A 40,579-nucleotide genomic window follows, 5' to 3' on the forward strand; every position below is an offset into this window, starting at 1 on the left:
GGTGTGATCGGCTGGGTCGTCGGCTCGCGCCGCGGCCAGCGCGGGCTGTGGCTGGCCGGCGCAGTGCTGATGGGCGTGGTCCTGGCCAAGCTGCTGCTGGTCGATCGCCAGCACCTTGGTGGCCTGCTGGGCATCGTCTCGTTCATCGCCTACGGCGTGCTGTGCACGATCGTCGGCTACCTGGCGCCCGCGCCACCGCGCACGCATGGCACCTTGCAGGAGGAATCGCAGGCATGAGCACCGCACGGTGGTCGCACGGGTTGTGGCTCGCACTTGCGTTCGTCTCCATGGGCGCCAGCGCCGCCGCGCGCGAGGACTACGCGCGGCAGTGGCCGCTGACCCTGGGCCAGGAGGAGAGCGGTGCCTACCGGGTCGTGCTGGACGAAGCGGTGTACCGCAGCGCGAGCCAGCCTTCGCTGCGCGACATCGACGTGTTCAACGCACAGGGCCAGCCGTTGCCGTCGGCCCTGCTTTCGCCCGCGCAGCCGCTGGCGCAGCCGCCGCGGATGCTGGGGCTGCCCTGGTTCCCGTTGCCGGCGATCGATCCGGCGGCAGGCGGCGGCGACCTGCACCTGGTCGCCGAGCGCGACGAAGAGGGCGGCATCGTCCGCATCGAGGCCGAGGTGCCCGCGCGCGAGGGCGCAGCCCTGGCGCACGGCCAATGGCTGGTGGACGCCAGTCGGCTGCGCGAGCCGCTACGCGCGCTGCTGCTCGAATGGGAGCGGCCGGTGCAGTCGTTGCAGGCGCGCTACCGGATCGAAGGCAGCAACGACCTGCGCCAGTGGCGCACGCTCAACGAGGGCACGACCCTGCTGGACCTGGAGCGCGGAGGCGAACGCCTGCGCCAGGGCCGGATCGTGCTGGACGGCCAGGCCCGCTACCTGCGGCTGCTGCCGTTGCGTCCCGGACCGGTACCGGTGCTGACGGGGGTGACCGCGGAACTGGCACCGCCACCGCCGGAGGCGCGCTGGGAATGGGTCGAGATCGCCGGTGAGCGTCGCAAGGAAGGCGGCCGCGACTATTTCGAGTTCGTCCTGCCCGGGCGTTTCCCGGTCGAGCGCGCCGACGTGCGCCTGCCGGGCAACAGCGCGCTGGAATGGACCCTGCACAGCCGTGAACGCACCGATGCGTCATGGCTGTGGCGGGCGGGGCCGTGGATGGCATTCCAGGTCGGCGCCGGCAGCGGTGAAGCCAACCATTCCGAGCCCAAACCGCTGGCCACGCCGGTGCGCGACCGCCACTGGCGCCTGGGCGCCAGCACGCCGGTCGGCGACGCGGTGCCGGTGCTGCGGCTGGGATACCAGCCCGAGGTGATGGTGTTCCTCGCCCAGGGCGAGCCGCCCTATGCGCTGGCCGCCGGCAGCGCCAATGCCGCGCGTGCCGATGCGCCGATCCCGGGCCTGCTCGATGCGCTGCGTCGCCAGCGCGGTGCCGGCTGGCAACCGGCGCCGGCGTACCTGGCCGATGCGCCCGAAGAACTCGCCGGCGATCGCGCGCTGAAGCCGCGGCGCGACATCGACTGGAAGTCCGGCCTGTTGTGGGCGTTGCTGGTCGGTGGCGCCGTGCTGGTGGCCGCGCTGGGCCTGAGCCTGCTGCGCCAGCGCCCGCCGCGCGACTGACCCGGGTTTGCCGCGCCGGCGCGCGGGCGGGACAATGCGCGTCCGCGCCGGGCCGCATCGCCCGGATCGCGCCTTCCCCCCATCGGATACCGAGAACGCAACGATGACCATCCTGCGGATGACCGACCTCGACCTTGCCGGCAAGCGCGTGCTGATCCGGCAGGACCTCAACGTGCCGATCGAGCATGCCGAGGGACAGCCCGCCCGGATCACCTCCGAGCAGCGCATCACCGCTTCGGTGCCGACCCTCAAGCTGGCGCTGGAGAAGGGTGCGGCGGTCATGGTCACCTCGCACCTGGGCCGACCCAAGGAAGGCGTGTGGAGCGAGGCCGATTCGCTGGCGCCGGTCGCCGCGCGGCTGTCCGAACTGCTGGGCGTGGACGTGCCGCTGGTGCGCGACTGGGTCGACGGCGTGGACGTGAAGCCCGGCCAGGTCGTGCTGCTGGAGAACTGCCGCATGAACGTGGGCGAGGGCAAGGACGACGAAGCCCTGTCGAAGAAGTACGCGGCGCTGTGCGACGTGTTCGTGATGGATGCATTCGGGACCGCGCACCGCGCACAGGCCTCGACCCACGGCGTGATCCGCTTCGCCCCGGTCGCCGCCGGTGGCCCGCTGCTGATGGCCGAACTTGATGCGCTGGACAAGGCGCTGGCCAATCCGGCGCGGCCTTTGCTGGCGATTGTTGCCGGCAGCAAGGTGTCGACCAAGCTCGAACTGCTGACCAGCCTGGTCGGCAAGGTCGACCAGCTGATCGTCGGCGGCGGTATCGCCAACACCTTCATCGCGGCCGAAGGCCACGGCGTGGGCAAGTCGCTGTACGAGGCCGACCTGCTCGACACCGCGCGCAAGATCGATGCCGATGCCAGGGCGCGGGGTGCGGAGATCCCGCTGCCGGTGGACGTCGTGGTGGCGGCCGAGTTCAAGGCCGATTCCCCGGCGTCGGTGAAGGCGGTCGGTGAGGTCGGTGCGGACGACATGGTCCTCGATATCGGCCCGCAGACCGCTCAGCGTTACGCCGAGCTGATCCGTTCCGCAGGCACGGTCGTATGGAACGGGCCGGTGGGCGTGTTCGAGTTCGATGCGTTCGGCAAGGGCACCGAGACGCTGGCGCGCGCGATCGCCACCTCGAAGGCGTTCTCGATCGCCGGAGGTGGCGACACCCTGGCGGCGGTCGACAAGTACGGCATCGCCGGTGATGTCAGCTACATCTCCACCGGCGGCGGCGCGTTCCTCGAGTTCCTCGAGGGCAAGACCCTGCCGGCGGTGGCGGCGCTGGAGGCGCGTGGCGGCTGAGCCCGTATCCCGGCCACATGAAAAAGGCGGCCCGGTGGGCCGCCTTTTTTGTGGGTACGCGCAGGTCTCGGCAGGGGTTTCGAGGCGCCAGGCCGGCACGGGCGCCGTCGCGCATCCGGCTACGGCCTCGCCGCCTGCAGGTACTTCCACCGGGCGTCACGCGGCGCGGCCGCAGATCAACGATGGAAGTTGCCCGCCGCTTCAGGCTGGTAGCGGACCGACATCACCCTGAGTTTCAGGCTGCGGCCACCGGGCGCTTCCCAGTCGATCGACTGGCCGACCGACAGGCCGAGCAGGGCGCTGCCCACCGGTGCCAGCACGGAAACGCGGCCGCGCTCCACGTCGGCTTCATTCGGATAGACCAGGGTGAGCACGTGGCGCTCGCCGCTGGCGATGTCTTCGCATTCGACCTGCGAATGCATGGTCACCACGTCGGCAGGCATCTGCTCGGGTGGCCGCACCTCGGCCCGGTTGAGTTCATCGATCAGGGCGAGCGCGGCCGGATGGCGGCTCAGCACCGGTGAATCGAGCAGGGCTTCGAGCCGGGTAAGGTCGCGGCTGGAAATGATCAGGGATGGCGGCAGGCCACTGGTGGGTTGGGCGGTCATGGAAGTCCTCACGGTGGGTCGCGCGACGGGTGCGCGGGGATGGCGAACATGAGAAAAGGGCGGCGCGTTTCCGCTTCCGCCCCCGGGTCTCTGGGTTGTGGTGAAACCGTAGCCCGGAACGGGCCGTGTTTCAACCGGGCGCCGGCCTTCGCGGAGCGGCCGGGTTCAGCCCCAGTCGCTGCGGGGCGGCGGGGCGGCGGCGGTCGCCTGGCCAGGCCCTGGGGCGTTGTCCACGGGCGAAAGCAGGCCCGGTGGCAGCTCGCGGAAGACCTGCGCCAGGTGCTGTAGGAAACCCGCCATGGCCGAGCTGCGGCGCCAGGCCATGGCGATGCTGCGGCTGGGTTGCGAGTCGGTGAATCGCAAGAGGTGGATGTTCTCGGAGCGGGCCACCGGCGGCTTCACCGCCAGGGTCGGCAGCAGGGTCACGCCGACATTGGCCGCGACCATCTGCCGCAGCGTCTCCAGGCTGGTGGCGCGGAACTCCGTTTTCTCGTGCGCCCCGGACAGGCGGCACACGTCGAGCGCCTGCTCGCGCAGGCAATGGCCATCCTCCAGCAGCAGCAGCCGCTGGTCGGCCAGTTCGTCCAGGGTCAAGGACTGGCGCTGCGACAGGGGATGGTTCTCCGGCACGGCCAGCACGAACGGTTCCTCGAACAGGAACTCGGCATGCAGTTGCTCGTCGTGCACCGGCAGGGCCAGTACCGCCGCGTCCAGCCTTCCGTTGCGCAGGCGAGCCAGCAGTTCGTCGCTCTTCTCTTCCACCAGCAGCAGTTCCAGCTGGGGGAAGCGGGCACGCACGCGCGGGATCACATGCGGCAGCAGGTAGGGCGCCAGGGTCGGGAAAATCCCGAGGCGCACCGTGCCGGCCTCCGGGTCCTGGCTGCGGCGCGCGGCTTCCTTCATCTGCTCGACTTCGGCCACGATCCGGCGCGCGCGCTCGGCCGCTTCGCGCCCTGCCGGCGTCAGCATCACCTTGCGCGGCGCGCGCTCGACCAGCGGAACGCCCAGTTCGTCCTCGAGCTTGCGGATCTGGGTCGACAGCGTCGGCTGGCTGACATGGCAGGCAGCCGCGGCGCGACCGAAATGCTTGTGATCGGCCAGGGCCACCAGGTATTTCAGGTCACGCAGGTTCATTGCCGGCAATCCTCCCGGAACGTGCGTCGATCGTGGCCCGGCGTGGCATGCGGCGGGTGGGCCACGGGGCCCACCCTAGCGTGTTCACGCCGCTTCCGCGACCGGCTCGGCTTTCGGTGCCGAGCTGCGGATCAGGTGGTCGAATGCGGCCAGCGCGGCCTTGGAGCCTTCGCCCATCGCGATCACGATCTGCTTGTACGGGACGGTGGTGCAATCGCCGGCGGCGAACACGCCCGGCACGCTGGTCTGGCCGCGGTCATCGACGATGATCTCGCCGCGCGGCGACAGCTCGACCGTGCCCTTGAGCCATTCGGTATTGGGCAGCAGGCCGATCTGGACGAACACGCCTTCCAGGTCGATACGGTGGGAGTCGTGCCCGACGCGGTCGGTATAGGTCAGGCCGGTGACCTTCTGCCCGTCGCCCAGCACTTCGGTGGTCTGCGCGCTGGTGATGATGCGCACGTTGGGCAGGCTGCGCAGCTTGCGCTGCAGGACCTCGTCGGCGCGCAGCGTGCCGTCGAACTCGATCAGGGTGACATGGGAAACGATGCCGGCCAGGTCGATCGCGGCCTCGACGCCGGAGTTGCCGCCGCCGACCACCGCCACGCGCTTGCCCTTGAACAGCGGGCCGTCGCAGTGCGGGCAGTAGGCCACGCCCTTGTTGCGGTACAGGTCTTCGCCCGGCACGTTCATCTGCCGCCAGCGGGCGCCGGTGGACAGGATCACGCTCTTGGACTTCAGCGAGGCGCCGTTGGCCAGCTTGACCTCGACCAGCCCGTCGTCGCCGGCCGGAACCAGCGCGGTCGCGCGCTGCAGGTTCATCACGTCGACCTCGTACCCGCGCACGTGCTGCTCGAGCGCGGCGGCGAGCTTCGGGCCCTCGGTATGCGGTACCGAGATGAAGTTCTCGATGGCCATGGTGTCCAGCACCTGGCCGCCGAAGCGCTCGGCCGCCACGCCAGTGCGGATGCCCTTGCGCGCGGCATAGACCGCCGCCGCCGCGCCGGCGGGGCCGCCACCGACGACCAGCACGTCGAACGCGGGCTTTTTCGCGATCTTTTCCGCTTCGCGCTTTTCGGCGCCGGTGTCGAGCTTGGCGACGATCTCCTCCAGGCCCATACGGCCGGCGGCGAACATCTGCCCGTTGAGGAAGATGGTCGGCACCGACATCACCTGGCGGCCTTCGACTTCGTCCTGGAACAGCGCACCGTCGATCGCCACGTGCCTGATCTTCGGGTTCAGCACGGCCATCAGGTTCAGCGCCTGGACAACGTCCGGGCAGTTCTGGCAGGACAGCGAGAAATAGGTTTCGAACGCGAATTCGCCGTTCAGCGACTTCACCTGCTCGATCACCTCGGTCGCCGCCTTGGATGGATGGCCGCCCACCTGCAGCAGGGCCAGCACCAGCGAGGTGAACTCGTGGCCCATCGGCAGGCCGGCGAACGCCAGCGAGATGTCGTGGCCGGGGCTGGTCACGGCGAAGGAGGGCTTGCGCTGCGCGTCGTCGCGGCGCACTTCCAGGCTGACCTGCGGCGAGAGCGCTTCGATGTCCTGCAGCAGCGCGAGCATTTCGGCCGAGCTGGCGCCGTCGTCGAGCGAGGCGACCAGGTGCACCGGGCGGGTGAGGCGTTCCAGGTAGGCCTGGAGCTGGGTCTTGAGGCTGGCATCCAACATGGCGCGGCTCCTTGGGGGAGGGGGCTGGCGGGTCGGCGGCGGCAAGCCGCTGCCGTCGCGCCCGCGGGAACGGGCGCTGCAGGCGAAGGAGTGGACCGGAGCCGACGTGACCTGCGTGGCGTAACGCGACGGGCGGCTGCGTGGGAGCGATGGCTCCGGTCCACTCCCGCGATGGATCGCGGGAGCAGGTGCCCGCCCCGCGCGGGCGGGGAGGGCGGGTGCGGCAGTTAGATCTTGCCGACCAGGTCCAGCGACGGAGCGATGGTCTGGGCGCCTTCCTTCCACTTGGCCGGGCACACCTGGCCGGGGTTGGCGGCGGTGAACTGCGCAGCCTTCAGCTTGCGCAGGGTCTCGGACACGTCGCGGGCGATCTCGTTGCTGTGGATTTCCAGCGTCTTGATCACGCCTTCCGGGTTGATGATGAAGGTGCCGCGCAGGGCCAGGCCTTCTTCCTCGATGTGCACGCCGAAGGCGCGGGTCAGCTGGTGGGTCGGGTCGCCGACCAGCGGGAACTGGGCCTTGCCCACGGCCGGGGAGGTCTCGTGCCAGACCTTGTGCGAGAAGTGGGTGTCGGTGGTCACGATGTAGACCTCGGCACCGGCCTTCTGGAACTCGGCGTAGTTGTTGGCGGCGTCCTCGACCTCGGTCGGGCAATTGAAGGTGAAGGCGGCCGGCATGAAGATCAGGACCGACCACTTGCCCTTGAGGCTGGCGTCGGAAACTTCGATGAACTCTCCGTTCTGGAAGGCGGTGGCCTTGAACGGCTTGATCGGGGTGTTGATCAGGGACATGGGGAGGTCCTTTCGGTGGTGGGTGAAGGGAATGATCGCCATGCTAGGGATCTTCGATAGACAGATCAAATCGATTAAAGGAATTAAATAGATAGTCGGTGCCTATCGTAGCCCAGAGATGCTCTTTGGTGCGATGCGGCGATGCGGCGATGCGGCGATGCGGCGCGGACAGGCATTGGCAGGGGCGCGCGCTTGGTCCATCGTTCCGCCGATGAGCCACACCGACACGTCCTGCCGACCCGACTCCCTGCTGCGTGAAGCCGCGCGCCGCATTGCGCGCGAGGACGCGGAACCGCTGCTGGCCCATGCCCTGGGCCGGGACCGCGCCTGGCTGTTCGCGCATGCGACCGACCCGGTGGAGGCCGAACTGGCCGACGGCTTCCGCCAGCTCGTCGAGCGGCGCGCCGCCGGGGAGCCCGTCGCTTACCTGACCGGCCGGCGGGGCTTCTGGACCCTGGACCTCGAAGTCACCCCCGACACCCTGGTCCCCCGCCCGGAAACCGAGTTGCTGGTGGAACTGGCTCTGGCGCGGATCGGGCCGGACGTCCCCGCGCGGGTGGCCGACCTGGGCACAGGCAGCGGTGCCATCGCACTGGCCATCGCCAGCGAGCGGCCAGTGGCGGCGGTGGTGGCCACCGACATAAGCGCGCCGACCCTGGCGGTGGCCGTGCGCAATGCGCAGGCGCACCGGCTCGACAACGTCTGGTTCCGTCGCGGCGACTGGGACGAGGCGCTCGGCCGTGACCGTTTCGACCTGATCGCGAGCAATCCGCCCTACATCGCCGAGGGCGACCCGCATCTGGCGCAGGGCGACCTGCGCCACGAGCCGCCGCGCGCGCTGTCTTCCGGCGCGGACGGGCTCGATGCGATCCGCACGATCGTCGCTGCCGCGTCCCGGCACTTGGTGCCGAATGGCTGGCTGCTGCTGGAGCATGGGCTGGACCAGGGTGGGGCGGTGCGCGCGCTGCTGGAGGCCGCCGGCTTTGCCGAAGTGTCGACCGCGCGTGACCTCGAACAGCGCGATCGGGTCACTCTCGGACGCCTGCCCTCGCAGGTGCGCGGGTAGGCCGCGATGCGGTCCCCGTAGCAGAGGCCTCAGCGTGCCAAGCGCAGCCTCATCGCTGCGCGTATCCCCGGAGCCTGGTTGGCTCGCAAGGGGGCGTCGCGCGGCGTGCGCTAGAATTCCAGGCCTGTCCGAAGCGAGTCACGGCATGCGCACGCTCTATCCCGAGATCGAACCTTTCGACACCGGCACTTTGCGGGTCGACGGCCGCCACGAGCTCTACTACGAGCAATCCGGCAATCCGGACGGCACGCCGGTGGTGCTGCTGCATGGCGGCCCGGGCGGCGGTTCGAGCGGGAAAATGCGCCGCTTCCACGATCCGGCCAGGTACCGGATCGTGCTGTTCGACCAGCGCGGTGCCGGGCGCTCCACGCCGCACGCCGACCTGGTCGACAACACCACCTGGGACCTGGTGGCCGATATCGAGAAGCTGCGCGCCAAGCTGGGGATCGAGGCCTGGCAGGTGTTCGGCGGCAGCTGGGGTTCGACCCTGGCGCTGGCCTATGCGCAGACCCATCCGCAGCGCGTCACCGCGCTGGTGTTGCGTGGCATCTTCATGCTGCGTCGCTGGGAGCTGGAGTGGTTCTACCAGGAGGGCGCGAACCGCCTGTTCCCCGATGCCTGGGAGCACTACATCGCGGCGATTCCGCCGGTGGAGCGCCACGACCTGATTTCCGCGTTCCACCGTCGCCTGACCAGCGAGGACGAGGCGACCCGCCTGGCGGCCGCGCGTGCCTGGAGCGTGTGGGAGGGGGCGACCAGCTTCCTGCACGTGGACCAGGATTTCGTCAGCAGCCACCAGGATCCGCAGTTCGCCCTGGCCTTCGCCCGGATCGAGAACCACTATTTCGTCAACGGCGGCTTCTTCGAGGTGGAAGACCAGCTGCTGCGCGACGTGTATCGCATCGCCGGGATTCCCGGCGTGATCGTGCATGGACGCTACGACGTGGTCTGCCCGCTGCAGAACGCATGGGAGCTGCACAAGGCCTGGCCGAAGTCCAGGCTCGAGATCACGCCGGCTTCGGGACACTCGGCCTTCGAGCCGGAAAATATCGACGCCCTGGTGCGCGCCACCGACGCGTTCGCCTGAAGCCAGGCGCGCCACGCGCCCTGAAGGCGCTCAGCCGCCCGTGGCGGGCGGCGGCACCGGCAGCACTGCGGGAGCGTCCTGCGTCGAAGCGGGTGCCGCCGGCGGCGGCGTGGCGGGCGCTGGCGCGGGCGCCGCCTCCGGCGACAGCTCCGCCGGCAACGGCTGCGGATACATCGGAACCGGGAACAGGGTCGGTTGCGCCTGGGGCGCGGCCGATGCCTTGGCCGGGCGCTCGATTTCCTCGGGCAGGAACCGGTCGAGCACGGCGAAGAACCGCTTGTAGAAGTTAGGGTCCTGCAGCGTCTCGCTGGCGACCTTGACCAGCGAATCGTCGCTGGAGCCGATCGGTAGCGACAACGAGCCCAGTGCGCTCACGCCCACGCTGGCATTGGTGTTGCTCTTGCGCAGCGCGTAGCGGTCCTGGACCGCGTTGACGAAGACCACGGTCTGCTGGTCGCCGCGCATCTGCGGCATGCACACCGCGCGGAACTCGACCTGCTCGTGGCTCTCTTCCTGCTGGAAGTACTTGCGCGCCTCGACCACGTCGGCCTCGGCGCGGCCGACCACGAAACCCTGGCTCAGCAAAGCGCGGCGCACCGCCTCGCAAGCCTGGGCCGGGGAATGGTCGAGGCTGCGCGAGTAGGTATTGGAGGAATCGAACGCCTCGTAGGCGCTCTGCGATGGCTTGGTCCTGCCGCCCATTGCGCAGCCACCCACGAGGGTGGCGAGCATGACGGGGAGCAGGAGCGGCAGAAGGATCGAGCGTGGCGCTGGCATCGTGCAAATCGTGGGAGAAGCGGGCAACCGGCCGAGTATGCCGGATCGCGGGCAGCGTGAACGCATCTCGGTGGGACCGGTTACAGTGCGGCCGGTCACGGATTCACTTGCCACTCAGCGTGCGACGAAGCGGGCTTCGAGCGATGACAGCAATCGCGCCAGTCGACGTGCCCACAGTTGCTGCCCGGCTTCGTCGGCGATCAGGTCCTGGCGGATCTCCAGCTCCACGTGGGCCAGGCCGCGTGCTTCGCCGTGCACCGGGACGGCGTAATCGCTCGTATCGCTGACCGAATACGGCTGGTTGTCGCCGACGACGAGGTCGCCTTCGTCGCGCAACGCATCGCGCAGCGCATGGGCCAGGCGCGCGTCGCGGTGATAGAGCACGCCGCAGTGCCAGGGCCGCGCCACGCCGCCCATCGCCGGGGTGAAACTGTGCAGCATGACCAGCAGGGTGGGTTGGCCGGAAGCCTGGCGCTGGTCCAGCGCCTGCGCGATCCGGGCATGGTAGGGGGCGAAGATCTCGTGCACGCGCGCATCGCGGTCCCCGGCGGTGAGCCGGGCGTTGGCTGGAACCGGCGTGCCGTCGCTGCTGGTGGCGACCAGCGTGGCCGAATCCAGCGGCCGGTTGCAGTCGATGACCAGCCGCGAATAGTTCTGCAGGATCGTCCACGCGCCGAGCAGCGACGCCAGCTGCCGGGCCACGCCTGCGATCCCGATGTCCCAGCCGATGTGCCGGTCGATCTCGCCCGCGGGCAGGCCCAGGTCGCCGAGTGCGTGCGGGATCGCCTGGCCTGCGTGGTCGGCCACGAACAGCCACGGCGTGATGGAACCGGAATGCAGCAGCTCGAAGGGCGGGGGATCGCCCGGACGAAGCAGTCCGCTTCCGCCGCCCGCGTCAGGCCCCACGCGGCGTCCCGTCCAGGTTGTGGTCGATCATCCACAGGCCGGCCCAGAGCTTGGCGTCCAGCTCATAACCTTCGCGCAGCTTTCCGGCCAGCCAGGCGGCGGCCTGGGCGCGCGGCACCGCGTGCACGGTGATGTCTTCGCTGGCGTCGCCGCCGCCGGCGCCGACCTTGCTCAGGCCGGTGGCACGGACGAAGGCGATCTTCTCGCTGCTGGCGCCCGAGGAGGTCGGGCCGATCATCAGCACCTCCGCGTGCGTGGCGGTCCAGCCGGTCTCTTCCTCGAGTTCGCGGATCGAGGACTGCTCGATCGTTTCGCCGGCGTGCACGTCGCCGACCAGGCCTGCGGGCATCTCGATGGTGCGTGCCTGCAGGGGCACGCGGAACTGCTCCACGAACAGCACGTCGTCGGCCGGGGTGACCGCGATGATGATCGCGGCCAGGCCACCGGCGTGGGTCCGCTCGGAGTATTCCCACGTCCCTCGCACCACCATGCGCTGGTAGCGGCCTTCGTAGACGGTGCGCGGCTCGGCGGAACGCTCCGGGCCTGCGATGTCCGGGTTTGCGGGAAGTGAAATGGAAGAGTCGATGTCTTGGGTCATGTACGGATGCTAAGCCGGAACCGGTGACCGGTGTGCGTCGTCGCCGTGTCCATCCAGGCCTGCGGCCGTACGCAGCCGGCGCCGCGTCATCGGTCCGAAGCGCAGCGTGGTGGCCAGCGCGTCGAGCATCTCCGGATCGGCTTCTCCGCGCGATGCGGCAGCGCCGTCGTAATCCAGCGGTGCGTCGCAGGCGATCGTGGTCAGCTGGCGGCACAGCAGGGCCAGTTCGCGTTGCTCGCGCAGCCGGCTGGCGACCTGGGTGGCCCCGCGCAGGCGCAGGAAGGCGACCTCGTCGATCCGTTCCAGCAGCACGTCGAGGCTGCCGAAGTGCGCCAGCAGAATCGCCGCGGTCTTGGCGCCGACGCCGCCGACCCCCGGGATGTTGTCGACGGCATCGCCGGTCAGGGCCAGGTAGTCGGCGATCTGGTGGGCGTGGACGCCGTGCCGTGCCTTGACCCCGGCCGCGCCCCAGCGCTGCGCGCGGGCGTAGTCCCACTGCTCGTCGTGGTCGCCGAGCAGCTGCGACAGGTCCTTGTCGGCGGAAACGATGACGCTGCGGTAGCCGGCCGGGCGCGCGCGATGCACCGCGCTGCCGATCAGGTCGTCGGCTTCATAGTCGTGATGGGCCAGCACCACCAGCCCCAGGGCCACGCACAGGGCCTTGCAGTGGGCGAACTGGCGGCGCAGCTCTTCCGGGGCCGGTTCGCGGTTGGCCTTGTACGCCGCATACAGGCGGTGGCGGAAGCAGCTGTCCAGGGCTTCGTCGAAGGCGATGGCGATGTGCCGCGGCCGTTCGCGCTCGAGCAGGTCGAGCAGGAAGCGGGCGAAGCCATGCACGGCGTTGGTCGGCCAGCCGTGCGCGTCGCGGAATTCGTCGGGCATCGAGTGCCAGGCGCGGAACACGTACAGGCTCGCGTCGACCAGGTGCAGGGTCGGCAGTGCCGCCGGCGAGGCTGCTGCCGCGCCGAAGGCGGGGGAATCCTCGAGGTTCACGGCGTCCAGTCCGTGAGCAGCTGCCGCGGGTCGGGCCGATCGCGCTCGGGGACGTCCTGCAGCGGCGTGCCGATATGGATGAAGCCGGCGATGCGTTCGCCATCGACCAGGCCCAGGACGCGGGCAACTTCCGGGTCGTACGCCATCCATGCGGTCAGCCACTGCGCACCGAAGTCCAGCGCCTGCGCGGCCTGCAACAAGGCGAAGCAGGCGCAGCCCGCGGTCAGCAGCTGCTCCTGTTCGGGCACCTTGTGCCCGGCCTGCAGCCTGGCGATGACCGCAACCACGACCGGCGCATGCGAGAAGCGCTGGCGATCCTTCTCCACCGCGTGCGGCGGTGCGTCCGGATCGCGTTGCACGGCGCGCTCCGCCAGGAACGCGCCGAGTGCATGGCGCGCATCGCCGTGGATGCGCAGAAAGCGGAACGGCACCAGTTTCCCGTGGTCGGGCACCCGCACCGCCGAGGCGAGCATGCGCAGCAGGGTGGCTTCATCGGGGCCCGGTTCACCCAGTTGCATCGAAGGCACCGAGCGTCGCTGGTCCAAGGCTTGCAGGGCTGGAAGTGTGCGCATACTCTCAAATTGCTCAAGTCCGGCCGGAGCGTGCCGAAAGGTGGGAAGTATAGGCGCCCACCCCGCACGCCCCGGGTCAGGGACGGACCGGGCCTGCACACGCGGTTCATGTGCGCGCCTTAAATTCACAGGCCGATGCAGACACCGCCCCTCGTAGACGAATTGCCCAGTCGAAACCTGGACCTGCTCAACCAGGTACGGGAAAGCATCCTGCTGCCGCTGGCCGATGCGTTCGCCGCGGAGCTGGACGGAATCGGGAGTGGCCTGTTCGAGCTGGCGGACAAGGCGCCGCCCGCGCTGCAGAAGGACTATTTCGACGCGATCCAGGAGCTGCGCCGCGAGCGCGAGTCGCTGGTCGCACGCTTCCGTGCGCACCTGGCCAAGGCCTGGCAGGCATTGGAGGCCGGCCGGCCGCTGTCGGTGGAACGCACCCTGTCGCGTGGCAACGACCTGACCCTGGTCGCCGATACCGAGCTGGAGGTGCGGCTGGCGGTGCGCAACCTCGCCGGCGCGATCCAGCAGCAGTGGCGCCCCGAGCTGATGCGTCTGGACCGCTACCTGGGTTTCATCGCGGGCGGTTTCCGACTCGATGGCGACAGCAATCCGATCGGGCCCGAACACCTGGGGGTGGCGGTCTATGCCGCCTTCTCCACCGCCGGCCTGGCCACCCGTGCGCAGCTGGCTTCGGTGCGCCTGTGCGAGCCGGGCATGGTCGAACGGGTCGGCATCCTGTACGAGGGACTGGAGCGGCAGTTGCTTGCCATCGCGCGCAACGTGGACCTGCCCGAAGGGCGTTCGCGTCGACGGGGCATTCCCGGCCAGCCCGCGGCCATGCGCGAATCGCCCGACTGGATCTCGCGCTTCTTCAGCCAGTGGCAGGGGGGGCAGCGCTCAGCTCCGGGCAATCCGATCGACGTGCATGCCCGCGGCGACCATGAGCTTCTGCCCGCGGAGCTGCACCGGCTGCTGCAGGGCGCGCGTACCGACACGGGACCCGATGCGTCGGGAGCCGGGGCGCGGCCGTTGTCGCCACGCGAGCTGGCCTCGGCGCTGTCGTTGCTGCAGACCGCACCGCATGGCGGCTTCGACGAAATCGACGCCGCGGTCGACCTGCGCACGGGGCTGCATCGCGAGGTGCTGGCGCACGCCGTGAAGCTGGGCGTGGACCCGGGCACCGTGCGGATCGACCCAGGCGACGCCGATACCCTGGACCTGGTGGCGATGCTGTTCCAGGCGCTCCTGGCCGAGTCGCAGCTGCGCCCGGAATTGCGGCCGGTCCTGGGGCAGCTGCTTGCGCCCGTGGCCAAGGTCGCGTTGCAGGATCCCCGCCTGTTCGTGCGCGACAGCCATCCGGTGCGGCGCCTGCTGAACATGCTGGCCGACGCCTGCGACGGCAATCCGGCCGAGACCGCGGCCGAGCTGGCGTTGCTGGCGCAGGTGCAGGGCATCACTGCCCGGGTGGTGCGCGATTTCGACGAGCACCTCGGTGTATTCCTGCAGGCCGAGGCCGAATTCGGCGCCTATCACGAGCAGTACCGCCGCCGCGTCGAGATCGCGGAACGGCGTGCGGCCGAACTCCAGCGCGCCGAAGAGCGCCGCCTCGATGCGCGCGCCCGTGCCGGCACGGCGCTCGACGCGCGCCTGCGTGGACGCACCGTGCCGCCGGTGCTGGAAGATTTCCTGCGCCGGCCCTGGTTGCAGCATTTTGAACGGATCGCCCTGCGCGAAGCCGCGGCCGATGGCCCGTTGCAGGCGTCTGCCTTGAAGCTGGCCGACGGCCTGCTGTCGGCCAGCGACGGCCCGGCAGGTCGCGACGATGCCTGGCTGGAGGCGCAGCGGCCGGTGCTGCAACGGATCTATTCCGAGGCCGGGTTGGCGGCCGCCCCTGCCGGGGTCGCGGCTGGTGCCCTGCTGGACGTGCTGCTCGGACTCCAGGCGGCGGACCTGCCCCCGCCGGAGCTGCCGCCGGCGCCAGCGGCCCCGGTCGCGATCGAGGACGCCGCCGACTCGCCGCTGCCCGAGGAGTCGCCCGAGCAGCTGGGCTTCGACATCGACACGGCCGAATACTTCCAGGCGCTGCCGCTGGGCACCTGGCTGGACTTCGTCGACCGCCTGGGCCGGGTGCAGCCGGGCAAGCTGGCCTGGGTCAGCCCGATCTCCGGCCGGCGCATGTTCGTCAACCGGCGCGGGTCGCGCTTCTGCGTCGCCTCGCCGGAGCAGCTGGCAGCCATGGTCCAGTTGGGGCGCTTGCGCCTTCACCGCGAAGAGGACGCTTTCTACAGCGCCATGCAGTCGGTGGTCGATTTCCTGGACATGCCAGCCGTGGCGGCCTGACCGGCATGGGCACAAGTTGCCCCTCGGCGGCAGGAACTGCCCACTGGGTCACGGATGCCGGGGTGCTGGCCCCGTACGATGCACTGGCGGCAATGGGGAGCCGCATCCCCCTGCTCCCATTGCCTGCGCCGGAGCTGCGCGCATGAGTCCTACCCAGCAAGACCCGACCCTCCACCATGCACGAGACCCGCGCCTGCTCGCGATGGTCCGCGATGCGTTCCTGCCGCCATTGGGCGACGCGTTCGCCGCGTCCGTGGCGCGCTACGACGACGTCCTGTTCGACCGCGCCGAGCGTGCCGGTGGATCGCAGCTGCTGTTCCTGGATGGCATGCGCGAGCTGCGCCGGCGCCGCGAAGAGATCGCCGCGCGCTTCCGCGCCCAGCTAGCCCTGTCCTGGCGGTCGCTGGAGGTGGGCACCCCCCTGTCGGCCGAGGCGGCCCTGTCCAGCCAGGCGGGCGCATTGAGCCTGGTGGCCGAACACGAACTGGAATCGCGCCTGGCCGTGCGCAACCTCGCCAGCGTGATGCTGCGCGACTGCAAGCCGGCGCTGGCGCGCCTGGATCGCCGGCTGGGCTGGATTGCCGGTGGCCTGGAGCTGGACAGCGACAGCAACCCGATCAGCCCCGAACACATCGGCGTGGCCGTGCACGAGGCCTTCGCCACCTCTGAGCTGGCGCCGGAAGTGCGCCTGGTCCTTATCAAGCTGTGCGAGCGCGACCTGTCGTCGACGGTGGGCAAGCTGTACGAGGCGCTGGACCTGCGCCTGGTGCGCGAAGGCGTGCTGCCGGGCGCCCCGGCTGCCGGGCGCGGACAGGCTCGACCGGCACGCCAGCCCGATTCGGCCTGGGCCGAACCGGCTGCCGACGAGTACTCCCCGGCCTGGGCCTCGCGCTTCATGCAGCGCTGGCAGGAAACCCGCGGCGCGATGCAGGAGCACGGCATCGATGTGCCCGACTTTGGCGCTGCTGGCCAGGCCGGACCCGGCGGCTCGGGCATGCTGCTCGACGCCCTGCACCAGATGTTGCAGCAGAGCCGCGAACTGCGCGGCGGCCTCGAACAGGCATCCGCCGGCGTGCATGCCGCGCAGGCCGGCCAGCGCCCGCTGAGCCAGCGCGAGATGCTGTCGGTGCTGTCGCTGCTGCAGGCCACGCCCAGCGCCTCGCTCAGCGCGGCGATCGGCGACGAGCAGGAGTCGCTGTCGCAGCGGCTCAAGAGCGAAGTGCTTTCCAACGCCAGCCAGCTGGGCATGGACCCGGCCAGCACCCGCCTGGATCCGAAGGACGAGGACGCGATCGACCTGGTCGGCATGCTGTTCGACGTGCTGCTGGACGAACGCGACCTCGCCGGGCGTCCGCGCGAGCTGATCGGCCGGCTGGTGGTCCCGTTCGTCAAGGTCGCCTTGCTGGACCGGCGCATGTTCGTGCAGAAGACCCATCCGGCGCGGCGCCTGCTCAACGCGCTGGCCGAGGCCTGCGAGGGCAACCAGGGCGAGAGCGCTGCCGAACGCACCTTGCTGGCCAAGGTCGAAGAGGTCATCCACCGCCTCGTGGCCGAGTTCAACGAGAACCTGGCCATCTTCATGACCCTCGAGGAGGAGTTCCGCGACTTCCTCGAACAGCACCGCCGCCGCATCGAGATCACCGAGCGTCGCGCCGCCGAGATCCAGCGCGGCCAGGAACGGCTGGAGCTGGCGCGCAACCGCGCCGAGTTCGAGCTGGCTTCGCGGCTGGAAGGCCGCCAGCTGCCGCAGGCGGTCGCCGAATTCCTGCGCAACCCGTGGCAGCACCACATCACCCTGGCGCTGCTGCGCGAGGGTGAGGTCGGCGACGTGTTCACCGAATCGCTGGAGCTGGCCGACGGGGTCCTGGAAGAAGTGGCCGAGGCCCAGCGCCACATCGTCGGCAAGCTTTGGCTGCAGAACTGGCAGACCGGCCTGCGCCAGGTCTTCTCGAGCGTGGGCCTGCATGGCGATGCTGCCGAAGCGGCCATCGGAGCCCTGCACGACACCCTGCAGGCCGTTGCCGACGCGCGCCCCGAGATGGAACGGCCATTGCCGGAGCTTCCCGCCGTGGCCCTGCCGCAGCCGGTTCCGGTCGAGCGCGGCGCGATCGAGCTGGTTGCCGGTACCGACACCCTGGATTTCGACAACGCCGATGCCGACCGCATCCGTGCGCTGCCGGTCGGCACCTGGCTGGACTTCATCGACAAGGACGGCCGCGTGCAGCCGGGCAAGCTGTCGTGGGTCAGCCCGATCTCCTCGCGACTGCTCTTCGTCAACCGCCGCGGCGTGCGCTTCTGCGTGGCCTCGCCGGAGGAACTGGCGGTGATGGTGCGGATGGAGCGCCTGCGCATGCACGTCGCCGACGACGGTGCGTTCGACAGCGCGATGCAGGGCGTGATCGAACGTCTGGACATGCCGCAGCAGCCGCAGGAAGCGGTCACCCTGCACTGAGCCGCGCGGCGCCGGCCGCGGAAAGCGATCCGGACAAGCGGCCACGCCTGGCAGGCGTGGCCGTTTTCTTTTGCGCCGGCGCGGGTCCGCACCAGCGATTCCGATGAAACCATCAGCCGGGCGCCGGGTCGCGCCCGGGGTTTGCTAGCATCGCCGCTCGGTCCGGATCACGGCGAGGGGACGCATGGCGGTCGAAGTGCTGGTGCTGAAGGAAGGCGCGCGGGGCGAGAAGCGCGTTGCAGCCACGCCGGAAACGGTGAAGAAGCTCCTGGCCGCGGGTGCGCAGGTGCAGGTCGAGTCGGGCGCTGGCCTGGGTGCGGGCATCACCGACCAGGCCTACCTGGATGCCGGAGCAGCCCTTGCCGGGCCCGGTGCGCGTGCCAGCGCCGACCTCGTGCTGTGCGTGCAGGCGCCCACGGCTGACGCGATCGATGGGCTGAAGCGGGGCGCGACGCTGGTCGGCGTGCTGCATCCGCAGGCCGACGAAGCGCGCGCTGCCGCGATCCAGGCGCAGGGGCTGCATGCTTTTCCGCTGGAGCGGCTGCCGCGCACCACGCGTGCGCAGGCGATGGACGTGCTCAGTTCGCAGGCGGGCATGGCCGGTTACAAGGCCGTACTGATCGCCGCGCAGCTGGCGCCGCGCTTCTTCCCGATGCTGACTACCGCGGCGGGCACGATCCGGCCTTCGAAGGTGCTGATCGTCGGCGCCGGCGTGGCCGGCCTGCAGGGCATCGCGACTGCACGGCGCCTCGGCGCGCAGGTCGAGGGTTTCGACGTGCGCCCGGAGACGCGCGAGCAGATCGAATCGCTGGGCGGCAAGTTCCTGGATCTGGGCGTGAGCGCGGCCGGCGAGGGCGGTTACGCGCGCCAGCTCACCGACGAGGAGCGGGCCGAGCAGCAACGGCGCCTGGCCGAGCACCTGCGGGGCATCGACGTGGTGGTCTGCACCGCGGCAGTGCCGGGAAGGCCCGCGCCGAAGATCATCACCGCGGCGATGGTCGCCGGGATGAAGCAGGGCAGCGTGATCGTGGACCTGGCCGCCGAGACCGGCGGCAACTGCGAACTGACGCGCCCGGGCGAAAGCTACGAACACGACGGGGTGACCATCGCCGGGCCGCTCGACCTGGCCAGCATGGGCGCGGTGCACGCCAGCGAGATGTACGCGCGCAACGTCTACAACTTCGTCGCGCTGTTCCTGAAGGACGGCGCGCTGTCGGTCGACTGGAACGACGAGTTGCTGGCGAAGACCGTATGGCCGCAGCGCGAGCCGGCGGCCTGAACGCGTCCGCATGATGCCGGCCCCAGTGTGGTGGCTTACGGGTGCGGCGCTGGGACTGCTCCCGGCATTGGCGATCGGCCAGTCGCCGACCGCAGATCGCCTGGTGAGCGTCGCCTACGGTCGCTTGATCGAAAATCCGGCCGCCTATGCGGGCAGGAAACTGTCGGTTCCCGCGTGCGCCACTACGGCAGCCCATCACGGCGCGTACTTGTACGATTGCCGTGATGCGGATGCGCAGATCCTGACATTGGGTGGCAGTCCCGCAGCGGAGATGGACCTGTTCGGTGCGCGCAGCGTGGTCGAGTCGCGCCGCGTCTCGGCAAAGATGGTGGGCGTGCTGGAATGGCGCCCCAATGCTCTCCCGGCCTGCTGCCTGGACCCTAGATTCATCTTCCATCTGGAGTCGGTGTCGGAGGTCAGGGCGTTGCCGGACGGTCTGTAGCAAAGGTTGCCAGCGGATGGATCAGGGCTTGGTCGGTGCCGGCTGGCTGCGCAACCACTCCTGGCGCTGCTCGGGCGACATCTTCTTCCAGCGCTCGCGGAACGCCTGGCGCTGCTCGGGCGTCATGGTGCGGGTCTGCTCGAAGATCGCACGTGCCCGTTCGCGCTGCTCGGGGCTCATCTCTTCGAAGCGGCGCATTCCGCGGCGTGCGCGTTCGCGCTCCTCCGGAGGCATCGTCTTCCAGCGGCGCGCATGGTCGAGCATGCGCGCGCGTTCCTGCGGCGAATCGTTCCAGCGCTCGCGCACTGGTGCGATCAGGGCTTCGCGCTGATCGGGCGTGAGCTGGTCCCAGGCCGGCAGCGTGGCCGCGGCAGGTTCCGAAGGCGTCCTGGGAGCCTGCGCGGACTGTGCGATCGCGGCGAAAGGCAGCAGCAGGGCGAGCAGGCAGGCGGCGGTGCGAAGCGGCTTCATGGCCTTACTCCATTGCGAGTGCGGTGGCGTCGACCGAGTCGAGCCAGACATAGAAGCCGGGGTCTTCCTGCAGCGACTGGGCCGGGTCGGCGGTGGTGGCGGCATCCTGCACCGCCGGTACGCCAGCCACCTGCGGCGCCCCGGCCGGGCCAGGCTGCGTGCCGGGCAGCAACATGACGGCCATTGCCACCGCGGCAGCCACGGCGCCACCGGCCAGCCAGGGCGCGAACAGCCGTCGCCGCGGGCCTGCGGAGGCAGCGTGGCGTGCCTGGCGCAGCCGGGCGAGGGTTGGCGCGGAAGTATGTGCCAGCGCGGCGGCATGCAGCTGGCGCGCCAGCCGGTCGTCGTCGCCCTGGTCGTGCAGATCGGGTGCGGTCGTCATCGGACGTCCTCCATGTGCGAATTCAATGCCTGGCGCGCGCGCGATAGGTGGGTCTTTACCGAGCCTTCCGAACAGCCCATGGCGCGCGCGGTGGTCGCCACGTCGAGTTCTTCGAAGATGCGCAGGGTGAAAGCCTCGCGTTGCCGTGCCGGCAGCGCGCGCAGCGCTTCCACCAGGCGCGCATAGGCCTCGCGCTGCTCGTGGGCCTGGGCCGGACCGGCGCCGGGGTCGGCCCAGTCGATGCTGGCGTCGTCGGCGTCCGGAGTGTCGCCTGCGGGGCGCAGCCAACGCAGCCGGAAGCGGGCGCGGCGCTGCAGGTCGATGATGCGCCGGCGCAGGATGCTCCAGAACAGCGGGGTCCATTCCGCGGCAGGGCGCTCCCGATAGGCGAGCATCTTCATCATCGCGTCCTGCACGGCGTCCAGTGCGTCGTCGCGGTTGCGCAAACCGGCTTCGGCGAAACGGAAGGCGCGGGTACCGACGTCAGCCAGGAAGGCGTCCAGCGACGCCCAGACGGGCGTCGCCCGCGTTTCCCAACCTGGATCGAGGGGCGTGGTCACCAGCACAGCTTAGCCGCGTGCGCCTGGGCGCTCGAGCCGGTCGGCGGCCAGCGAGGGGCCGGTCAGGCCGAGCGGCAGGAGGGCGGACAGCAGGGGCAAGCAGCGATCCTTCATCGAAGTCCTCCAGTCGCGGTGGTCGGTACACCCTGGAAACGCATGCAGATGCAACCGGTTGACCGGGCTGTGCAGCGTTCAGGCAGCGGTTATCATCCGGGCGGGCGCTGAGCCCGGGGGAGTGGGCGGTGATGAACGACGGTTTCGTTGCGCTGTACATCTTCATGCTGGCGGCCATCGCCGGGCACGTGATCATTTCGCGGGTGCCGGTGATCCTGCACACGCCGCTGATGTCGGGCTCCAACTTCATCCACGGCATCGTGCTGATCGGTGCCATGGTCGTGCTCGGCCATGCCGACACCACCCTGGAGAAGGCGATCGGATTCGTTGCCGTGGTCCTGGGCGCGGGCAATGCGGCGGGCGGCTACGTGGTCACCGAGCGCATGCTCGAGATGTTCAAGAGCAGCAAGAAGCCCTCGTCGAAGGGCGGGTCCAAGTGAGCGCACGGGACCTGGCGGCCGGGGGCTGGCGCAGTCCGCGCAAGCTGTTCCATGCGGCGAGTTACCTGCAGTACCCGTTCATGGCGCTGGCCGTCTTCTACGTGGCCAGGCCGTACTTCAACGGCTTCGATTCGATCTTCGCGGACTTCAACCTCGCCCTGCTGCATGCGGGCGTGGGGATCGGGTTCTCCTCGCTGCAGGACCCGACCACCACGCAGAACGAGATTTCGCGCAAGGTCTGGGAGGATGCGCGCAAGGGCAGCTGGGCGATCGGGCTCATCGCTGCGACCGTGGTGCTGGCCCTCGGCGGCGGCCTGGCCGCGCTCTACATGGCCGGTGATTCGGCCTGGTCGCAGCTGGCGATGGGGATGGTCGGCCTGGGCCTGGGAATGTTCGGCCTGCTGAAGACGGCGATCGAGATGTTCGAGAACCATCGACTGGACAGGAATCCGTCGCGGGTCAAATCCGCGGCAACGCAGGGGGAGGCGGCATGAACATTGGGGAATTCGATTTCCGGACCTGGCTGGTCGGTGCCAGCTACCTGGTGGCTGCCACGCTGTTCCTGCTCGGCCTCCAGCGCATGGCCTCGCCGGCCACGGCGCGCAGCGGCATCCAGTGGGCGGGCATGGGCATGCTGATCGCCACCGCGGCGACCTTCCTGCTGCCGGGCCTGCACAACATGCCGCTGATCGTGACCGCGCTGGTGCTGGGCACGGTGGCGGCATGGATCTCCGGCAAGCGGGTGGCGATCACCGACATGCCGCAGATGGTCGCGCTGTACAACGGCATGGGCGGCGGCTCGGCTGCCGCGATCGGTGCGGTGGAACTGCTGCGTTTTTCGGCGCTGGCGCACGGCGCGCCGGTCGGCGCGGAAGGCGCGGTGACGCACCCCGGCACGGTAGTGCTGACGCTGGCCGTGCTCGGTTCGGCGATCGGCGCGGTGTCGCTGTCCGGTTCGATCATCGCCTGGGCCAAGCTCGATGGCCGGCTCGACCGGCGAGTGGTGTTCCCGGGGCAGCAGGCGTTCAACCTGCTGGTGGCGGTGGCGATGGTGGTGCTCGGCGTGATGGCCGCGGTGACGCTGCAGCCGTGGGCGATCGTGGCCTTCTTCGTCGTCGCGCTGGCGCTGGGCGTGCTGATGACCCTGCCCATCGGCGGCGCCGACATGCCGGTGGTGATCTCGCTCTACAACGCGTTCACCGGCCTGGCAGTGGCCTTCGAGGGCTACGTGCTGGGCAACGAGGCGCTGATCATCGCCGGCATGATGGTCGGCGCGGCCGGCATCCTGCTGACGCGCCTGATGGCCAAGGCGATGAACCGGCCGATCAGCGGCGTGCTGTTTTCCAGCTTCGGACCCGGCAGCGGGGAAATGCAGGAAATCACCGGCGCGCAGAAGCCCATCGAAGCCGGCGACGTCGCGGCGATGATGGCCTTCGCCGAGCGCGTGGTGATCGTGCCCGGCTACGGCCTTGCCGTGGCCCAGGCCCAGCACAAGATCTGGGAGCTGGCGCAGCGGCTGATCGAGCGCGGGGTGAAGGTGAAGTTCGCCATCCACCCGGTCGCCGGGCGCATGCCCGGGCACATGAACGTGCTGCTGGCCGAAGCCGGCGTGCCGTACGATCTGATCGCCGACATGGACGACATCAACCCCGAGTTCCCCAACACCGACGTGTCGCTGGTGATCGGTGCCAACGACGTGGTCAATCCGGTGGCCAAGACCGATCCGGCCAGCCCGATCTACGGCATGCCGATCCTGGACGTGGTCGAGTCGAAGAACACGATCGTGATCAAGCGCGGCAAGGGCACCGGTTTTGCCGGCATCGAGAATGCGCTGTTCTATGCCGACAACACGCGGATGCTCTATGGCGATGGCGCGGAGATGGCCAGCGCCCTGGTCAGCGAACTCAAGGCGCTGGACGGCGGGCACTGAGCCCGCACGCGAGGTCGGGCGCTCAGCGCGCTGCGCGCAGCGCCAGCACGGGGGCCAGCCCGAGGCACAGCAGGTCGAGCCAGCTGTTGGCCAGTCGGGCCAAGGTCCAGACGTAGAAGGCCCCCATCTTCGGCGCGGCCTCCCACGGCGCCAGGCCCATCTGCGCACCGATGTGGCCGGACACCACGAACCATTGCACCAGGACCGCCATCAGCAGCGTCGCCGCGGCGGCGAGCAGGCGGCGTGGCCAGCCCGGGAGCATCCCGCCCAGGCGCAGCATCCAGGCCGCCTCCAGCCCCGCGAGCAGGGCGATCCAGCCATGCTGGCGCCCGGTGGCCAGGGAAAGCGAGCTCCACGCCACGACCATCGTCGCGCTCCCCAGCAGCAGCATGAACGGCCACAACCAGCGTGGAGCGCGCGGCGAGGCAGGAGGCGGGGCGTGCGGCGCAGGCGGCATCGGGACTTCCGTTCGGGGGCGCCAAGGATACGCGCTGGCCGCATCGGCTAGAATGCGTCCTGTATCCAGTGAACTTTTCCTGCGCCGCGGCTTGAGTACGTGGCCCTCCCGCCCCATATCGGCCGCATGTACTCCCGCAGCAGCGAACCCGTCCGTTTCGAACGCGATTGCGCCGCCGTCATGGTGCCGCAGGGCGAAGCCGTGACCCTGCCGGCCGGCAGCGTCGGTTACATCACCCAGGGCCTGGGCGGCAGCTACACGGTGTTCGTCGAGGGCAACCTGTTCCGCATCGCGGGCAAGGATGCCGACGCCATCGGCAAGGAAGTCCCGCCCGAGCTGGACCTGCCAGCCGACGCCGGCGACGACGAAGTCGAGGCCATGATCTGGCGCCAGCTGCGGACCTGCTTCGATCCTGAGATCCCGTTCAACATCGTCGACCTGGGCCTGGTGTACGAAGCCGTCCTCAAGCCGCGCGATGACGGCAAGCGCCTGGTCGAGGTCAAGATGACCCTGACCGCGCCGGGCTGTGGCATGGGCGAGATCCTGGTCGACGACGTGCGCAGCAAGCTCGAGCAGATCCCGACCATCGCCGAGGCGGACGTGGAACTGGTGTTCGACCCGCCGTGGGGCCGGCACATGATGTCGGAGGCCGCGAGGCTGGAAACCGGCATGTTCTGAGCGGCGTTGCCGCCATGCGTTCGAGCGTTGGAGGCGGCGGAACAGGCCGCTCTACGGTTGCCGCGTCAGCGGCTGATCGCGGCGCTCGAAGCCTGAAGCGCACGCATCGCGTCAGCCGGGTCGATCTCCAGCAGCAGCCCGCGCTGGCCGGCGTTGATCCACACGCTGGCCGCCGCCAGCGCGTCGCTTTCGAACCACACCGGTACCGGCCTTGGCTGGCCGAACGGGCTGACCCCGCCGACCTTGTAGCCGCTGCGACGCTCGGCCTCGGCCACGTTCATCATCCGCGCCGCCTTGCCGTCGCCGGCTGCGGCCAGTGCCTTGAGCTGCAGCTGCCGGTCCGATGGGATGACCACGCACAGCGCGCGCGCATCCACCCACGTCATCAACGTCTTCAGCACGCGATCGGGTGCGATGCCCAGCGCCAGGGCCGCCTGCATGCCCTTGCCGGCGACCGCGTCGGCGTCGTAGTCGTACGGATGCAGGCGATAGGCGACACCCACCGCGTCGAGCGCGCGGGTCGCGCGCGTGGCCATCGACACGGCGCGTTCCTCAGGCCGGTTCGAAGCGGTTGGCAGCCACGTTCTTGCGCACCTTCGCCGGGTCCCAGATCAGGCCATTGATGGCGATGTACACGCCGTGCGGCAGCGACTGCACCGCGCCGATCGCGCAGCCGATGTTGAATTCGGCGTCGGAGCCGCGGAACCGCGCCGGGCTCAGTGCGCCAGTCATGACGATGGTCTTGCCCGGGATCGACTTCAGCACCAGACCGGTCTGGACCATGCTGTCGGTGCCATGCGTGACCAGCACGTGCGGCGTGGACTGCGCGGCGATGGTCGCGCGCAGCAGTTCGCGGTCATCGTCGGTGATGTGCAGCGAGTCCTTGCGCAGGATCGGGATCACGCTGAAGCGGAAGGTCACGCCCAGCTCGCGCAGGATCGTGCCGATCTGCGGTTCGCCGATCTGGTAGTCGGACTTGTCGTCGAAGTAGATCTTGTCGATGGTGCCACCGGTGGTGACGATCAGCAGTTCTTCCATGTCGGTGCCCTGGTCCGGCGCGCGCGGCGTCCGGCGCATATGAGGAGGGCGCGGGGCTGGAGCCGCACGCCGCAAGTGGCCGCATTATCGACGATCGCGATGGCGGCCGGTCGCGCCGCCTGCGCGGGGTTCAGGCGCGGCGACCGAAGCGCGCGCGCAGGCCCGACCAGCTGGACGCGCCGATCACCAGCAGCGAGAGGCCGATTTCCAGCCACGCGAACAGCCGCTCGTCCGGACGGGTCCAGGCGACCATGACCCCGTGGCTGAACCAGAACAACGCGAGCACGCCACCCCAGAACGCCGCGCGCCGGCCGCCGCGCCAGGCCGGCACGGCCAGCAGCAGCGGCGGCAGCGCGAACACCAGCAACGCAGCCACCGCGTGGCGGTCGTCGTGGAACCAGGCGCCGAAGAGCGCCGCGAGCGCCAGCAGCGCGGCGCCGGTCAGGTGGTGCGATGTCGTCGTCGCCATCAGCCGGCCAGCCGCGCAGCGATATCGGCCAGGCGCCGACCCAGCGCGCGCGCCAGCGCCGCTTCTTCATCGGTCGGCTGCGGCTCGTCCTGGGTGCCGGCGACATGGCTGGCGCCGTAGGGCGTCCCGCCGCTGCGGGTGCTGCTGAGCAGCGGCTCGGTGAACGGGATGCCGACGATCACGCAGCCGTGGTGCAGCAGCGGCACGTGCATGGTGAGCAGGGTCGATTCCTGGCCGCCGTGCTGGGTAGCGGTGGAGGTGAACACGGCCGCCGGCTTGCCGGCGAGCGTGCCGCTGGCCCACTCGGCGCCCAGGCCGTCGAGGAAATGCTTGACGGGTGCGGCCATGTTGCCGAAACGGGTCGGGCTGCCCAGGGCCAGGCCAACGCATTCGACCAGGTCGCTGGCCTGCACGTAGGGCGCGCCCTCCTCGGGCACCGGCGGCGCGGCCTGCTGGGTCACTGCGGCCACCGGCGGCACGGAGCGCACCCGCGCCTGCATGCCGGGGACTTCCTCCACGCCGCGCGCGATCTGCCGGGCGAGCCGCGCGACCGAACCTCCGCGACTGTAGTACAGGACCAGGATCTCCGGCATCGGGCTTCCATCGGGTACAGGCAGGGCGTCCAGTATCGACGATGCGGCCGGCACCGCGCATCGGGTAGGCTTGCCGCAATGGGCATCGCGCAGATCATCGACCGCTGGCGCGAACGCGTGGGTGACCGCGCGCGCGCTACGACCTTTGCCCGCTTCCTGTGGCGCCGCTTCCTCGACGACAACCTGTTCCAGGCCGCCGGCTCGCTGGCTTACACCACCGCGTTCGCGCTGGTGCCGCTGGCGGTGGTGGTGCTGGGGGTGCTCTCGGCGTTCCCGGCATTCCAGGACCTCAGTGGCAAGCTCGTCGAGTACGTGCTCTCCAATTTCATTCCTGCCGCGGCAGACTCGATCCGGGACCAGCTCGCTACGCTCTCCGAGCACACCCAGAAGCTCACCGCCGCCGGTACGGTGGCCCTGGTGATCTCGCTGCTGGTCACGCTCAACAGCGTGGAGTCGACCTTCAACCGGATCTGGCGCGTGGCGAGCGCGCGGCCGCGCCTGTCGCGCTACCTGGTGTACTGGACGGTGATGACCCTGGGTGCGCTGCTCGCCGCCGCCTCGCTGTCGATCTCGGCGCGCTTCTTCGCCATGAAGCTGTTCGTCGAGACGCCGCAGGGCCAGTGGCTGGCCAACTTCAGCCTGGGCATGGCGCCGATCCTGATCGAGCTGGCGGTGGTGATGCTCGCCTACCGGGTCGTGCCGCATCACACGGTCAAGTGGCGCCATGCCATTGCCGGCGCGGTGCTGGCGGTGGTGTTGCTGGAGAGCGTGAAAGCCGCACTCGGCCTGTACCTGGGCAGCTTCGACGGCTACCAGAACCTGTACGGCGCGATGGCCTTCATCCCGATCCTGATGCTGTGGATCTTCCTTGGCTGGGTGGCGATCCTGCTCGGTGCATCACTGGCGTCCTCGATGGCCGCGTTCCGCTACCAGCCGGCCTCGATGCGCCTGCCGCAGGGTTACGAGGGTTATGCGCTGCTGCGCCTGATCGGTCGTTTCCAGCAGGCCCGCCGCGAGGCGCGAGGGTTGCACACCAACGAGATGCTCGCGCTGGAGCCGATGCTCACCGACTCGCTGCTGCAGGAATTCCTGTGCCGGCTCGATGCGATCAAGCTGGTCCGCCGCGACGAGCGCGGCGAGTGGCTGCTCGCGCGCGACCTGGACAGCATCACCCTGGCCGACCTGTACGAGGCCTGCCAGCTGCGGGTGCCGATCGACGAGGCCTGGCTGCCCTGCCGCGACGACGAGCTGGGCGCGGCGGTTCACGCCGTGCTCGACGACCTGCGACTGCCGCTGCGCGATGCACTCAAGCGCCGCGTCGGCGACCTTTATCCCACGAACCCGGAACGGACCTGAGCATGCGCGTATCCCTTCTCCTGCTGCCCGCGTTGCTGGCGTTGTCCGCCTGCCGCCCGGAACAGACCCCCGCGCCGCCGGCCACGCCACCGGCGAGCGCCGCAGCGCCGGCGGCCGATGCCGCCCTGCCGCCCGTGGCACAGCCCGGCGTGGTCGAGCGCACGGCCGACGTCCCGCGCTTCGCCGCCACCGCGGTGGATGGCGCGCTGTACGACCTGGCCGCGCACCGGGGGCGCTGGGTGGTGGTGAATTTCTGGGCGACCTGGTGCGGGCCGTGCCTGAAGGAAATGCCCGAACTGGCCGCGCTGCATACCATGCGCGAGCAGATCGAAGTGGTGGGCCTGGCCTACGAGGACATCAGCGTGGAGGACATGCGCGCGTTCCTGAAGGAGCATCCGGTGTCCTATCCGATCGTGATCCTCGATCCGATGAGCCCGCCGCAGGATTTCGCCACGCCACGCGGCCTTCCCACCACCTACCTGCTTGCACCCGACGGCAAGGTCGCCCGCCATTTCCTCGGCCCGGTGACCGCGTACGACATCGAAACCGCGGTCGAAGCGGGCGGCGGCAGCCTGGAATGAGCGCGCCGGTCCGGATCGCGCGGCGCTGGCGCGTGTCCGGGCGGGTGCAGGGCGTTTTCTTCCGTGCCTCGACCCGCGTGGAAGCCCTGCGGCTGGGTCTGGATGGCAGCGCGGTCAACCTGGCCGACGGGCAGGTCGAGGTGATCGCCAGCGGCGCGACCGAAGCGCTGGACCAGCTGGAGGCGTGGTTGCGGCGCGGGCCGCCGCAGGCGCGGGTCGACGCACTGCAGGCGTTGCCGGCACCGGAAGCGGCAGTGGTGCCGCCGGGATTCGCGACCGGCTGAGGTCAGTCTTCCGCGCGCGAAGGATACGGCGCGATCGGTTCAAGCACCCCGTAGCGCTCGCGCCGAGCCTTGCCACGCAAAGGTTCCAGCACGGGCAGGTCGCTGGGAACGTCCACGTCGGGCAGCCGGTCGAGCAGGTCGCGCAGCAGGGTCAGGCGGCCCACGCGCTGGTCGTTGAAATCGACCAGCGTCCAGGGCGCATGGGCGGTGTGGGTGGCGGCGAGCATCTCCTCGCGCGCACGGGTGTAGTCGGCATAGCGGTGCCGCGCCTCCAGGTCGACCGGCGACAGCTTCCAGCCCTTGAGCGGGTCGGCATGGCGCTCGGCGAAACGCTGCTCCTGTTCGGCCTGGTCCACGCACAGCCAGTACTTGAACAGCGCGATGCCGTCGTCGACCAGCATCCGTTCGAACTGCGGCGCCTGGCGCAGGAACGCGGCATGCTCGGATTGGCTGCAGTAACCCATGACCCGTTCCACGCCGGCCCGGTTGTACCAGCTGCGATCGAACAGGGTCATCTCGCCGGCAGCGGGCAGGTGCGCGGCATAGCGCTGGAAATACCACTGCGTGGCTTCGCGATCGGTCGGGCGCGGCAGGGCGGCGATCCGGCATTGGCGCGGGTTGAGGTGTTCGGTGAGGGCCTTGATCGCGCCGCCTTTGCCGGCGGTGTCGCGTCCCTCGAACAGCACGACCAGGCGCAGGCCGGTCGCCTGCAGCCATTCGGCCATGTGTACGAGTTCAAGCTGCAAGGGCGCGAGCAGGTCCTTGTACTCGCCCTTGCGCAGCGGTTTTGCCGCCTTGCGCCGGCCCGTCTTGCCGTGGTCGCCCATGCCGGTCTCCGTGTTCTATTCGCGCAATCGCGGCCGCAGGGTCGCCAGGTTGCAGGGCTGGGTCCGCGCGTCGAGCTGGTGGCGGATGATCCGCTCCCACGCCGTGCGGCAGGCCGAAGTCGAACCGGGCAGGGCGAACAGGAACGTCGCGTTGGCCAGTCCGGCGAAGGCGCGCGACTGCAACGAGGACGTTCCGATCTCCTCGACGCTGATCGCGCGGAACAGTTCGCCGAAGCCCGGCATTTCCTTGTCCAGCAGCGGCAGCAGCGCTTCGGGCGTGGAGTCCCGGCCGGTGAAGCCGGTGCCGCCGGTGACCAGGATGCCATCCACCGCCGGGTCGGCGATCCACGCCGAAACCTGCGCGCGCAGGCGATAGCGGTCATCGGGCAGCAGCGTGCGTGCCTGCACGCGGTGCCCGCCGTCAGCCAGGGCCTGGGCGAGGTAGTCGCCGGAGGTGTCGTTGTCGGCGGTGCGCGTGTCCGAGACGGTCAGCACGCATATGTTCAAGGGCAGGAAATCGCGTTCGGCAGTCATGCGCATAGCCTATACCCACGCGGGTCCGTGCTGCGCACCTGCCGCTGGGGCAGGGCACATCGTTGCCGAGTGCCGCCCATGACGGGAATACCGTCTTACTCGGCCGTCAGTCGCGCCAGTTCGTCGGCCTGGTGTTCCTGCTGCAGGCGCACGACCAGGGGGTCGAGCTCGCCTTCGAGGATGTTGGGCAGGTCGTACAGGGTCAGGCCTTCGACGCGATGGTCGGTGATCCGGCCCTGCGGGAAATTGTAGGTGCGGATGCGCTGGCTGCGGTCGCCGCTGCCGACCTGCAGCCGGCGCGATTCGGCCTGTGCGGCCTGCTGGCGGCTGCGCTCGGCGTCGAGCAGCTGCGCCTTGAGCCGCTTCATCGCCTTGTCGCGGTTGGCGTGCTGGCTGCGCTCGGTCTGGCTTTCCACCACCACGCCGGTCGGCAGGTGGGTGATGCGGATCGCCGAATCGGTCTTGTTGACGTGCTGGCCACCGGCGCCGGACGAACGGAAGGTGTCGACCTTCAGGTCGGCCGGGTTGATCGCGATCTCCTCGACCTCGTCGGCCTCCGGGATGATCGCCACCGTCGCGGCCGAGGTGTGGATGCGGCCTTGGGACTCCGTCGCCGGCACGCGCTGCACGCGGGGGGTGCCGGACTCGAACTTCAGCTTGGAATAGGCGCCACGGCCGACCAGGCGCGCGACGATTTCCTTGTGCCCGCCGTGTTCGCCGGGGTTTTCCGATTCCACTTCGACCTTCCAGCCCTGGCGCTCGGCATAGCGGGCGTACATGCGGAACAGGTCGCCGGCGAAGATCGCCGCTTCATCGCCGCCGGTGCCGGCGCGCACTTCCAGGAACAGGTTGCCGTCGTCGCGCGGGTCCTTGGGCACCAGCAGCAGGGCCAGCTCGGCATCCAGCGCCTGCAGCCGCGCGCGCGCGCTGTCGATTTCCTCTTCGGCCAGTTCCGCCAGTTCCGGGTCGCCTCGCATGGCCTCGGCCGCAGCCAGGTCATCCTTGGCGCGCGCCTCGGCCGCCAGGGCCGTGGCGACCGGCTCGAGCTGGGCGAATTCGCGCGACAGGTCGCGGAAGCGCGCGTTGTCGGCCAGCACGCCGGGGTCGGCGAGCAGGCGTTCGAGTTCTTCGCGGCGCTCGGCCAGCGCTTCCAGCTTACGGCGCAGGCTCGGGGTCATCAGGCAGTCGCGGTGCGGCGGGTGAGGGGATCGGGGAATGGGAGTAGAGCGCCTTGTCCGGGAACAGGCGTTCGGCCGCGCGCGCCAGTTCCAGGTCGCCGCTGAGCGCGGCTTCGCGCAAGGCGGCGGTCGGCGGATGCAGCAGCCGGTTGGTCAGGGTATGGGCGAGGAATTGCAGCACCTCGTCGGTATCGCGACCGCCGGCCAGCTGCTGGCGCGCACGGGCCAGCAGTTCGTCGCGGGTACTGTCACCGAGCGAGCGCAGGCGCTTGAGCGTCTCCTGGCGGCCGCCGGCATGCAGGGTCTCCATGTAGCGGGCGACCTGCAGGTCGATGATCGCCTCGGCGGCTTCGGCCGCTTCGTGGCGCCCGCGCCGGTTGTCCTCGACTGCGCGTTCCAGGTCGTCGACGGTGTACAGGTAGGCATCGGCCAGCGCCGCCACGCGTGGCTCGATGTCGCGCGGCACCGCCAGGTCGAACAACAGCACGGGCTTGCGCCGGCGCGCGGCCAGCGCCGCTTCGACCTGGGCCTGGCGCAGCACCGGTTCGCGGCTGGCGGTGGCCGAGAACACCACGTCGGCCTCGGCCAGGTGTCGGTCCAGCTCGGCCAGGGGCAGGGCGTAGCCGCCGTGGCGGCTGGCCAGGTCCTGGGCATGGGCGAGGGTGCGGTTGGCGACGAGCAGGCGGCGCACACCGCCCTTGGCCAGATGCCGGGCCGCCAGTTCGATGGTCTCGCCGGCGCCGATCAGCAACACCGTGGAATCGGGCAGGCTGGCGAAGGAGTCCTGCGCCAGCCGCACTGCGGTGGAGGCGACCGATACCGGATTGACGCCGATGCGGGTGTCGGTGCGCGCACGCTTGGCCACGGCGAAGGTCTGCTGGAACAGGCGATCCAGGCGACCGCCGAGGGCGCCGTGTTCGCGCGCCAGCACCCAGGCGTCCTTCACCTGGCCCAGGATCTGCGGTTCGCCCAGCACCATCGAGTCCAGGCCGGTGGCCACCCGGAACAGGTGGCGCACGGCGTCCGCGTCGCGATGCCTGTAGAGGTAGGCACCCAGGCCCTGTGCCTGGCCATCCAGCCATCCGGCAAGGGCTTCGCCATCGGCGGCCACCGCGTAGACCTCGGTGCGGTTGCAGGTGGAGAGCAGGGCCGCTTCGGAGACTTCGGGCAGGGCGCGCAGCGAAGCCAGGGCCGTTCCCAGCGAATCGCCGGCAAAAGCTACCCGTTCGCGCAGGTCGACCGGCGCGGTCTGGTGGTTGAGGCCGAGGAGCCACAGCGTCATGTTCAGGTGCTTGCGATAATCTGCTGGCTTCTTTGGGCCGCCATTTTACGGCCCGGTGGGTGCCAATGCCCGTATCAGAGATTTCCATCGCCCGATCGGGACGTCCGCGTCCCCTCCAGCGCCTGTCGTGGCTGCTGTCGCTGGCCCTGGTCGCCAGCCCGCTGTGCGCGGCCAGGCCGGCGCCCGACCCGGTTCCGCTGGAGCAGGTGATGGCCGGCGAATACGCCCTGCAGGCCGGGCAGCTGGCCGACGCAGCGCGCTGGTACCTGGAGGCGGCCAAGGCGGCCGAAGGCGACATCCTGCTGGCCGAACGCGCGACCCGCATCGCGATGCTGGCCAACGACGATGTCCGCGCCGGGCAGTCGCTGAAGCTGTGGCGGCAGCGCGCGCCCGATTCGCTGGCGCTGCGCGCGGCAAGTGCCTCGTTGGCCCTGCGCGAAGGCCAGGCCCGCAAGGCGCGCCGTGAGCTGGTCCAGCTGCTGCAGGCGTCCGACCCCAGGGCCTGGCGGTATGCGCTGGTGGCACTGGCCGGCGGACGCGATCCCGACGTCACGGCGAAGGTGATGGGCCAGCTGGTCGGCGATGGCGTCATTCCGGACGAACTGGTGGCCTGGCAGGAATTCGGCCGGCTGTCGCTGCGCCTGGACAAGCCGCAGCTGGCTGCACGCATCGTCGACGAGATGGTCCGGCGCTTCCCGGGCGAGCCGCGGGTGGCGGTGCTGCGCGCAGGCCAGCTGCAGCAGGCGGGGCAGACCGAGCAGGCCCGGGCGATGCTGGGCGTCGCCGAGCCGCGCGCGGAACACGACCCGGAGGTGCGCGCGATGCTCGCCGTCGCCTACGAGGCGCTGGGTGACTTCGATGCCGCCGCCAGGATCATGTCGCGGGGGCCGCAGGACACCCAGACCTACGGGGTCCGGGCGTCGCTGCTGGCCCGCAGCGAGGACAACGAGGCACTGGCGGCAATGTACGGCGAGCTGTCGGCGGGCGACGGCGGCCAGCCCGATCCGGCGCGCCGCATGCTGCTGGGGCGCATCGCCGAGTTCCTCAAGCGCCCGGCCGAGGCCGTGGACTGGTATCGCGGGGTGTCGGGCGGGCCGTTGCGTCCCGAGGCGCGGATCCGCACCGCCGCGGCGCTGTACGAAATGGGGCGTGCCGACGACGCGTACGCCGAGGCCCATGCCCTGCAGAACGATGCCGGCAGCGACGACGAGGCGCGTCGCAACGCCTATCTGCTGGAGGGCGAACTGCGGCAGCGCGCCGGCAGCATCGAGGGCGAGATCGAGGCCCTGGGCCGCGGCCTGGCGGCCTACCCGGACGACGGCGCCCTGCTGTACGCGCGCGCGCTGGCCTGGGAGCGCCAGGATCGGATCGACCGGGCCGAGGCCGACCTGCGCAAGGTGCTGGTCGCCGAGCCGGAGAACGTGGCCGCGCTCAATGCGCTCGGCTACACCCTGGCCGACCGTACCCACCGCTACCAGGAGGCGCTGGAGCTGATCGACCGCGCACGCACCGCCGAACCGGACAACGCCGCCATCGTCGACAGCTACGGCTGGGTGCTGTACCGGCTGGGTCGCAACGAGGAGGCGCTGGTCGAGCTGCGCAGGGCCTGGGGCCTGGCCAAGGATCCCGAGATCGGGGCGCATGTCGGCGAGTTGCTCTGGGTGCTGGGGCGGCGCGAAGAAGCACAGCGCTACTTCGACGAGTCGCGCAAGCTCGATCCGGACAACCGCTCGCTGCTGCGGGCCGTGGAGAAGCTCGGCCTGCCGGCTCCGGTGGCGGTGCCTGTGTCGACGACGGAGCCTGCGCCGTGATCCCGCGCCTCCAGCCGGCCGGCCTTGCGCTGGCCGCGATCCTGCTCGCCGGCTGTACGACCGCGCCGCCGCGCCCTCTCCCGCCCGCGGTCGACGCCGGCCAGGCGCAGGCCATGCAGGAGCAGCGGAGGCAACAACTGGAGGCCATCCCGCAATGGGCGATGCAGGGCCGGATCGCGGTCAATGTGGCCGACAAGGGTGGCAGCGGCCGACTGGAGTGGCAGCAACAGGGGATGGCCTACCGGGTCTCGCTCAGCGCCCCGGTGACCCGCCAGAGCTGGCAGCTGTCGGGTGAGCCTGGCGGTGCAACCCTGGAGGGCCTGGAAGGCGGCCCGCGTTCCGGCCCGGATGCCGGGGTGCTGCTGCGCGAGGCGACCGGCTGGCAGATCCCGCTGGAGTCGATGGCCTGGTGGGTGCGTGGCCTGCCCTCCCCGGGCGCCGGCGAGCTGGACTTCGGCGCCGATGGTCGCCTCCAGCGCGTGGTCGCCGAGGGCTGGACCGTCGAGTACCAGGAGTGGCTTCCGGCCACTGCCGGCTGGCCGGCGATGCCGCGGCGGCTGCAGGCCAGTCGCGAGGGTGCCCGCGTTCGCCTGGTCGTGGATGGCTGGGACGCAGTGCCGTGAACGGCGGCTGGAGTGAATGGCCGGCCCCGGCCAAGCTGAATCTGTTCCTGCGTATCACCGGCCGCCGGAATGACGGCTATCACGAGCTGCAGACCGTCTTCCGGCTGCTCGACTGGGGCGACCGGATCTTTCTGCGCAGCCGCGACGATGGCCGAGTGGTCCGTCATGGAGACCGCCTGCCGGGCGTTGAAGATGCGGCCGATCTGGCGGTCAGGGCAGCCAGCCTGCTTAAAGATGCGGCTAACTGCACGCAAGGTGCCGACATAAGCGTCGAAAAGCATATCCCTGCAGGGGGTGGGTTCGGTGGGGGCTCGTCCGATGCGGCGACTGTCCTATGCGCCCTTGACCGGCTCTGGGGCCTGGACATGGGCGAGGACCGGCTCGCGGCGCTGGGGTTGCAGCTGGGCGCAGATGTCCCGGTCTTCGTCCGGGGGCGCTCGGCCTGGGCCGAGGGGGTCGGTGAAAGGCTGGAATCGATCGCTCTGCCGCCGGCCTGGTATGTGCTGGTGGACCCCGGTATCCACGTGCCCACCGCGGCCCTTTTCCAGTCCCCGGATTTGACGCGGGATTCCCCGCCCGCGAAAATGGCGGACTTCGCTGCCGGAACGGTCCTCGACAATGCGTTCGAGACGGTCCTGCGCCGTCGCGAACCGGCCGTCGAGGCGGTGTTCGCCGAGCTGGCGCGGATCGGACTGCCGCGCCTCACCGGTACTGGCAGCGGTTGTTTCGTCGAGTTCGCCCAACGGGACGCGGCGCAGGACGCACTGGCGCGGTTACCGCGACGGTTGCGCGCCTGGGTCGCTGCCGGCGTGTCGGATTCGCCGCTCCATGGCGCGATGGCGCGCCTGTAGTGGAATGACACAGGGGCGTCGCCAAGTGGTCCAAGGCACCGGGTTTTGATCCCGGCATCCGCAGGTTCGAATCCTGCCGCCCCTGCCATGCTTGCGAGTCATGGACGCGAGTCCCTCGCAATAAACCGCACTTCCAGGTGCGGGGATTGAAAGAACGGAGCGCAGTCCATCGCGCCTCCTCCATGTTCCACACCTTGTTCGAATCGCCGCCGGGATGACCAAGATGCAAGACGAACGCAGCCTGCTTGTCTTCTCCGGAAACGCCAACAAGGCGCTGTCCAACAGCATCTGCCGCGAGCTGGGCGTGCGTCCGGGCAAGGCGCTGGTGTCGACCTTCTCCGACGGCGAAGTGCAGGTGGAGATCGAGGAGAACGTACGCCGGCAGGAAGTGTTCGTGGTCCAGCCGACCTGCGCGCCGACGGCCGAGAACCTGATGGAGTTGCTGGTGCTGATCGACGCGCTCAAGCGCGCCAGCGCCGCCAGCGTCACCGCGGTGGTGCCGTATTTCGGCTATTCGCGCCAGGATCGCCGCCTGCGTTCTTCGCGCGTGCCGATCACGGCCAAGGTCGCCGCCAAGATGTTCAGCGCGGTGGGCACGGACCGGGTCCTGACCGTGGATCTGCATGCCGACCAGATCCAGGGTTTCTTCGACGTGCCGGTCGACAACGTGTACGCATCGCCGCTGCTGCTGGCCGACATCTGGCGCGCCTACGGCACCGAGAACCTGATCGTGGTCTCGCCGGACGTGGGCGGTGTGGTCCGCGCCCGCGCAGTGGCCAAGCGCCTGGATGACGCCGACCTGGCGATCATCGACAAGCGCCGCCCGCGCGCGAACGTGTCCACGGTGATGAACATCATCGGTGACGTGTCCGGCAAGACCTGCGTGCTGGTGGACGACATCGTCGACACCGCCGGGACGCTGTGCGCCGCGGCGGCGGCGCTGAAGGCGCAGGGCGCGACCAAGGTGGCCGCGTACTGCACCCACCCGGTGCTCTCGGGGCCGGCGGTGGACAACATCACCGGCTCGCAGCTCGACGAGCTGGTGGTTACCGACACCATCCCGCTGTCGCCGGCCGCCCGTGCCTGCGGCCGCATCCGCCAGGTCAGCGTGGCAGAGCTGCTGGCCGAGACGATCCGCCGCATCGCGTTCGGCGAATCGGTGAGCTCGCTCTACGTCGACTGAGTCGGCGCAGCCACCCGGCCGGCGACATGCGCCGGCCGCCGGGGGACGGCAATGCGGAACCGGAAAGCCGGTTCCGGATTCCCGATCCCCGGGAACCGCAAGGCTCGTCTGGTCGCGGACGAGTCGCCCGGATCACCGCGAGGTGGTCCCTTGAGTGGAATCGCCACGAGGCGTTCCCTACAACTGAAGAGTGAAGAGAAATGGCAACTCATGTGATCAACGTCGAACGTCGCGAGGACGAGGGCAAGGGTGCGAGCCGCCGCCTGCGTCGCGATGGCAAGATTCCGGCCGTCGTCTACGGTGGCGACCTCAAGCCGGTCAACATCCAGCTGGACCACGAGAAGTTGTGGCTGGCCCAGCAGAACGAGTGGTTCTACTCCTCGATCCTGGACCTGAGCCTCAATGGCGACGTGCAGCGCGTGCTGCTGCGTGACATGCAGCGCCACCCGTACAAGCAGCTGGTCATGCACCTGGACTTCCTGCGCGTGAACGAGAACGAAGTCCTGCGCGCCGCCGTGCAGCTGCACTTCGTCAACGCCGAGAAGTCCACGGCCGGCAAGACCGCCGGCGTGGTGATCATGCACGAGCTGACGGAAGTCAACGTGTCGTGCCTGCCCAGGGACCTGCCGGAAGCCATCGAGGTCGACCTGTCTGAGCTGGCCGTCGGCGACGTGATCCACCTGTCGGCGTTGAAGCTGCCGGCCGGCGTGGAGATCCCGCAACTGAAGCTGGGTGCCGACCATGACGTGGCGGTGGTGATCGCCAAGCACGCCCGCGTCGAGGAAGAGCCGGCTGCCGAAGGCGGCGAAGAGAAGAAGTAAGCCGCTGCGTCCCGCCCGGTGTGCCGGGCGGGACCGCGGTGGGCTCTGCTGCGATGGCGGAACTTCGACTTATCGTCGGGCTGGGCAATCCCGGTCCGGAACACGCGAACACCCGGCACAACGCCGGGTTTCGTTTTGCCGACGCGTTGGCGCAGCAGGCGGGCGTGCGCTTTGGCCTGGAATCGAAGCTGTTCGGCGAGACCGCCAAGGTCGACATCGGCGGTCGCGCGGTGTGGCTGCTCAAGCCGGCGACCTTCATGAACCTGTCGGGCAAGTCGGTGGCCACGGCGTTGCGCTACTGGAAGATCGAGCCGGAACAGGCGCTGCTGGCGCACGACGAACTCGACCTGGCACCAGGCGCGGCGCGGTTGAAGTTCGATGGCGGCCACGGAGGCCAGAATGGCCTGCGCGACACGATGCAGCACCTGGGGCATGGCCGGTTCCATCGCCTGCGGATCGGCATCGGCCATCCGGGGCACAAGGACCGGGTCACGGGCTGGGTGCTGGGCAGGCCGGGCAAGGACGATGCGGTGCTGATCGACCGGGCGATCGATGATGCCCTGGCGGTCCTGCCGCTGGCGGTGGCGGGCGACTTCAACGAGGCGATGAAGCGGTTGCATACCCCGAAGGCCTAGGTGGCTGCGGGCTGGGATCCGGCGTCGACCGGTGCCCAGCCCCCAATCTCCTGCGGTGACAACAGAGAATCATGGGCATCAAATGCGGCATCGTCGGCTTGCCCAACGTCGGCAAGTCGACCCTCTTCAACGCGCTGACAAAGGCGGGTATCGCCGCCGCCAACTTCCCGTTCTGCACGATCGAGCCGAACGTGGGCGTGGTGCCGGTGCCGGACCCGCGGCTGGGCCAGCTGGCCGAGATCGTCAAGCCCGAGAAGGTGATCGCCACCGCGGTCGAGTTCGTCGACATCGCCGGCCTGGTCGCCGGTGCGGCCAGCGGCGAGGGCCTGGGCAACAAGTTCCTGGCGCACATCCGCGAGGTCGACGCGATCTCGCACGTGGTCCGCTGCTTCGAGCACACGGACATCATCCACGTCGCCGGCAAGGTCGATCCGCTCTCGGACATCGATACGATCGATACCGAGCTCGCGCTTGCCGACCTGGACAGCGTCGAGAAGGCGCTCAACCGCGCCGAACGCTCGGCCAAGGCCGGCGAGAAGGACGCCATCGCGCGCAAGCCGGTGCTGCAGAAGCTGCATGCCGGACTGAGCGAGGGCAGGCCCGGCCGCGCCCTGGGCCTGGATGACGAGGAGCGGGCGCTGGTCCGGGACCTGTTCCTGCTGACCCTCAAGCCGGTCATGTACGTGGCCAACGTCCTGGAGGACGGATTCCACGACAACCCGCTGCTGGAGGCCGTGCGGGCCCGTGCCGCGGCCGAAGGCGCCGAAGTGGTGCCCGTGTCGGCGGCGATCGAAGAGGAGCTGGCCCAGCTCGACGACGAGGATCGCGATACCTTCCTGGCCGACCTGGGCCTGGACGAGCCGGGCCTGAACCGCGTGATCCGTGCCGCCTACCGCCTGTTGGGCCTGCAGACCTACTTCACCGCCGGCGTGAAGGAGGTCCGCGCCTGGACGGTCAAGGCCGGCGCCACCGCGCCGCAGGCCGCCGCGGTGATCCACACCGATTTCGAGAAGGGCTTCATCCGCGCCGAGACCATCGCCTTCGACGACTTCCTGCGCTACCGCGGCGAAGCCGGAGCGCGCGAGGCCGGGCGCATGCGCCTGGAGGGCAAGGAGTACCGGGTCCAGGAAGGCGACGTCCTGCATTTCCGCTTCAACGTCTGACCGCGGCACCGGGCGAAATCGATCTCCGGATCCGTTGACAGCGACGGCGGGGATGGTCAGAATTGCGGGCTGTTTCACCCCGGTCGTACGCGGTTGTACCGGTCGCGGTGGCAGATCCCGGAGGGATACCCAAGCGGCCAACGGGGGCAGACTGTAAATCTGCTGGCTTACGCCTTCGGTGGTTCGAATCCACCTCCCTCCACCAGTTTTAGAAGTGCGGTACGGAACATCGAGGCAAGGCCCGGAGCGGTAGGCCGGGTGTGGTTCCCCTCGCGGGAGTAGTTCAATGGTAGAACCTCAGCCTTCCAAGCTGATGGTGCGGGTTCGATTCCCGTCTCCCGCTCCATTGCGCCACCCAGTTGTTCCGAGAAACAGGTTCCAAGCGTTCCATCCGCTCACGTAGCTCAGTCGGTAGAGCACCTCCTTGGTAAGGAGGAGGTCGAAGGTTCGATTCCTTTCGTGAGCACCATATTCGCGGATCCGTCCGCACCGGGTCTGGCCCCAGGGCCAGGCTTTCGACAAACCAGCAGCACCCCATCTACAACCGTCAGCGAGATAGGCAGCCATGGCCAAGGGTAAATTCGAGCGCACCAAGCCGCACGTGAACGTGGGCACGATCGGTCACGTTGACCACGGCAAGACGACGCTGACCGCGGCGCTGACGAAGATCGGCGCAGAGCGTTTTGGCGGCG

At 69.7% G+C, this 40,579-nt stretch carries 45 protein-coding genes and 4 tRNA genes (1 of these 49 running past the window's edge); 28 read left to right on the top strand and 21 right to left on the bottom strand.

From position 1 onward, the window contains the following. From CSC65_RS14060 to CSC65_RS14070, 3 genes are all read left to right on the top strand, one after another. A protein-coding gene (locus CSC65_RS14060; RefSeq protein WP_162411211.1) for a DUF2339 domain-containing protein crosses the window boundary here: on the top strand, nt 1–237 show its 3' portion. 2,586 nt of this gene lie to the left of the window's left edge; 237 of the gene's 2,823 nt are visible here — the last part of the coding sequence; the start codon falls outside the window, past its left edge; it ends in the stop codon at nt 235–237. Beyond that, on the top strand, nt 234–1,619 hold the full coding sequence (locus CSC65_RS14065; protein WP_162411212.1) for a DUF3999 domain-containing protein: 1,386 nt from the start codon (nt 234–236) through the stop codon (nt 1,617–1,619). Before CSC65_RS14060 ends, CSC65_RS14065 begins: the two co-directional genes overlap by 4 nt. Nucleotides 1,620–1,722: 103 nt before the next feature. Beyond that, nucleotides 1,723–2,913 (top strand): phosphoglycerate kinase, encoded by a 1,191-nt coding sequence (locus CSC65_RS14070; protein ID WP_162411213.1) that lies wholly within the window; start codon nt 1,723–1,725, stop codon nt 2,911–2,913. A gap of 176 nt (nt 2,914–3,089) precedes the next feature. Here CSC65_RS14070 and rnk read toward each other — a convergent pair whose 3' ends face one another. From rnk to ahpC, 4 genes are all read right to left on the bottom strand, one after another. Next, entirely contained in the window at nt 3,090–3,521 is a 432-nt protein-coding gene (rnk, locus tag CSC65_RS14075; RefSeq protein WP_162411214.1) for a nucleoside diphosphate kinase regulator, read from the bottom strand. 165 nt (nt 3,522–3,686) lie between these two features. Continuing rightward, nucleotides 3,687–4,655: a DNA-binding transcriptional regulator OxyR gene (oxyR, locus tag CSC65_RS14080; RefSeq protein ID WP_162411215.1), complete on the bottom strand. Its 969-nt coding sequence runs from the start codon at nt 4,653–4,655 to the stop codon at nt 3,687–3,689. Between the two features lie 84 nt (nt 4,656–4,739). Beyond that, complete coding sequence (ahpF, locus tag CSC65_RS14085; RefSeq protein ID WP_162411216.1) at nt 4,740–6,329, bottom strand: alkyl hydroperoxide reductase subunit F; 1,590 nt, start codon at nt 6,327–6,329, stop codon at nt 4,740–4,742. A 227-nt stretch (nt 6,330–6,556) separates the two neighbouring features. Then, the gene (gene ahpC, locus CSC65_RS14090) at nt 6,557–7,120 is read right to left on the bottom strand and encodes an alkyl hydroperoxide reductase subunit C (protein ID WP_162411217.1); all 564 of its coding nucleotides are present in this window, start codon (nt 7,118–7,120) and stop codon (nt 6,557–6,559) included. Between the two features lie 211 nt (nt 7,121–7,331). Between ahpC and prmC the strand changes: the two genes are divergently transcribed. Both prmC and pip read left to right on the top strand, forming a co-directional pair. After that, complete coding sequence (gene prmC, locus CSC65_RS14095; RefSeq protein ID WP_162411218.1) at nt 7,332–8,186, top strand: peptide chain release factor N(5)-glutamine methyltransferase; 855 nt, start codon at nt 7,332–7,334, stop codon at nt 8,184–8,186. A gap of 145 nt (nt 8,187–8,331) precedes the next feature. Then, complete coding sequence (pip, locus tag CSC65_RS14100; protein ID WP_162411219.1) at nt 8,332–9,273, top strand: prolyl aminopeptidase; 942 nt, start codon at nt 8,332–8,334, stop codon at nt 9,271–9,273. A gap of 30 nt (nt 9,274–9,303) precedes the next feature. Here pip and CSC65_RS14105 read toward each other — a convergent pair whose 3' ends face one another. The 5 genes from CSC65_RS14105 to CSC65_RS14125 all read right to left on the bottom strand — a co-directional run bounded on the left by CSC65_RS14105 (nt 9,304) and on the right by CSC65_RS14125 (nt 13,119). Beyond that, nucleotides 9,304–10,050 (bottom strand): DUF2242 domain-containing protein, encoded by a 747-nt coding sequence (locus tag CSC65_RS14105; RefSeq protein WP_162411220.1) that lies wholly within the window; start codon nt 10,048–10,050, stop codon nt 9,304–9,306. A gap of 114 nt (nt 10,051–10,164) precedes the next feature. Continuing rightward, the gene (locus tag CSC65_RS14110; RefSeq protein WP_202922892.1) at nt 10,165–10,956 is read right to left on the bottom strand and encodes an N-formylglutamate amidohydrolase; all 792 of its coding nucleotides are present in this window, start codon (nt 10,954–10,956) and stop codon (nt 10,165–10,167) included. Further along, entirely contained in the window at nt 10,946–11,446 is a 501-nt protein-coding gene (locus CSC65_RS14115) for an NUDIX hydrolase (protein WP_238390415.1), read from the bottom strand. The genes CSC65_RS14110 and CSC65_RS14115 overlap by 11 nt, the downstream gene beginning before the upstream one ends. A 117-nt stretch (nt 11,447–11,563) precedes the next feature. Next, entirely contained in the window at nt 11,564–12,547 is a 984-nt protein-coding gene (locus CSC65_RS14120) for a 5'-3' exonuclease (protein ID WP_162411222.1), read from the bottom strand. Then, nucleotides 12,544–13,119 carry a nitroreductase family protein gene (locus tag CSC65_RS14125; protein WP_162411223.1) on the bottom strand — a complete coding sequence of 192 codons (576 nt, stop codon included), beginning with the start codon at nt 13,117–13,119 and terminating at the stop codon, nt 12,544–12,546. Before CSC65_RS14125 ends, CSC65_RS14120 begins: the two co-directional genes overlap by 4 nt. Before the next feature lie 135 nt (nt 13,120–13,254). On the opposite strand from CSC65_RS14125, the gene CSC65_RS14130 reads away from it, so the two are divergent. From CSC65_RS14130 to CSC65_RS14145, 4 genes are all read left to right on the top strand, one after another. After that, complete coding sequence (locus tag CSC65_RS14130) at nt 13,255–15,453, top strand: DUF1631 family protein (protein WP_162411224.1); 2,199 nt, start codon at nt 13,255–13,257, stop codon at nt 15,451–15,453. 142 nt (nt 15,454–15,595) lie between these two features. Beyond that, nucleotides 15,596–17,905: a DUF1631 domain-containing protein gene (locus tag CSC65_RS14135; protein WP_162411225.1), complete on the top strand. Its 2,310-nt coding sequence runs from the start codon at nt 15,596–15,598 to the stop codon at nt 17,903–17,905. A gap of 184 nt (nt 17,906–18,089) precedes the next feature. After that, nucleotides 18,090–19,184: an NAD(P) transhydrogenase subunit alpha gene (locus tag CSC65_RS14140; protein ID WP_162411226.1), complete on the top strand. Its 1,095-nt coding sequence runs from the start codon at nt 18,090–18,092 to the stop codon at nt 19,182–19,184. Between the two features lie 103 nt (nt 19,185–19,287). Then, complete coding sequence (locus tag CSC65_RS14145) at nt 19,288–19,626, top strand: hypothetical protein (protein WP_162411227.1); 339 nt, start codon at nt 19,288–19,290, stop codon at nt 19,624–19,626. 21 nt (nt 19,627–19,647) lie between these two features. Here CSC65_RS14145 and CSC65_RS14150 read toward each other — a convergent pair whose 3' ends face one another. From CSC65_RS14150 to CSC65_RS14160, 3 genes are read right to left on the bottom strand one after another with little or no spacing between them, the layout of a single operon-like run. Next, nucleotides 19,648–20,097 (bottom strand): DUF3106 domain-containing protein, encoded by a 450-nt coding sequence (locus tag CSC65_RS14150; protein ID WP_162411228.1) that lies wholly within the window; start codon nt 20,095–20,097, stop codon nt 19,648–19,650. Nucleotides 20,098–20,101: 4 nt separating this feature from the next. Further along, complete coding sequence (locus CSC65_RS14155) at nt 20,102–20,479, bottom strand: hypothetical protein (protein WP_162411229.1); 378 nt, start codon at nt 20,477–20,479, stop codon at nt 20,102–20,104. Beyond that, nucleotides 20,476–21,045 (bottom strand): RNA polymerase sigma factor, encoded by a 570-nt coding sequence (locus CSC65_RS14160; protein ID WP_162411230.1) that lies wholly within the window; start codon nt 21,043–21,045, stop codon nt 20,476–20,478. Before CSC65_RS14160 ends, CSC65_RS14155 begins: the two co-directional genes overlap by 4 nt. Nucleotides 21,046–21,284: 239 nt before the next feature. Between CSC65_RS14160 and CSC65_RS14165 the strand changes: the two genes are divergently transcribed. From CSC65_RS14165 to CSC65_RS14175, 3 genes are read left to right on the top strand one after another with little or no spacing between them, the layout of a single operon-like run. Beyond that, complete coding sequence (locus CSC65_RS14165) at nt 21,285–21,593, top strand: NAD(P) transhydrogenase subunit alpha part 2 (protein WP_162411231.1); 309 nt, start codon at nt 21,285–21,287, stop codon at nt 21,591–21,593. Next, nucleotides 21,590–22,087 carry a hypothetical protein gene (locus CSC65_RS14170; RefSeq protein ID WP_202922893.1) on the top strand — a complete coding sequence of 166 codons (498 nt, stop codon included), beginning with the start codon at nt 21,590–21,592 and terminating at the stop codon, nt 22,085–22,087. Before CSC65_RS14165 ends, CSC65_RS14170 begins: the two co-directional genes overlap by 4 nt. Further along, a complete protein-coding gene (locus CSC65_RS14175) occupies nt 22,084–23,523 on the top strand; it encodes an NAD(P)(+) transhydrogenase (Re/Si-specific) subunit beta (RefSeq protein ID WP_162411232.1) in 1,440 nt (479 codons plus the stop codon). Before CSC65_RS14170 ends, CSC65_RS14175 begins: the two co-directional genes overlap by 4 nt. Nucleotides 23,524–23,545: 22 nt before the next feature. Here the strand turns inward: CSC65_RS14175 and CSC65_RS14180 are convergent, their stop codons facing one another. Then, nucleotides 23,546–23,980: a hypothetical protein gene (locus CSC65_RS14180; protein WP_162411233.1), complete on the bottom strand. Its 435-nt coding sequence runs from the start codon at nt 23,978–23,980 to the stop codon at nt 23,546–23,548. A 126-nt stretch (nt 23,981–24,106) separates the two neighbouring features. On the opposite strand from CSC65_RS14180, the gene sufT reads away from it, so the two are divergent. Further along, a complete protein-coding gene (sufT, locus tag CSC65_RS14185; RefSeq protein ID WP_162411234.1) occupies nt 24,107–24,658 on the top strand; it encodes a putative Fe-S cluster assembly protein SufT in 552 nt (183 codons plus the stop codon). A 65-nt stretch (nt 24,659–24,723) separates the two neighbouring features. Here sufT and CSC65_RS14190 read toward each other — a convergent pair whose 3' ends face one another. The 4 genes from CSC65_RS14190 to wrbA all read right to left on the bottom strand — a co-directional run bounded on the left by CSC65_RS14190 (nt 24,724) and on the right by wrbA (nt 26,758). Next, entirely contained in the window at nt 24,724–25,200 is a 477-nt protein-coding gene (locus CSC65_RS14190; RefSeq protein WP_162411235.1) for an aminoacyl-tRNA deacylase, read from the bottom strand. Between the two features lie 10 nt (nt 25,201–25,210). After that, nucleotides 25,211–25,696: an asparaginase domain-containing protein gene (locus CSC65_RS14195; RefSeq protein ID WP_162411236.1), complete on the bottom strand. Its 486-nt coding sequence runs from the start codon at nt 25,694–25,696 to the stop codon at nt 25,211–25,213. 130 nt (nt 25,697–25,826) lie between these two features. Continuing rightward, nucleotides 25,827–26,165, bottom strand: a complete 339-nt coding sequence (locus CSC65_RS14200) for a DUF2069 domain-containing protein (RefSeq protein WP_162411237.1) — start codon at nt 26,163–26,165, stop codon at nt 25,827–25,829. Next, nucleotides 26,165–26,758 carry an NAD(P)H:quinone oxidoreductase gene (gene wrbA / locus CSC65_RS14205; RefSeq protein WP_162411238.1) on the bottom strand — a complete coding sequence of 198 codons (594 nt, stop codon included), beginning with the start codon at nt 26,756–26,758 and terminating at the stop codon, nt 26,165–26,167. The genes CSC65_RS14200 and wrbA overlap by 1 nt, the downstream gene beginning before the upstream one ends. Nucleotides 26,759–26,836: 78 nt before the next feature. Here wrbA and CSC65_RS14210 point away from each other — a divergent pair, with 78 nt between their 5' ends. The 3 genes from CSC65_RS14210 to CSC65_RS14220 are packed head-to-tail and all read left to right on the top strand — an operon-like array spanning nt 26,837 to nt 28,979. Continuing rightward, nucleotides 26,837–28,114: a YihY family inner membrane protein gene (locus tag CSC65_RS14210; RefSeq protein WP_162411239.1), complete on the top strand. Its 1,278-nt coding sequence runs from the start codon at nt 26,837–26,839 to the stop codon at nt 28,112–28,114. Between the two features lie 2 nt (nt 28,115–28,116). Then, complete coding sequence (locus tag CSC65_RS14215; RefSeq protein WP_162411240.1) at nt 28,117–28,695, top strand: TlpA family protein disulfide reductase; 579 nt, start codon at nt 28,117–28,119, stop codon at nt 28,693–28,695. After that, complete coding sequence (locus CSC65_RS14220) at nt 28,692–28,979, top strand: acylphosphatase (RefSeq protein ID WP_162411241.1); 288 nt, start codon at nt 28,692–28,694, stop codon at nt 28,977–28,979. The genes CSC65_RS14215 and CSC65_RS14220 overlap by 4 nt, the downstream gene beginning before the upstream one ends. Nucleotides 28,980–28,981: 2 nt before the next feature. On the opposite strand, the gene ppk2 is transcribed toward CSC65_RS14220, so the two are convergent. From ppk2 to hemA, 4 genes are all read right to left on the bottom strand, one after another. Then, a complete protein-coding gene (ppk2, locus tag CSC65_RS14225; RefSeq protein WP_162411242.1) occupies nt 28,982–29,806 on the bottom strand; it encodes a polyphosphate kinase 2 in 825 nt (274 codons plus the stop codon). A gap of 15 nt (nt 29,807–29,821) precedes the next feature. Continuing rightward, the gene (gene moaB, locus CSC65_RS14230; RefSeq protein ID WP_162411243.1) at nt 29,822–30,340 is read right to left on the bottom strand and encodes a molybdenum cofactor biosynthesis protein B; all 519 of its coding nucleotides are present in this window, start codon (nt 30,338–30,340) and stop codon (nt 29,822–29,824) included. A gap of 95 nt (nt 30,341–30,435) precedes the next feature. Then, nucleotides 30,436–31,518, bottom strand: coding sequence for a peptide chain release factor 1 (gene prfA / locus CSC65_RS14235; protein WP_162411244.1), 1,083 nt, complete (start codon nt 31,516–31,518; stop codon nt 30,436–30,438). After that, nucleotides 31,496–32,800 carry a glutamyl-tRNA reductase gene (gene hemA / locus CSC65_RS14240; protein ID WP_162411245.1) on the bottom strand — a complete coding sequence of 435 codons (1,305 nt, stop codon included), beginning with the start codon at nt 32,798–32,800 and terminating at the stop codon, nt 31,496–31,498. The genes prfA and hemA overlap by 23 nt, the downstream gene beginning before the upstream one ends. Before the next feature lie 65 nt (nt 32,801–32,865). Between hemA and CSC65_RS14245 the strand changes: the two genes are divergently transcribed. The 12 genes from CSC65_RS14245 to CSC65_RS14300 all read left to right on the top strand — a co-directional run. After that, entirely contained in the window at nt 32,866–34,611 is a 1,746-nt protein-coding gene (locus CSC65_RS14245) for a tetratricopeptide repeat protein (RefSeq protein WP_162411246.1), read from the top strand. Continuing rightward, on the top strand, nt 34,608–35,234 hold the full coding sequence (lolB, locus tag CSC65_RS14250; protein WP_162411247.1) for a lipoprotein insertase outer membrane protein LolB: 627 nt from the start codon (nt 34,608–34,610) through the stop codon (nt 35,232–35,234). The genes CSC65_RS14245 and lolB overlap by 4 nt, the downstream gene beginning before the upstream one ends. Further along, nucleotides 35,231–36,085: a 4-(cytidine 5'-diphospho)-2-C-methyl-D-erythritol kinase gene (gene ispE, locus CSC65_RS14255; RefSeq protein WP_238390412.1), complete on the top strand. Its 855-nt coding sequence runs from the start codon at nt 35,231–35,233 to the stop codon at nt 36,083–36,085. The genes lolB and ispE overlap by 4 nt, the downstream gene beginning before the upstream one ends. A gap of 11 nt (nt 36,086–36,096) precedes the next feature. Continuing rightward, nucleotides 36,097–36,173, top strand: a tRNA-Gln gene (locus CSC65_RS14260). Between the two features lie 135 nt (nt 36,174–36,308). Next, nucleotides 36,309–37,268, top strand: coding sequence for a ribose-phosphate diphosphokinase (locus CSC65_RS14265; RefSeq protein WP_162411258.1), 960 nt, complete (start codon nt 36,309–36,311; stop codon nt 37,266–37,268). 200 nt (nt 37,269–37,468) lie between these two features. Continuing rightward, entirely contained in the window at nt 37,469–38,089 is a 621-nt protein-coding gene (locus CSC65_RS14270; protein ID WP_162411248.1) for a 50S ribosomal protein L25/general stress protein Ctc, read from the top strand. A 53-nt stretch (nt 38,090–38,142) separates the two neighbouring features. Continuing rightward, nucleotides 38,143–38,724, top strand: coding sequence for an aminoacyl-tRNA hydrolase (pth, locus tag CSC65_RS14275; RefSeq protein WP_162411249.1), 582 nt, complete (start codon nt 38,143–38,145; stop codon nt 38,722–38,724). A 71-nt stretch (nt 38,725–38,795) separates the two neighbouring features. Then, complete coding sequence (gene ychF, locus CSC65_RS14280; RefSeq protein ID WP_162411250.1) at nt 38,796–39,887, top strand: redox-regulated ATPase YchF; 1,092 nt, start codon at nt 38,796–38,798, stop codon at nt 39,885–39,887. A gap of 119 nt (nt 39,888–40,006) precedes the next feature. After that, nucleotides 40,007–40,092 (top strand) — tRNA-Tyr (locus CSC65_RS14285). A 67-nt stretch (nt 40,093–40,159) separates the two neighbouring features. Then, a tRNA-Gly gene (locus CSC65_RS14290) sits at nt 40,160–40,233 on the top strand. A gap of 47 nt (nt 40,234–40,280) precedes the next feature. Further along, nucleotides 40,281–40,356: transfer RNA gene (locus CSC65_RS14295), tRNA-Thr, on the top strand. Between the two features lie 96 nt (nt 40,357–40,452). Next, the coding region (locus CSC65_RS14300; RefSeq protein ID WP_049472805.1) for a GTP-binding protein at nt 40,453–40,579 on the top strand (127 nt) is incomplete at its 3' end.

The organism is Pseudoxanthomonas daejeonensis (genome assembly GCF_010093205.1).
In the GTDB taxonomy this organism is placed as follows: Bacteria; Pseudomonadota; Gammaproteobacteria; order Xanthomonadales; family Xanthomonadaceae; genus Pseudoxanthomonas; species Pseudoxanthomonas daejeonensis.

Coding starts and splice junctions, on each gene's coding strand:
- oxyR (WP_162411215.1), bottom strand. CDS start 4,655: ATGAACCTGCGTGACCTGAAATACCTGGTGGCCCTGGCCGATCACAAG.
- CSC65_RS14065 (WP_162411212.1), top strand. CDS start 234: ATGAGCACCGCACGGTGGTCGCACGGGTTGTGGCTCGCACTTGCGTTC.
- CSC65_RS14155 (WP_162411229.1), bottom strand. CDS start 20,479: ATGACGACCGCACCCGATCTGCACGACCAGGGCGACGACGACCGGCTG.
- CSC65_RS14105 (WP_162411220.1), bottom strand. CDS start 10,050: ATGCCAGCGCCACGCTCGATCCTTCTGCCGCTCCTGCTCCCCGTCATG.
- CSC65_RS14265 (WP_162411258.1), top strand. CDS start 36,309: ATGCAAGACGAACGCAGCCTGCTTGTCTTCTCCGGAAACGCCAACAAG.
- CSC65_RS14180 (WP_162411233.1), bottom strand. CDS start 23,980: ATGCCGCCTGCGCCGCACGCCCCGCCTCCTGCCTCGCCGCGCGCTCCA.
- CSC65_RS14210 (WP_162411239.1), top strand. CDS start 26,837: ATGGGCATCGCGCAGATCATCGACCGCTGGCGCGAACGCGTGGGTGAC.
- ppk2 (WP_162411242.1), bottom strand. CDS start 29,806: ATGGGCGACCACGGCAAGACGGGCCGGCGCAAGGCGGCAAAACCGCTG.
- prfA (WP_162411244.1), bottom strand. CDS start 31,518: ATGACCCCGAGCCTGCGCCGTAAGCTGGAAGCGCTGGCCGAGCGCCGC.
- pth (WP_162411249.1), top strand. CDS start 38,143: ATGGCGGAACTTCGACTTATCGTCGGGCTGGGCAATCCCGGTCCGGAA.
- CSC65_RS14140 (WP_162411226.1), top strand. CDS start 18,090: ATGGCGGTCGAAGTGCTGGTGCTGAAGGAAGGCGCGCGGGGCGAGAAG.
- CSC65_RS14125 (WP_162411223.1), bottom strand. CDS start 13,119: ATGCGCACACTTCCAGCCCTGCAAGCCTTGGACCAGCGACGCTCGGTG.
- pip (WP_162411219.1), top strand. CDS start 8,332: ATGCGCACGCTCTATCCCGAGATCGAACCTTTCGACACCGGCACTTTG.
- sufT (WP_162411234.1), top strand. CDS start 24,107: ATGTACTCCCGCAGCAGCGAACCCGTCCGTTTCGAACGCGATTGCGCC.
- CSC65_RS14130 (WP_162411224.1), top strand. CDS start 13,255: ATGCAGACACCGCCCCTCGTAGACGAATTGCCCAGTCGAAACCTGGAC.
- rnk (WP_162411214.1), bottom strand. CDS start 3,521: ATGACCGCCCAACCCACCAGTGGCCTGCCGCCATCCCTGATCATTTCC.
- CSC65_RS14195 (WP_162411236.1), bottom strand. CDS start 25,696: ATGGAAGAACTGCTGATCGTCACCACCGGTGGCACCATCGACAAGATC.
- CSC65_RS14270 (WP_162411248.1), top strand. CDS start 37,469: ATGGCAACTCATGTGATCAACGTCGAACGTCGCGAGGACGAGGGCAAG.
- CSC65_RS14175 (WP_162411232.1), top strand. CDS start 22,084: ATGAACATTGGGGAATTCGATTTCCGGACCTGGCTGGTCGGTGCCAGC.
- CSC65_RS14070 (WP_162411213.1), top strand. CDS start 1,723: ATGACCATCCTGCGGATGACCGACCTCGACCTTGCCGGCAAGCGCGTG.
- CSC65_RS14165 (WP_162411231.1), top strand. CDS start 21,285: ATGAACGACGGTTTCGTTGCGCTGTACATCTTCATGCTGGCGGCCATC.
- hemA (WP_162411245.1), bottom strand. CDS start 32,800: ATGACGCTGTGGCTCCTCGGCCTCAACCACCAGACCGCGCCGGTCGAC.
- prmC (WP_162411218.1), top strand. CDS start 7,332: ATGAGCCACACCGACACGTCCTGCCGACCCGACTCCCTGCTGCGTGAA.
- ahpF (WP_162411216.1), bottom strand. CDS start 6,329: ATGTTGGATGCCAGCCTCAAGACCCAGCTCCAGGCCTACCTGGAACGC.
- CSC65_RS14115 (WP_238390415.1), bottom strand. CDS start 11,446: ATGGTGGTGCGAGGGACGTGGGAATACTCCGAGCGGACCCACGCCGGT.
- ychF (WP_162411250.1), top strand. CDS start 38,796: ATGGGCATCAAATGCGGCATCGTCGGCTTGCCCAACGTCGGCAAGTCG.
- wrbA (WP_162411238.1), bottom strand. CDS start 26,758: ATGCCGGAGATCCTGGTCCTGTACTACAGTCGCGGAGGTTCGGTCGCG.
- CSC65_RS14245 (WP_162411246.1), top strand. CDS start 32,866: ATGCCCGTATCAGAGATTTCCATCGCCCGATCGGGACGTCCGCGTCCC.
- ahpC (WP_162411217.1), bottom strand. CDS start 7,120: ATGTCCCTGATCAACACCCCGATCAAGCCGTTCAAGGCCACCGCCTTC.
- CSC65_RS14135 (WP_162411225.1), top strand. CDS start 15,596: ATGAGTCCTACCCAGCAAGACCCGACCCTCCACCATGCACGAGACCCG.
- CSC65_RS14220 (WP_162411241.1), top strand. CDS start 28,692: ATGAGCGCGCCGGTCCGGATCGCGCGGCGCTGGCGCGTGTCCGGGCGG.
- CSC65_RS14200 (WP_162411237.1), bottom strand. CDS start 26,165: ATGGCGACGACGACATCGCACCACCTGACCGGCGCCGCGCTGCTGGCG.
- moaB (WP_162411243.1), bottom strand. CDS start 30,340: ATGACTGCCGAACGCGATTTCCTGCCCTTGAACATATGCGTGCTGACC.
- CSC65_RS14150 (WP_162411228.1), bottom strand. CDS start 20,097: ATGAAGCCGCTTCGCACCGCCGCCTGCCTGCTCGCCCTGCTGCTGCCT.
- CSC65_RS14215 (WP_162411240.1), top strand. CDS start 28,117: ATGCGCGTATCCCTTCTCCTGCTGCCCGCGTTGCTGGCGTTGTCCGCC.